The organism is Streptomyces sp. WMMC500, from assembly GCF_027497195.1.
Lineage (GTDB): Bacteria > Actinomycetota > Actinomycetes > Streptomycetales > Streptomycetaceae > Streptomyces.
On the sequence record NZ_CP114905.1, the window covers coordinates 8573345 to 8614341 of the forward strand.

The 40997-nt window shown below is 71.5% G+C and carries 38 protein-coding genes; 25 read left to right on the plus strand and 13 right to left on the minus strand.

Features of this window, described 5'->3' with window-relative positions; translation table 11 throughout:
- Positions 1-24: 24 nt before the first annotated feature.
- Positions 25-411: an SH3 domain-containing protein gene (locus tag O7599_RS36645; protein WP_281619922.1), complete on the plus strand. Its 387-nt coding sequence runs from the start codon at positions 25-27 to the stop codon at positions 409-411.
- A gap of 75 nt (positions 412-486) precedes the next feature.
- On the opposite strand, the gene O7599_RS36650 is transcribed toward O7599_RS36645, so the two are convergent.
- Positions 487-1515 (minus strand): squalene/phytoene synthase family protein, encoded by a 1029-nt coding sequence (locus tag O7599_RS36650; RefSeq protein WP_281619923.1) that lies wholly within the window; start codon positions 1513-1515, stop codon positions 487-489.
- 864 nt (positions 1516-2379) lie between these two features.
- Here O7599_RS36650 and O7599_RS36655 point away from each other — a divergent pair.
- The 7 genes from O7599_RS36655 to O7599_RS36685 all read left to right on the plus strand — a co-directional run bounded on the left by O7599_RS36655 (position 2380) and on the right by O7599_RS36685 (position 10090).
- Complete coding sequence (locus O7599_RS36655) at positions 2380-2985, plus strand: hypothetical protein (RefSeq protein WP_281619924.1); 606 nt, start codon at positions 2380-2382, stop codon at positions 2983-2985.
- 135 nt (positions 2986-3120) lie between these two features.
- The gene (locus tag O7599_RS36660) at positions 3121-3759 is read left to right on the plus strand and encodes a superoxide dismutase family protein (RefSeq protein ID WP_281619925.1); all 639 of its coding nucleotides are present in this window, start codon (positions 3121-3123) and stop codon (positions 3757-3759) included.
- Positions 3760-3776: 17 nt separating this feature from the next.
- Positions 3777-4679: a DUF3152 domain-containing protein gene (locus tag O7599_RS36665; RefSeq protein ID WP_348652582.1), complete on the plus strand. Its 903-nt coding sequence runs from the start codon at positions 3777-3779 to the stop codon at positions 4677-4679.
- Between the two features lie 211 nt (positions 4680-4890).
- On the plus strand, positions 4891-6363 hold the full coding sequence (locus O7599_RS36670; protein WP_281619926.1) for an AMP-binding protein: 1473 nt from the start codon (positions 4891-4893) through the stop codon (positions 6361-6363).
- 72 nt (positions 6364-6435) lie between these two features.
- On the plus strand, positions 6436-7134 hold the full coding sequence (locus O7599_RS36675) for a transglutaminase-like domain-containing protein (RefSeq protein WP_281619927.1): 699 nt from the start codon (positions 6436-6438) through the stop codon (positions 7132-7134).
- Positions 7135-7304: 170 nt separating this feature from the next.
- Positions 7305-9605 (plus strand): molybdopterin cofactor-binding domain-containing protein, encoded by a 2301-nt coding sequence (locus O7599_RS36680; protein ID WP_281619928.1) that lies wholly within the window; start codon positions 7305-7307, stop codon positions 9603-9605.
- A gap of 8 nt (positions 9606-9613) precedes the next feature.
- Complete coding sequence (locus tag O7599_RS36685; RefSeq protein ID WP_281619929.1) at positions 9614-10090, plus strand: (2Fe-2S)-binding protein; 477 nt, start codon at positions 9614-9616, stop codon at positions 10088-10090.
- Between the two features lie 10 nt (positions 10091-10100).
- Here the strand turns inward: O7599_RS36685 and O7599_RS36690 are convergent, their stop codons facing one another.
- Complete coding sequence (locus O7599_RS36690; RefSeq protein ID WP_281619930.1) at positions 10101-10502, minus strand: Rid family hydrolase; 402 nt, start codon at positions 10500-10502, stop codon at positions 10101-10103.
- 100 nt (positions 10503-10602) lie between these two features.
- Between O7599_RS36690 and O7599_RS36695 the strand changes: the two genes are divergently transcribed.
- Complete coding sequence (locus O7599_RS36695) at positions 10603-10986, plus strand: helix-turn-helix domain-containing protein (RefSeq protein WP_281619931.1); 384 nt, start codon at positions 10603-10605, stop codon at positions 10984-10986.
- A 36-nt stretch (positions 10987-11022) separates the two neighbouring features.
- On the opposite strand, the gene O7599_RS36700 is transcribed toward O7599_RS36695, so the two are convergent.
- Positions 11023-11406, minus strand: coding sequence for a VOC family protein (locus O7599_RS36700; protein ID WP_281619932.1), 384 nt, complete (start codon positions 11404-11406; stop codon positions 11023-11025).
- Positions 11407-11506: 100 nt separating this feature from the next.
- On the opposite strand from O7599_RS36700, the gene O7599_RS36705 reads away from it, so the two are divergent.
- Both O7599_RS36705 and O7599_RS36710 read left to right on the plus strand, forming a co-directional pair.
- On the plus strand, positions 11507-11782 hold the full coding sequence (locus O7599_RS36705) for a hypothetical protein (RefSeq protein ID WP_281619933.1): 276 nt from the start codon (positions 11507-11509) through the stop codon (positions 11780-11782).
- A gap of 77 nt (positions 11783-11859) precedes the next feature.
- The gene (locus O7599_RS36710; RefSeq protein WP_281619934.1) at positions 11860-12171 is read left to right on the plus strand and encodes a hypothetical protein; all 312 of its coding nucleotides are present in this window, start codon (positions 11860-11862) and stop codon (positions 12169-12171) included.
- An 814-nt stretch (positions 12172-12985) separates the two neighbouring features.
- On the opposite strand, the gene O7599_RS36715 is transcribed toward O7599_RS36710, so the two are convergent.
- Positions 12986-14101, minus strand: coding sequence for a methyltransferase (locus tag O7599_RS36715; RefSeq protein ID WP_281619935.1), 1116 nt, complete (start codon positions 14099-14101; stop codon positions 12986-12988).
- Between the two features lie 185 nt (positions 14102-14286).
- Here O7599_RS36715 and O7599_RS36720 point away from each other — a divergent pair, with 185 nt between their 5' ends.
- The 8 genes from O7599_RS36720 to O7599_RS36755 all read left to right on the plus strand — a co-directional run bounded on the left by O7599_RS36720 (position 14287) and on the right by O7599_RS36755 (position 22290).
- Positions 14287-15528 (plus strand): transposase, encoded by a 1242-nt coding sequence (locus O7599_RS36720; RefSeq protein ID WP_281619936.1) that lies wholly within the window; start codon positions 14287-14289, stop codon positions 15526-15528.
- A gap of 103 nt (positions 15529-15631) precedes the next feature.
- Positions 15632-16405: a 2,3-dihydro-2,3-dihydroxybenzoate dehydrogenase gene (locus tag O7599_RS36725; protein ID WP_281619937.1), complete on the plus strand. Its 774-nt coding sequence runs from the start codon at positions 15632-15634 to the stop codon at positions 16403-16405.
- Between the two features lie 51 nt (positions 16406-16456).
- Positions 16457-17281 carry an enoyl-CoA hydratase gene (locus O7599_RS36730; RefSeq protein WP_281619938.1) on the plus strand — a complete coding sequence of 275 codons (825 nt, stop codon included), beginning with the start codon at positions 16457-16459 and terminating at the stop codon, positions 17279-17281.
- A gap of 79 nt (positions 17282-17360) precedes the next feature.
- Complete coding sequence (locus tag O7599_RS36735; RefSeq protein WP_281619939.1) at positions 17361-17795, plus strand: pyridoxamine 5'-phosphate oxidase family protein; 435 nt, start codon at positions 17361-17363, stop codon at positions 17793-17795.
- Positions 17796-17885: 90 nt separating this feature from the next.
- Positions 17886-18446, plus strand: a complete 561-nt coding sequence (locus O7599_RS36740; RefSeq protein WP_281619940.1) for an SRPBCC family protein — start codon at positions 17886-17888, stop codon at positions 18444-18446.
- Positions 18447-18460: 14 nt separating this feature from the next.
- Positions 18461-20038, plus strand: coding sequence for a class I adenylate-forming enzyme family protein (locus O7599_RS36745; RefSeq protein WP_281619941.1), 1578 nt, complete (start codon positions 18461-18463; stop codon positions 20036-20038).
- A 10-nt stretch (positions 20039-20048) separates the two neighbouring features.
- Positions 20049-21278: an FAD-dependent monooxygenase gene (locus O7599_RS36750; RefSeq protein WP_281619942.1), complete on the plus strand. Its 1230-nt coding sequence runs from the start codon at positions 20049-20051 to the stop codon at positions 21276-21278.
- 28 nt (positions 21279-21306) lie between these two features.
- The gene (locus tag O7599_RS36755) at positions 21307-22290 is read left to right on the plus strand and encodes an NADPH:quinone reductase (protein ID WP_281623662.1); all 984 of its coding nucleotides are present in this window, start codon (positions 21307-21309) and stop codon (positions 22288-22290) included.
- A gap of 41 nt (positions 22291-22331) precedes the next feature.
- On the opposite strand, the gene O7599_RS36760 is transcribed toward O7599_RS36755, so the two are convergent.
- Entirely contained in the window at positions 22332-23090 is a 759-nt protein-coding gene (locus O7599_RS36760; RefSeq protein WP_281619943.1) for an SDR family NAD(P)-dependent oxidoreductase, read from the minus strand.
- 36 nt (positions 23091-23126) lie between these two features.
- Positions 23127-24083, minus strand: a complete 957-nt coding sequence (locus tag O7599_RS36765; RefSeq protein ID WP_281619944.1) for a ketoacyl-ACP synthase III — start codon at positions 24081-24083, stop codon at positions 23127-23129.
- A 246-nt stretch (positions 24084-24329) separates the two neighbouring features.
- On the opposite strand from O7599_RS36765, the gene O7599_RS36770 reads away from it, so the two are divergent.
- Positions 24330-25151 carry an arylamine N-acetyltransferase gene (locus O7599_RS36770; RefSeq protein WP_281619945.1) on the plus strand — a complete coding sequence of 274 codons (822 nt, stop codon included), beginning with the start codon at positions 24330-24332 and terminating at the stop codon, positions 25149-25151.
- Positions 25152-25237: 86 nt separating this feature from the next.
- Here the strand turns inward: O7599_RS36770 and O7599_RS36775 are convergent, their stop codons facing one another.
- On the minus strand, positions 25238-27055 hold the full coding sequence (locus O7599_RS36775; RefSeq protein WP_281619946.1) for an alkyl sulfatase dimerization domain-containing protein: 1818 nt from the start codon (positions 27053-27055) through the stop codon (positions 25238-25240).
- 237 nt (positions 27056-27292) lie between these two features.
- Here O7599_RS36775 and O7599_RS36780 point away from each other — a divergent pair, with 237 nt between their 5' ends.
- The gene (locus O7599_RS36780) at positions 27293-27571 is read left to right on the plus strand and encodes a hypothetical protein (RefSeq protein WP_281619947.1); all 279 of its coding nucleotides are present in this window, start codon (positions 27293-27295) and stop codon (positions 27569-27571) included.
- 150 nt (positions 27572-27721) lie between these two features.
- Positions 27722-28258, plus strand: a complete 537-nt coding sequence (locus tag O7599_RS36785) for a phospholipase A2 (protein WP_281619948.1) — start codon at positions 27722-27724, stop codon at positions 28256-28258.
- A 383-nt stretch (positions 28259-28641) separates the two neighbouring features.
- Here O7599_RS36785 and O7599_RS36790 read toward each other — a convergent pair whose 3' ends face one another.
- Positions 28642-29103, minus strand: coding sequence for a flavin reductase family protein (locus O7599_RS36790; protein WP_281619949.1), 462 nt, complete (start codon positions 29101-29103; stop codon positions 28642-28644).
- A gap of 381 nt (positions 29104-29484) precedes the next feature.
- On the opposite strand from O7599_RS36790, the gene O7599_RS36795 reads away from it, so the two are divergent.
- Together O7599_RS36795 and O7599_RS36800 are read left to right on the plus strand one after the other, a co-directional pair.
- A complete protein-coding gene (locus O7599_RS36795) occupies positions 29485-30306 on the plus strand; it encodes an AfsR/SARP family transcriptional regulator (RefSeq protein ID WP_281619950.1) in 822 nt (273 codons plus the stop codon).
- 1938 nt (positions 30307-32244) lie between these two features.
- Positions 32245-32751: a hypothetical protein gene (locus O7599_RS36800; protein WP_281623316.1), complete on the plus strand. Its 507-nt coding sequence runs from the start codon at positions 32245-32247 to the stop codon at positions 32749-32751.
- Here the strand turns inward: O7599_RS36800 and O7599_RS36805 are convergent.
- A complete protein-coding gene (locus O7599_RS36805) occupies positions 32693-33499 on the minus strand; it encodes an IS5 family transposase (RefSeq protein WP_281619951.1) in 807 nt (268 codons plus the stop codon). The two genes, O7599_RS36800 and O7599_RS36805, sit on opposite strands and share 59 nt — an antisense overlap.
- A gap of 422 nt (positions 33500-33921) precedes the next feature.
- Here O7599_RS36805 and O7599_RS36810 point away from each other — a divergent pair, with 422 nt between their 5' ends.
- Positions 33922-34833, plus strand: a complete 912-nt coding sequence (locus O7599_RS36810) for an aminoglycoside phosphotransferase family protein (RefSeq protein WP_281619952.1) — start codon at positions 33922-33924, stop codon at positions 34831-34833.
- 446 nt (positions 34834-35279) lie between these two features.
- Here the strand turns inward: O7599_RS36810 and O7599_RS36815 are convergent, their stop codons facing one another.
- From O7599_RS36815 to O7599_RS36830, 4 genes are all read right to left on the minus strand, one after another.
- A complete protein-coding gene (locus O7599_RS36815; protein ID WP_281619953.1) occupies positions 35280-35600 on the minus strand; it encodes a MafI family immunity protein in 321 nt (106 codons plus the stop codon).
- A gap of 1385 nt (positions 35601-36985) precedes the next feature.
- Positions 36986-38023 carry a ketoacyl-ACP synthase III gene (locus tag O7599_RS36820; RefSeq protein WP_281619954.1) on the minus strand — a complete coding sequence of 346 codons (1038 nt, stop codon included), beginning with the start codon at positions 38021-38023 and terminating at the stop codon, positions 36986-36988.
- Positions 38024-39063: 1040 nt separating this feature from the next.
- Entirely contained in the window at positions 39064-40233 is a 1170-nt protein-coding gene (locus tag O7599_RS36825; protein ID WP_281619955.1) for a hydroxymethylglutaryl-CoA synthase, read from the minus strand.
- A gap of 2 nt (positions 40234-40235) precedes the next feature.
- Positions 40236-40997: hydroxymethylglutaryl-CoA reductase (locus O7599_RS36830; protein ID WP_281619956.1), on the minus strand; the 762-nt coding region annotated here is incomplete at its 5' end.

A 40997-nucleotide genomic window follows, 5' to 3' on the forward strand; every position in this document is an offset into this window, starting at 1 on the left:
CAGCACCGCGAAAGGAGATCCCCGATGTCGATCCGAAAGGCCGCCGCCGCCCTGGTGGCCACCGCCGCCCTGACCCTCGGTGCGCTCGCCACGACGCCCTCGCTCGCCGCGGCCGACCCCGAGGGCGGGCAGGCGCAGGCGGCGCCGGTCGCCGCCGAGGCGAACCACTACCCCTACCGGGGCAGGGTGCTCGGCAACAGCGTCGTCTACAAGCGGGCCGCGCCGACGACGCGCAGCGACATCCTCGGATGGGCCAAGTCCGGGACGATCGTCCGTATCCAGTGCAAGGTGATCGGCCAGAACGTCCTGGGCAACAACAGGTGGTACCGCGTGCCCGTGCGCGGCGGCTACGGCTACATGTCGGCCCGCTACGTGCTGAACCTGGACCAGATTCCCTTCTGCCGGCGGTGACCCCGCCGCGGCTCACCCCCGCCGCACGCCACGCCCGGCCGGCCCACCGGCCGGGCGTTCGCGCGCGCCACGGCCCTACGCGCGCCGGCCGTTCCCGCCCGTGCGCTGCGCGGGGGTGCGCGGAATCCGGTGGGGGTGCACGCGGCGGTGCCGGAGGGTGCGCAGGTACGAGCACGCCGTGGTGCCGCCGGCGCGCGCCGCGGACAGCAGGCGGGTGCTGCGGCGGCGCCGGAAGATGTCGTAGTCGTCGCGGATCAGCTCGGACAGCACCGTACGGCCCAGCTCAAGGCACTGCCGCGGCAGTTCCTGCCCGGACGGGTGGACGTGGCGGTGCCAGCCGTCCGCGAGCCGGAAGAAGCGCCGGACGCGGTCGGCCTCGAAGCGGACGGCCTCTTTCAGGGGCGGGGTCATCTGCTGACGAGCGGCCGCGGTGGCGAGGTCGTCGCGGCTCAGCCCGTGGCGTTCGAGGTCGGCGAGGGGGAGGTAGACCCGGCCCAGGGCCGCGTCTTCTGCGATGTCGTCGAGGAACTCCAGCATGGAGACGCCGTAGCCGAGGGCGACGGCCTTCACGGTGGCCTCGTCGTCCACCGGTTCGAGCAGGGTGTTGACCTCGATGCTCATGTCCCCGCTGACGGAGCGCAGGTGCAGCTCCAGATCCTCGAACGTCGCGTACGCGCAGGTGTCCTGGTCCGAGCGCAGGGTCCGCAGGAAGCGCCGGATGCCCTCCGGATCCATGTCCCAGGTGCGTACCGTGTGGGCCAGCGCCCGGCAGATCAGCACCGCCTCCGCGGTCACGGGACCGGCGCCCGTGCCGGCGGTCGCCGCGGCACCCCGGTCGAGACGGCGCAGCGCCTCGTGCCGCAGCGCGTCGAACCGCTCGGCGCGCTCGTGCAGGCTGTGCGCGCGGGTGTCGAGGACGGCGTCCGCGTACCCGCGGAAGGCGAGCACCGCGTCGTAGTACGGGCGCTTGCCGGGCGGCAGCAGGAAGCGAACCACGGGGAACGCCGCGGAGTTGCGGCGCCTCAAGTACCGTCCGCAGGCGGCGTACGCGGCCTCGGTCTCCCTGCCGCGCAGCCCGGCGGCGGCCAGTTCATGGGCGAACACTCTGCACCTCCCGGCCCGGCCGCCAAGTGCCCCAGGTCCGCCTCGACCTGGGCCCGCGAGGGCTCCGCGCCCCGAAACCGCACTACTGGACCGCCCCGTTGACTACCCATAGTGCTCATCAACATACGAAGAGTGATTGTGCGTGCGCCAAGGCGCCCCCCGCGGTACGCCTGCGCCCCCGACTGCGCCGATCCGCCGCCCCAAGCGGGCCAACCGCCGTGCGTCACGGCGTCGTTCGCGGCGGCAGGTGCCGTCGGAGTCCCCGGGCCGCTTGATCGGGCGTAGCGGATCTCCGACTCCGTGGTCTGGAAGTCGGACACGTGGGGGATCCAGTTGGGAGGGCCCGGCGTCGAGGTGAACCTCGACTCGCGGCTGCTGCTTCTTCCCTGCGAGCCAGGCGCCGAGAAACGGTCGTGATCACGGCACGGACAGCCGCCCCCGTTCACCCGGACGGGGTACGTGCGCCGAAAGCCGTACCGGAGCGCCCGCATCGCCTCTGAGCTGCGCCGACATGCAAATCCGTGCGCGGCGCGGCTGGTGTCACGGTCCGTACCGGAGGGGCATGGATATGCACCGGACGGAACTCACCGCTTTCCTCGAATCAGCGCAAGTCCCTTCCGCCGCGCCAGGATGCCGCACCCGCCGAGCCGGGGTGAAGCCTCCGTGCGGTACTCGCCGGGCTTGACCCCCTCCGTGGGCAGAGAGCGCCGACACCGGCGGGTGCCGCACGGAGTTCACTGCGCCGATGCGGTGACGTACGCCGTGGCGCGGCCGGACAAGGGCTCGGATGACGCATGCGAAAAGTAGGTTATGTAGCTAATCATCCACTATGCGCATGTGAGCGATGGGGCCATGAAGAAACTCATGAAATTCCTTGACCTGCCGCTGGTTCAGCGGTTTCTGGGCAACCGCTGGGCGATCGGAGCCGCGTGCGCCCTCATGGTGGTGACGGGCGTGGTGGCCGCCATGCTGACGACGGGCGGGCCGGAGCCGGTCAGCGACGCCAAGTCGGCGGTACGGGACACCGCGGCCGAGGCCGCACAACCCGGAAAGCCGGCTGAGACGCCGGCCGGGAAGCCGGCCGAGACGCAGCCCCGCGGGAAGGAGGCCGCGGAACCGCAGAGCCGGCCGCAGGAGTCGGCGAAGCGCGGCGAGCAGCCGCCCGCGGTCTCCGGCCGCGACCACCGCTCGCCGCACCGCTCCTCCGGCCACGGACACCGGCTCCGCACCTCGTTCGACAACGGCACGGTCTTCGTCGGCGGGGCCGTCGCCCCGGGCACGTACGCGACGCGGGGCTCCAACGGCGAGCCCGGCGGCTGCCGGTGGGCGCGGCTGGCCGACAACGGCGGCGAGCTGGTCCCGATCATCAGCGGCTCCACCTCGGGGCCGACGCACCTCACGGTCCACCACGGCGAGTACGTCCGGAGCAACGGCTGCCAGACCTGGAGCCGCACGCACCACCGCAAGTAGCGCTCCCCCCGGGGCCTCGTCCACCTTCCGCGTCACCCGAATGCCACGCGCGTACGACACGACTGCCGGCCGCGTCACCGGGCATGGTGAGGGCGTACGTGCAGCGCGTGAAGAGGCGGGCGAGGAGTGGTGGCGATGCAGACGGTGGCCGGAGCGGTGAGGACGGCGAAGGCGGGGGCGCGGCGCCGGGCCAGGGCGGCGCTCGCCGCGGTGCCCGCGGCTGTGGCGCTGCTGGCGACGGGGGCGGCCGGCCCCGCCCCGGCGGTCGCCGCGGCGGGCGAAGGACCCGATGTCGTCGCGCGCGAGGCGCACTTCGTGCCGCCGGAGAACGCCGAGCCCGACGACGGGCTCACCTACGACCCGACGCTGGTGCCCGCGGGTGCGGGCATCACCGTGGTCGAGGTGGCCCGGGACGGCAGGACGAGCGTCCGGATGGGCCTGAGCGGCCTGCTGCCGAACCGCACGTACGGCGCACACGTCCACACCAAGCCGTGCGGCCCCGACCCGGCCGCAGCCGGGCCGCACTACCAGAACGAGGCGGACCCCGTGCAACCGTCCGTCGACCCCGCGTACGCCAACCCCGAGAACGAGGTGTGGCTCGACTTCACCACCGACCGCCTGGGCAACGCCTACACCTCCGCGCGGCAGGACTGGCGGTTCCGGCCGGGCGAGGCGCGGTCCGTCGTGGTGCACGAGCACGCGACGATGACGCACCCCGGCGGGGCCGGCATGGCGGGCGCGCGGCTGGCGTGCCTGTCGGTGCCGTTCGAGTAGCGGGGGAGTGGGCAGGGGTGGCCGGTCGTACGCGCGCGTCGATGCGCCTCGCGGCGGGCGCCGTGGCGTTCGCGCTCCTCGGCGCCGCCGGGGTCGTGGCCTGGCTCTTCGCGCTCCCCCCGAGCCTCGTCCCCGACGCCCTGCGCGCCCACGCTCCGCAGGGCGCCGCCGCGGACGACGCTAAGCCGCCGCCACCCGTCCTGGTGCGCCAGCGCGCGTCGGGCTTCCAGGTGCCGTACCGCGCGCCGGCCGCCGGGCTGCCGCACAGCTCCGGCTTCGCCGTCGGCGGCTCGGTGGACGTGCCCGCACTCGGGGACCTGATGTACCGGCGGCGAATGGCGGAGACGTACCCGGTCCCCGCCGGGCTGGACGGCCCCGGGACGTTCGCGACCGTGCCGGGCCACGACCCGGCCCCGGGCGCGGGCCGGGTGGTGCGCTACCGCGTCGACGTCGAGGACGACGTGCCACTGGACGGCCGGCTGTTCGCCCGGGCCGTACAGGAAACCCTCAACGACGAGCGGGGCTGGGGCGAGGCCGGCCTGCGGACCTTCGAGCGCGTCTCGACCGGGCCGGCCGACTTCGCCGTCACCCTCGCCAGCCCCGGCACGACGGGGGAGTGGTGCGCCATGTCGGGCTTCGACACCACCGTCGACAACGTCTCGTGCGACTCCGGCAGGACCGAGCGTGTCCTCATCAACGCCTTCCGGTGGGCCCAGGGCTCGACGACCTACGGCGACGACATCCTGCGCTACCGTCAGATGCTCATCAACCACGAGGTGGGCCACCGGCTGGGGCGCCTGCACGCGCACTGCGCGCGGGAGGGGGCACTCGCGCCCGTCATGATGCAGCAGACGCTCTCCCTCACCACCGACGGCGCCAGGTGCGAGACGAACCCCTGGCCGCATCCGCACCGCGGCTGACCCGACACGAGTTCGTCGCGCTCACCCGATCAGCGCACCGCCGCGTGCGCCCCCCGGGAGTCCCCCGCGGCGGATCGACGTGGCGCGTACGGCAGCCGAAGGCTCCTGCCGGCGGAACGGACAGCGTCGTTCGAGATGCGGCAAGCCGCGATCCGTTCCCATCCTGGGTGCGGCGGACAACCCGTCGAACAGGAATGTGGAGGACTCCCGCATGGCTCTCCCGCTGGCCGAACGGATAGCCACGGCCGCGCGCCGGCACCCGGAGAGCACCGCCCTGTTCTGGCAGGGCCGCGCGGTGTCGTACCGGGACCTGCTGGCGATGGCCCGCGCCGCGGAGAAGAACATGGCCGCGCTCCGTATCCCGGACGGGACTCCCGTCGCCGTCGTCGCCGCGAAGTCGCCCGAGACCATCGCCGTCATGCTCGCCTGCATGCGCGCCGCGAGGCCGGTGCTGGTGCCCTCCGCGGACGTGGCGGACAAGCCGCTGCGCAAACTCCTCGCCGACACCGGCGCCCTCGTACTCCCCGACCCGTGCGCCCTCACCGCCGGCACGGCGGGGCCGGCGGTCGCCGGAAGGCCCGCCGAAGGCAGGGTGCCGGACGGCACCGCCCTGATCCTCACGACCTCCGGATCCACCGGGTTCCCCAAGGCGGTGCCCCTGCCCGCCGCGGCGATCGGCGCCTTCGCGGAGTGGGCCGCGGCGACGTTCGGCATCCGCGCGGACACGTCCGTACTGAGCTACGCGCCGCTCAACTTCGACCTCAGCCTGCTCGACGTCTGGACCACCCTCGCCCACGGCGGCCGGGTCGCCCTGGTGGAGCAGGACCGCGCCGCCCACCCCGGACACCTGCTCGCGCTGCTGCGGCAGTGCCCCGTGCACGTGGTCCACGGCGTGCCGATGCTTTACCAGCTCCTGGCAGCGGCAGAAAAGCACGCCAGCGGCGACGAGTTCGCACCGGTCGGGGAGGTCCTCGTCACCGGCGACGCGCTGTCGCCCGGCGGCCTCGCCGCGCTGTCCGGCCTCTTCCCCCGGGCACGCATGCACAACGTCTACGGCTGTACGGAGACAAACCACACCTTCGTCCACGAGATGGACCCCGCCGGCGACGTCGGCCGCTACGGCGCCGTGCCGATCGGCCGCCCCGCCGAGGGCGTCGGCGCGGACATCCTCGCCGAGGACGGCAGCGTCCTCGCGGGCCCCGGGCGCGGTGAGCTGATCGTCACCTCCCCCTTCCAGACCAGCGGCTACCTCGACCCGGTGCACCACGCCAAGGCGTTCGTCGGCCACCCCGACGGCACCACCCCCGGCCCGTACTACCGCACCGGGGACCTGGTGACCCGCCACCCCGACGGCGTGCTCACGCTCGACGGCCGCAGCGACTTCATGGTCACCGTCCGCGGCACGCGCATCAACACCGCCGCCGTCGAAGGCGCGCTGCGCTCGCACCCCGAGGTGGCGGACGCCGTGGTCGTCGCGCTGCCCGACGAGCGGACCGGCAGACGGCTGCACGCCGTCGTGCACCGTGCCGCCGGGTCCCTGCTCAACAGCCTGCGGCTGCGCGAGCACGTCGCGGCGGAGCTGCCGCGCGCCGGCATCCCCAGCGGCATCCAGTTCGTCGACGCGCCGCTGCCGCGCACCGCCACCGGCAAGATCGACCGTCGCACCGTGGCGAACAGCCTCTGAGCGCGGACCCCGCCTCACCCGCCCTCCGCGCCCCCGGCCCCGGGGCGCGCCGCTGAGCACCGGAGAACACCGATGACGACGACAGACCTGGAAGGCAGCCTCGCCCCCACCGAGTTCCTGAACTCCGACGACCCCGACGTCCGCGACTTCGTGCGCCGCACGCTGCCGCGGGGCGGGCTCGACAGCAGGGACGCCGCCGTACGCCTCTACTACGCGGTGCGCGACGGCGTCGACTACGAGGTCTACGGCGTGGACCTGTCCCGTACCGGCGTCACCGCCGCGCAGGTGGCCCGTACCGGCAAAGGCATGTGCGTCCACAAGTCCGTGCTCTACGCCGCCGCCCTGCGCGCCGCCGGCATCCCCGCGCGGCTCGTGCTCACCGACGTGCGCAACCACCTGTCGTCGCCCGCGCTGCGCGCGCGGGTCGGCGGGGACGTCATCCGCTACCACACCTCGACCACCGTCCACCTCGACGGCACGTGGGTGCGCGCGGCCCCCGTCTTCAACCGGCTGCTGTGCCGCCTGTACGGCGTGCGTCCCCTCGGCTTCGACGGCAGAACCGACAGCGTCCACCGCCCGCACGACGACGGAGCCCGCCACCTGGAAGTCGTCCGCGAGCACGGCGAGTTCGACGACCTGCCCTACGAGCGGCTCATCGACGGCATGCGCCGCGCCCACCCCGGCATCTTCGCCGAGCCCGGCAGCACCCGGCTGGTCACCGGCTCGCTGCTCGCCCCCGCGATCTGCCGCACCGCCACATGCCGACGCTGATCGACGCCTGCCCGTCCCACGGCATCGCACCGTTCGTCGCGATCACGCGCGCCCGGATCTCTCCTCTCACGGGCAGCGCCCCGGCCGTACCTTCTGGTAACTTCCCCACCGCGGGCGACCAAGGGCCCGCGGCGAAGGCACGTGGCCCACCCGGCGGAAGGAGCCGGACGATGACCGGACCGAACGGCGCACGGCCACACGACGGACCGGCCCGGCGCCGGTTTCTCGGCTACGTACTGGCCGCCCCCACCCTCGTGGCCGCCGCCCAGCTCGTGCCCGCCCCCGTGGCCGGCGCCAAGCCCGCCTCGCCGGACCTCACCGAACTCGTCGACCTCAGCGACGTTCTGACGGCCGCCGCCCTGCCCACCTCGGGGCTCATCACCGTCGAGGTCGAATCCGACGGCACCGTCTCCTTCGCCCTGCCCCGTGCCGAGGTGGGACAGGGCATCACCACCTCCACCGCCATGCTCATCGCCGAGGAACTGGCGGTGCCGCCCGAGCGGGTACGGGTGACGCTGGCGGAAGCCCGCCCCGAGCTGCTGTTCAACCAGCTCACCGGCGCCTCCAACACCACCGTCGCCACCTACACCCCGATCCGGGTCGCCGCCGCCGTCGCCCGCCACCGGCTGCTCACCGCCGCCGCGGCCGAACTGGGCTCGCCCGCGGCGCACCTGACGTTGCGCGACGGTGTCGTCCGCGACCGCACCGGCGCCACCGTCGACATCGGCACCCTCGCCCCCAAGGCCGCCGCCACCCGCTCCCAGCCGGTCGAGGTCCGGCTCACCGCCCGCGAGAACTTCACCGTCATCGGCCGGCCCCACAACCGCGTCGACGCCCGCGACGCCGTCACCGGCCGCAAGAAGTTCGCCATGGACCTCGACATCCCCGACGCGAAGCCCACGATGGTCTGCCGCCCGCCGACCATCAACGGCAAACCCGGCGCCGTCGCCAACCTCGCCGACGTCGCCGCCATGCCCGGCGTCACCGACGTCGTGCCGATCGACACCGGCGTGGCCGTGCGCGCCGAGACCTTCGGCCAGTGCATCGACGCCGTACGCGCGCTGCGCGTCGACTGGCACCCCGGCACCGCCGAGGGCAAGTCCGACGAGACCGTACTGCGCGAACTCGCCGCGGCCGAGCCGCCGATGGGACTGCCCCCGCTCACGCCCCACGTGGAGGCCACGTTCACCTTCCACTTCCGCAGCAACAGCGCCCTGGAGCCCAACTGCGCCGTCGCCGACGTACGGGCCGACCGCGCCGAGGTCTGGTCGGCGCTCAAGTCCCCGATCGTCGCCAAGGAGGCCATCGCCGCCAAACTCGGCCTGCCCCTCGGCCGCGTCACGGTGCACGTCACCGAGGGCGGCGGATCCTTCGGGCGCAAGCTGTTCTTCGACGCCGCGCTGGAAGCCGTCGAGGTTTCCCGCAGGATCGGCAAGCCCGTCAAGCTCATGTGGCACCGGGCCGACGACTCCCGCCAGGGCCGTACGCACCCGATGGCCACCACCCGGGTGCGCGCCGACTACGCCGGCGGGGCGGTCCTCGGCTTCAAGCAGCGGCACACCAGCGTCGCCACCGACTTCGGCCACGGGCTCGGCGAGCTCCTGACCGCGATGGCCGCGCGGCTGCCCGTCGGCGACATGGGCTTCTCCCAGACGTTCTTCCACCTCAGCCAGTCGATGCCGTACGAGTTCGGTCTCGCCACCCGGCTCCTCAACGAGACCGACAAGGGCTTCAACACCGGCAGTATGCGCAACGTCTACTCGCCGGACGTCACCTGCGCCCGCGAGCTGATCGTCGACCGCCTCGCGGAGAAGACGGGCAAGGACCCGTACGAGTTCCGCCGCGACTTCCTGCGCGACGAACGCTCCCGCGCGGTCCTGGAGAAAGCCGCGGAAGCCGGCGACTGGGGCCGGCAGATGCCCGAAGGCACCGCGCAGGGCATCGCCTTCCACTCCGAGTACAAGTCGGTCAGCGCCGCTCTGGTGGAGATCGACTGCCGCCCCGAGACCGTCGGCCGGCCCATCCGCGACGGCGTCACGGGACCGCGCGTCACCAAGGCCGTCTTCGCCGTCGACGTCGGCCTCACGGTCAACCCGCGCGGGCTCGAAGCGCAGATGATGGGCTGCCTGATGGACGGCATCGCGCTGGCGCTGACCTCAAGCCTCCACCTGCGCGACGGCCACTTCCTCGAAGCCAGTTGGGACAACTACTTCTACACCCGTCAGTGGAACACCCCACCCGAGCTGAAGATCATCGTCATGCCCGACACCTCCGACGAGCCCGGCGGCGCGGGGGAGCTGGGGGTCGCCGCGTCGATGGCCGCGGTCGCCTGCGCGTACGGGCGCGCGACCGGGACGATGCCCACCGTCTTCCCGATCAACCACGGCACGCTCTCCTTCACCCCCAAGCCGACCGTCCCGCCCATCCCCGCTTCCCCGACCGACGGCCTGGACCAGGCCCGCCGAGGCTAGGAGACCCCGTGCCCGAGCACACCTTCCGCGTCAACGGCGAGCAGGTCACCGTCGACGTGGCCGACGACGTGCGCCTGCTCTGGGTGCTGCGCGACATCCTCGGGATCAACGGACCGAAGTACGGCTGCGGCATCAACGTCTGCAAGGCGTGCACGAGCCACCTGAACGGCAAGGCGGTCAACCCCTGCGCGATCCCCGTCGGCGACCTGGCCCCGACCGACGAGGTCACCACCATCGAGGGCCTCGCGGACACGGTCGCCGAGGATCTGCACCCCATGCAGCAGGCGTGGCTCGACCACGACGTCGTCCAGTGCGGCTACTGCCAGCCCGGCCAGATCATGGCCGCCGTGGACCTGGTGCGCCGCGTCGCCGCGGAGGGCCGCGAGATCACCGACGACGACCTCGACGGCCTGCGCAACATCTGCCGCTGCGGCACCTACGTCCGTATCCGCCAGGCCATCAGGGCGGGCGCCGAACGCATGTGACGCCAGGCACTCAGGCGGGCAGCCGGGTGTCCACGACGACGGCGATCTCGACGAGCTGGCCGGGGAAGGCCAGCTCGCTGACGCCGACGACGGTGCTGACGGGGCGGTGGGCGCCGAAGTACGCGAGATTCCCCGCGGAGATCGCCGCGGCGTTCTGCCCCAGGTGCACCCCGTACACGGTCTGCGAGACGATCTGGTTGCGGGTGGCACCGTAGTGCCCGAGAACCCTGTCGAGATTGACGTACGTCAGGTCGAGCTGCGCGGCGCAGTCGTCCGCGTACGCGAACTCGCCCGTCTCGTCGAACGCGACCTGCCCGGCGACGTGGATCAGCTCGCCGGACCTGATCGCCTGCGCGTAGCCGAACTCGTTCTCCGGTGCCACGCCGTGCGTGAAGGCGTCGATGGCGGCCATGGTGAAGGTCCTTCCCCGTGCTCTCTTGCGGTTACTCGGAAACTGTAAGAGAGTGAACGCTGACCTGGAAGAACGCACTCTTCGGTAACTGAGGAACCAGATGGTGACCAAGCAGGAACTCAAGGGTCTCCCCGAGGACGCGGACCTCAGGCGCGCGGATTCGCTGGCGCGGGAGGTCTTCTCCGACGTCGCCAACAAGTGGGCGCTGCTGATCATCGAAGCGCTCGGCGAACGGACCCTGCGCTTCGGCGAGCTGCGCAAGGAGGTCGAGGGCGTCAGCCACAAGATGCTCACGCAGAACCTGCGCACGCTGGAACGCGACGGCCTGGTCGACCGGAAGGTCTACCCCACGGTGCCGCCGCGGGTCGAGTACACCCTGACCGCGCCGGGCCGGGCCCTGCGCGCCACGGTCGACGCCATGTGCGACTGGACGCAGCGGTACCTGACCCACATCGAAGACGCACGCGGACGCTTCGACGCCTGACCGGCGCGGCCGGGGCCCGCGAGGGCCCAGGGGGCCTCACCCGAGGGGCTGTACCCGGGTGCGCAGCAGGCAGAACTCGTTCCCTTCCGGGTCCGCCAGCGGGTACCAGCTCTCCTCGCCCGTCTGGCCGACGTCGGCGTGGGTGGCACCGAGGGCGAGCAGCCGCTCCAGCTCCGCCTCCTGGTCGCGGTCGGTGGCGTTGACGTCGATGTGCAGGGGGAGCTTTCCCTTCCGCGGATCGCTGCTCGCGCTCAGCACGAGCGTGGGCTGAGGCCCGCCGAAGCCCGCGTCGGGCGGTCCGATCTCGATGACGCCCTCCTCCCGGTCGAGCTCGACGTAGCCCAGGACCTCGCTCCAGAACGCGGCGAGCCGTTCGGGATCGGCGCAGTCGATGACCAGTTCTGTGATGCGGCATGCCATGCCCGCAGCATACGGGCACCCCCGGCGGGCTCGGCGCGGGCGGACGAGCCGGTCGGCCGCGCAGGGCCGGACTGTCAGTGGCGGCTGAGAGGCTGGGGGCATGGACAGGGACGAGGAGTTGCTGCGCGGCCGGGTCTACGGCACGGAACACGACGACCCGCACCCGGGCCCGCGACCGGGCCGGGACTACGCCGAGCTCGTCGGCGGCCCGCTGGACGGGCTGCTGCTCGACATCACCGGCTGGAGCGCGCGGGAGACCGCCGCCGGCGCGGCTCTGCCCACCGAGCTGGGACGCTTCGGCGCCGGCGGCCGCGCCACGTACGCCCCCGTGCCGGGCGCTCCGGGACGCTGGGCGTGGGCGGGCGACATAGCCTGAACCCCGGTGTGGCCGGGCTGACTTCGGGAACCGGAATCCAGCCTGGTGCCGCGTGTGCCCGACGTAGGGTGCCGCGTATGAAAATCTTCGGATGGGTGCTGTTCGTCTGCGGCCTGTACTTCCTCGTGCAGGGATTCGTGATGCCGATGATCGCCGAGCGGTCGGACGTGGAGAACATCGAGTTCCAGCAGATTCGCGAGTCCAGTTCGTACCTGGGCATCGGCCTCATGATCGGCGCGGTCGCCTGCGGCGTACTGGACAGGAGCCCCGGCGGCTCGGCGCAGCGTGCCGCGCAGCAGCCCCCGTCGTACCCGGCCCAGCAGCCCTACGGAGCCCCGCCGCCCCCGCAGCAGCCGCACGGCGGCTGGGGCCCGCCGCCCGCGGGTTGACAGCGGAGGCACGGGGGTGGATCACCCGGCCCTGCCGCACCCTCGCTCGGGGCCGTAGACGGCGCCGTACGAGGAACCGGGGGTCGTCCTGCATGGCCACATGGCTGCCCCCGCCCGGGATCAGCAGGACGCCGCAGCGGTCCGCGCCGCGCCGCGGGGAGCCGGCGTAGTAGACGGCGTCCGGCTCCCGGTCGAGCACGTCGCCGAGCACCGCGGCCGGCGACGCGGCGCTCCGCGGCACCACCCGCGGGTGCACCTCGATGTCCACCAGACCGACGGTCTTGTACGCCAGGTGGCCTTCCTCCCACGCGAACTCGCCCGCCGCCCGGTCGATCACCATGCCCATCCGGCGCACGCCCTCGGCCTGGAGCATCAGCGCGGCGGGCAGGCTGGTGGTGCCGTAGGTCGGCACGGTCTGCAGGAGGGAGCGGCGGGCGGCGGCACGGTCCTCCGGCGCCTTCGCGGGGTCGGCGTCGAGCGCGGACGTCGGCGCCGGGCTCGCACCGCCCTTCTCCGCCCCCGGGCCACCACCGGACGGGTCGCCGCGGATCCGTCGCCGCCGTCGCCGCCGGTGCAGCCCGCGAGGGCGAGCACGGCGGCGAGCAGCACGGACCCGGCGTACCCCACAGGCAGTCGTCGCACGAGTCTCCCCCACCCCTGACCTGACGCAGCTCTCCCCGTCCCCCGGTAGCGGATCGTAGGGCGCCGGTCCACACGGTGTCAGCACGCGTCTGTACGGATCGGGCAACACCGAGCGAACGAGACAACGTGCCCGGGGCCGCGTGCCCGGGACTGCGCGCTCCAGAAGGTGCGTTCAGCAGGGCACGGCCTCCAACGCGGCGAACGGCGGGGGGAGCGGGGTGAGCGCGGCGGGGGCGAAGCCGGCGCGCGTGCAGAGGTGTTCGAGCTCGGCGCGGGTACGGACGCGCCCGCCGGTGTTGACGAGCATGTTCAGGTCGGACAGGTACGCGCCGGGCGGGACGGTGCCGTTCACGGTCGGCGGGAGGACGGGCTCGACGATCAGCAGACGGCCGTCGCCGGGCATGACCCGGCGGCACTGCTCCAGGATCGTCACGCAGCGGTCGTCCTCCCAGTCGATGACGACGCTCTTGAGCAGGTAGAGGTCGCCGCCGGAGGGGACGCCGGCGAAGAAGTCGCCGGCGTGGACGGTGCAGCGGTCGGCCACGTGCTCGCGGGCGAGCGTGGCGGGGGCCTCGGCGACGCCCTCGGCCGTGTCGAAGAGCATGCCCTGCACCGCGGCGTGCCCGCGCAGGATCGCGGCGAGCAGCGTGCCGTCGCCGCCGCCCACGTCCACGACCGACTTGAAGCGGCCGAAGTCGTAGGCCGCGGCCAGCCCCGCCGCGGCGACGCTCGTGCCCTGGCTCATCGCCGCGTTGAATTCCGCGGACTTCTCCGGGTTCTGCCTCAAGTAGGTGAAAGAGTCCACCCCGAAGGCGGCCTCGAACGACGGGGCGCCGCTCCGCACGCTGTCCGACAGGTGTTCCCAGCCGCTGAGCACCACGGGGTCGGTGAACATCCGCACGAAGGCGGCCATGGAGGCGGTGCCGGACGGCGACCCGGCCCCGCCGTCGCACAGCAGGGCGCCGGCCGGGGCGAGCGCGAAGTGGTCGGGGGCGGTCTCGGTGAGAAGCTGCAACGAGGCCATGGCGCGCAGCAGTCGGAGCGTGGCCCGGGGGTCGGTGCCGAGGTCCGCGGCGACGTCGGCCGCCGCCCGGGCCCCGTCGCCTGCGCCGGCCGCCGCGCGGCCGCCGTCGCCGCGGCCGAAGCGGTCCAACACGCCCAGCCGCAGGGCCGTCCCCACCACCCGCGCGGCCAACTGACCGAAGACCAGCCTGGTCAGGTGGCCCCGGGCAGCGTCGATCTCCTCCTGGCTCGCGGTCACCGTGGTCTCCTCCGTCTTCGGCGTCACCGGACGTTTCTCATTGTCACCCGGGCACCGGTAATCCGCTTAGTACATACACGTTGACAATAATCTGCTCATTGACGATCAAACCGCAAGGAAACTATAAATTGTTCGGCCTCGGGGTCACCTCCTGGGCACTGCCTGCTGAGCCGGTTTTCATCGTGCCGAGAGTGACGAGGAGTGTGCCCGAAATGAGTGAACTGGGAAATCCGCAACCCGCTAGACGATTAACCGCCGATACGGCTCTTCCGGGTGATCTTCCGCTCGACCTGCTGCACTCTCTATTCGAGTCCTTACCCCGCGCCGATCAGCGGCGCACCGGCGTCGATTACGTCCTCGGCCTCCTGCACACACCCGGGCGGAAGTCGGCGCGTAACATCGCGACCCTCCTCGGCGGCCGGGGAGGGGATCAGAGCCTGCACCACTTCATCAACCAGTCGACCTGGGACTGGCGGCCGGTGCGCCGGGCGCTCGCGGCGCACCTGCTGTCGCGCGTCTCCGTGGCGGCGTGGGTGGTGCGCAGGACGCTGATCCAGAAGGTCGGTGAGCACTCGGTCGGGGTCCACCGCACCTTCGTCCCGGCTGTGGGGCGCGTGCTCAACGCCCAGCAGGCCGTCGGCGTGTGGGCCGCCTGCCGGGAGGGGAGCGGCCCCGTCGACTGGGAGCTGCGGCTCCCCCGCGGCTGGCTCGACGACGACCTGCGCCGCAGACGGGCGTCGATACCCGACAGCGCGGTGCCCGAGACGTACGCGGAGCAGGTCGCCCGGCAGTGCCACGCGGTCGTAGAGGCGTCGGGCCTGCACGACCGCCCGGTCGTGCTGGACGCACGGGAGATGAACCTGGGCACGGTCTTCCGCCGGCTCGTCCGTGCGGGCATCCCCGTGCTGGCACGCGTCGACGGGTCCGTGCCGCTGGTGATCGCGGACCCGGCGCTGACCGGGCACCGCAGCGCGCCCCGCATGACCGCGCGCGAGGCCGTCCGGGCGGCCAAGGGGACGGGAAGCCCTGCCCGTTGGCGCGACCCCGGCGCGCCCGGGGGAGTACGCGCTGGGCAGTTGGCGAGCGTCGTCGTCAGGCCCGCGGACGGCGTCGGCGAATGGTCCGGGGAGCTGAGCACCCTGACCCTCATGGGCCTGATCGAGCGCGGCCGGCAGGAGGCGGAGCAGCTGTGGCTGACCGACATCCGCACCGCGCACCCCGCGTCCCTGCTCGGGCTCTGCGCGCTGCTGGAACGCGTCGAGTACGACTACGCCGCCACCGCGAAGAGCGTCGGCATCGAGGACTACGCCGGCCGGTCGTTCTGCGGCTGGCACCGCCACATGACCCTCGCGTCGGTGGCCCACGCCGTGTCCCTGCCGTCGACTGCGGTGACAGTTCCTCCTGGCCGGGTGAGCCCTGAGGATCAGCGCGCCGTAACCGCTTGCCACACCTGACGAAGTACGTCGGACGCGCGTTGACGCCCCGCATGCCGAGGTCAAGGGTTGGGAGCGTTTGGACCCGCGCGAGCCGCACTCTCGCAGAAGGGGGACGGGCACTATGGAGGGCAGAGTCGCCCTGGTCACCGGAGCAGCCGGCGGCATCGGCGCGGCCGTCGCCGGCGAGCTCTGCCGGCGCGGCGTGACCGTGGCCGCGGTGGACTGCGACGCCGGCCGGCTGGCGCGGACGGTGGAGAAGCTGAACGCGGACGGTCTGAGCGCCGAGGCGTTCTCGGTCGACATCGCCAGCCGGACCCAGGTGGAAGCCGGGGTCGCCGCGGTGGAGGACCGCCTGGGGGAACTGGACTTCCTCGTGAACACCGCCGGCGTGTTGCGGATGGGCGAGGTCCGGGATCTGACCGACCAGGACTGGGAGACGACGTTCGCTGTGAACGCCACCGGCGTCTTCCTGATGTCGCGCGCCGTCGCGGCGCGCATGGTGCCGCGACGGCGCGGCTCGATCGTCACCGTGGCCTCGAACGCCGCCAGCACGGCGCGTACGCGCATGGCCGCCTACGCCGCATCGAAGGCCGCGGCGACGATGTTCACCAAGTGCCTGGGTCTTGAGGTCGCCCGCTACGGGATCCGCTGCAACCTGGTGGCCCCCGGGTCGACGGACACCCCCATGCTCGTGGGCATGGGGAACGGCGGCGAGGCCGAGAAGACGAGCATCATCGACGGCATCCCGGCGGACTACAAGGTGGGCATCCCGCTGCGGAAGCTGGCCCGGCCCTCGGACGTCGCCGACGCCGTCGTCTTCCTGCTCTCCGACCGCGCGGGACACATCACCATGCAGAGCCTCACCGTCGACGGCGGCGCCACCCTGGGCGGTTAGCACATCGCGGAAGGAGCCGGTGGGGCGGGCAAGGACAGAGAGGAGCGAACGTTGACCGACGGACAGCCACTGCTGCAGAGCCGGGACGGCGGCGTGCTGACGCTGACGCTGAACCGGCCGCACCGCAAGAACGCGATCAACCGAGACATGTGGGCCTCGTTGGGCGAGGCCCTGACCACGGCCGCGAACGACCCGGAGGTGCGCGCGCTGGTGCTCACCGGCGCGGGCGGCGCGTTCTGCGCCGGCCTCGACCTCACCGGCGGCGAGCCGGGCGGCCATCCGCTCGACGTCTCCGGCCGCGGGCCGGGTGCGCATCCGCTGGACGAGATACGCCGGGCCAACGAGATAGCCCTCCGGCTGCACCACCTGCCGTTCCCCGTGGTGGCGAAGGTGACGGGCGTCGCCGTCGGCGCGGGCTGGAACCTCGCGCTCGGCTGCGACCTCGTGGTCGCCACGCCCGAGTCGCGCTTCTCGCAGATCTTCGTCCGCCGCGGCATATCCGTCGACTTCGGCGGCTCCTGGCTGCTGCCGAAGCTGGTGGGCCTGCAGCAGGCGAAGCGGCTCGTGCTGCTCGGCGAGATGATCGACGCCGCGGAGGCGCACCGTCTCGGCCTGGTCACCTGGGTGGTGGCCGAGGAGGAGATCGACACCTTCGTCGGCGATCTGGGCCGCCGGCTGGCTGCCGGCCCGCCGGTCGCCATGACGCAGAGCAAGGCGCTGCTGAACGAGGGCGCGGACCGTACGCTGAGCGACGCGCTTGCGGGCGAGGCGCGCGCCCAGACGGTCAACTTCGCCACCGCAGACGCCCACGAGGGCATCGCGGCTTTCCTCGACGGGACGGATCCGGTATTCACCGGCGAGTGGGCCGTGAAATGACCGGATATCGCGGCTGCCCCGTGCGCCTGTGGGTATCTTGCTGCCGCCCCACCCCACCTATTCCACCAGAGGAGTTGAGTTGTCGACGAAGATGACGGTCGACGAGCGCGAGGCGTTTCTCGCCGATCTGCATATCGGTGTGCTGTGCGTCGCCGACGCCGACGGACGGGGTCCGCTTCAGGTACCGATCGGATACGATTACGAGCCCGGCGGCGACATCCGGATATCCACCAAGGTCACCAGCCGGAAGCTCCAACTTGCGCGCGCCGTGGGCCGGGTCGGATTCCTCGTGCAGAGCGAGGTGTTCCCGTATCGGTACGTATCCGTCGAGGGCCCGATCGTGGTCGACGAGCCGACGGATCCCGAGGAGCACCGGATGCGCTCGATCCGGTACCTCGGTGAGGAGATGGGCCAGAGGTACTGCGAGGCCGTCAAGCCCACCATGTCCCAGATGGTGACGCTCGGCATCCGCCCCGAGCGCTGGCGCACCTACGACGCCGGCAAGGGCATGTGACGCACCGGCGCCGGGCGGGTCGTCGGCCGACTTGACGGATCCGTCCGGAATTCGTTGACCTGCTCACCGCCGCTGGCGACGCTGCCAGTCATGACCGACACCCCGATGAAGGTTGGCTCCCTCTTCGACGTCCGCGCCGAGGTCCGGATCGCGGCGCCGCCCGACGAGGTGTACGCCACGGTGAGCGACCTCCCCCGCTGCGGCGCGTGGAGCGAGGAGTGCAACGGCGGTGAGTGGATCTCCGGCGCGCCCGCCACGGTGGGCGCCGTCTTCCGGGGAGAGAACCACCGCAGCCCCGACGTGGTCGCCTGGGCCCCGGTGGTGCGCGGCGACTGGACCACCGAGGCCGAGGTCGTCGCCGCCGTGCCCGGGCGCCGCTTCGGCTGGGCCATGCGCGACCGCGCCGGGCGGCGCCAGCAAAGCCTGTGGACGTACGAGATCGAGGCCGCTCCGCCCGACGGGGAGCAGCCGGCGGGCTCCCTTCTCGTCCACCACTTCTGGATGGGCCGGGCGACCGAGGGAATCCGCGGCATCACCGCGGCCATGTCCGAGGCGGAGAAGAAGGAGTTCTTCTCCGCCTGGGCCGCCAAGCTCGAAACCGAGATGGCGGCGACCGTCCGGCGCCTCAAGGGCGTCATCGAGAAGGTCTGAGGGGTGGCGGCGAGATGTTCCTGCAGCGCATAGGAAACCGCGGGCTGCGGCTGGGCACGCTCTTTGAGCGCGCGGCGGCGCGGCACCCGGCGAACCTGATGATCCTCGACCATGACCTCGACATCGCGCCGGAGCTCGGCCGCCGGGCGACCGTGGCCGAGACGGCGGACCTGGTCGCGGACTGCGCCTCCCGGCTCCGCCGGGCCGGCATCCGCGCCGGCGAACACGTGGTGGTCCACAAGTCCGACGGCTTCGACATCATGCTGCTGGCCTGTGCCGTGAACCGGATCGGGGCGGTGCCGGTGCTGTTGTCCCCCGCGCTCGACGGCGCGACGGCCACCAAGCTGGTACGCCGGGCCGGCCGGCCCCATCTGATCACCGACCGGGCGAAGCTGGACGCGGAGCTGCCCGCCGCCGTCTTCGAGCTGACCCGCACCGTCGTGCTGACCTCGGGCCACCACCCCGGCGCCGTACGGCTGGCGGACCTCGCCGGCGGCCCGCCCGCCCGCGCCGTCGCCGTGCCGGCGGACCGGCCGATGCTCATCACGCACACGTCCGGCACCACCGGCACGCCCAAGCTGGCCGTGCACACGGCGCGCAGCATGCAGGCCCGCTACCGCCCGCAGCGCGCGGCCATCGCCCCGTTCGTCCGCGGGCGCGAGACGGTGGCGATCCACGTCTCGTTCGTGCACTCGCGGCTGGTCACGGCGCTGGCCATCTCCCTGTTCGGCGGCCACCCGGTGGTCGTGCTGCGGGACGGGGAGCCGGCGCACACGGCCGATCTGTTCGCGCGGCTGCGCCCCGGCATCCTGGAGGCGCACCCCAACTCGTTCATGAGCTGGGAGCACCTGGCGGACGACCCGCGCGGGCCGCTGGCCAACGTCAAGCTCTTCAGCAGTACGTTCGACGCGATCCACCCGCGTACCGTGCACCGCCTGCTGAGGGCCTCGCGCCGTACGCGGCCGCTGTTCGGGCAGATCTACGGGCAGAGCGAGGTCGGCCCCGCCCTGATGCGCGCCTTCACCCGCAACCGCGCGGCGGACGCGGACGGCCGCTGCGTCGGCATGGGGGTTCCCGGGATGACCGGGGCCCGCGTCGTCGGCCGGGGCGGCCGGCCGCCGTCGGCGGAGAACCCCGGGTTCATCGAGGTGCGCAGCGACGGCCGGATCGTGACGTACCTGGGCGAGCAGGAGCGCTACGCGGAGCAGCTCACCGACGGCTGGTGGCGGATGGGCGACGTGGGCTACCGGACCAGGTGGGGCTGCATCCACCTGCTCGACCGGGAGGTCGACGTCATCCCCGGCTTCGGCAGTAGCCTGGCCGCCGAGGACGTGCTGTTCTCCAGGCTCGACGACCTGGCCGAGGTCGTCATCGTGCCCGGCGCGGACGGCTCGCCGCCCATCCCCGTGGTGTGCACCAAGAAGGACAAGCCGCTCGACCCGGATGCGTGGCGGGCCGCGGCGGAAGGGTTGCCGGCGATGGCCGACCCCGTGCGGTGGCGCCTGGAGGACCTGCCGCAGACCGCGACCCGGAAGATCAAGCGACTCGACCTCGCCAAGCTGCTGTCGGCCGCGACCGACCACCGCGAGTAGGAGGCCCGGCATGGCGAGGATGGTCATCGTCGGCGGCGGCATCGGCGGCCTCGCCGCCGCGCTCGCCGTCGCCGCCCGCGGGCACCGTGCGGTCGTGCTGGAGCGCGGGGAGTTCGCCGAGCTCGGCGCCGGCATCCAGCTCGCGCCGAACGGGATCCACGCGCTCGACCGCCTGGGGCTCGGCGGGGAGGTGCGCGAGCGCGGCGTGCACATCGACGAGCTGCGGTTCATGGACGGCGTGACGGGCGAGCACGTGACGAGTCTGCCGCTGAAGGGCGCGTACCGGCGCCGGTTCGGCAACCCGTACGTCGTCGTGCACCGGGGGGAGCTGTACGGACTGCTGCTCGCGGCGTGCCGGCGCGCGGAGGGGGTCGAGCTGCGCGCCGGCAGCGCCGTCGTCTCGTACCGCCAGGACGGTGCGACCGCCGCGGTGCGGCTGAGCACCGGCGAGGAGGTCGCGGGCGACGCGGTGATCGGGGCCGACGGCATCCACTCGGCGGTCCGGCGGCAGCTCGTCGGCGACGGCGAGCCGCGCGTCTCGGGCATCACGGTGTACCGGACGGTCATCCCGATGGAGCGGGTGCCGGTCGAGCTGCGGTGGAACGCCGTGACCTGGTGGGCCGGGCCGGGCTGCCACTTCGTGCACTACGCGATAGCGGGGGGCCGCTTTCTGAACCTCGCGCCGAGCGTCGAGAACGGCGCCACCGAGGCGTTCGCCGGTGTGCCCGCGCGCAAGGAGGAGGTGCGGTCCGCCTTCGCCTCGCTGAGCGAGGTCGCGCAGCGGCTGCTGGCGCTGGGCGAGGAGTGGAAGTCCTGGGTGCTGATCGACCGGGACCCCGTGGATGTCTGGAGCGACGGCCGGGTGGCGCTCCTCGGCGACGCGGCCCATCCGATGCTCCACTACGCCGCCCAGGGCGCCTGCCAGGCGCTGGAGGACGCGGTGCTCCTCGGCGACCTCCTCGACGCCGGCACGGAGGCCATCCCCGGGCAACTGGCGGCGTACAACGCGCGGCGCCGCGACCGCACCGCCCGCATGACGCGCCTCGCCCGGGACAGCACCCGGCTGTGGCACCCGGCCGGCGAGGCGGCCAGGGCGCGGAACGCGATGCTGTCCGCGCTCACCGCGACGGAGCTGCACGACCGGGTGGCATGGATGCACGGCGCACGGGAGTTCGGCGGCACCGCGCCCCCGCATGGGGCGGACGCGGCCCGCGACCTGACAGACGCAGGATCGGCGTAAGGGCGGGACGGGCGTGCAGAATCGGACCATACTCGCCGCCTACGTGGAGGAGTGCGGCCCGCCCGCGGGCATCCGGGTCGGCGAGGTCCCGGAGCCGCGCCCGGGGGCCACGGACGTGCTGGTCGACGTCGAGGTCACCGCGGTCAACGCCGTGGACACCATGGTGCGCTCCGGCGCGTTCCGCACGCCCATGGACTTCCCGTTCGTCATCGGCCGGGACCTGGTCGGCACGGTCCGGGCGGCGTCCCCCGGCGTGCCGGGCTTCCGGGCCGGCGACCGCGTGTGGTGCAACAGCCTCGGCCACGGCGGACGCCAGGGTGCCGCCGCCCAGCGGGCCGTCGTGCCGGGCGACCGGCTTTACCGGCTGCCCGCGGGCGTGGACCCCGTGGCGGCGGTGGCGGTGCTGCACCCGGCGGCCACGGCGTATCTCGCCCTGTTCACCCACGGCAGGCTCCGCGTCGGGGAGACCGTCATCGTCGCGGGCGGCGGGGGGAACGTCGGCGGTGCCCTGATCGCGCTGGCGGCGCACGCCGGTGCCCGCGTCGTCGCGACGGCGAGCGAGCGGGACGCGGAGCGCTGCCGCGCGCTGGGGGCGGCTGAGGTGGTCGACTACCGGAGCCCGGATCTCGCGAAGGAGCTGCGCGAGGCGTGCCCGGAGGGCGCCGGCATCTACGTCGACACCTCCGGCCGCAACGACCTCGACCTCGCCGTCGGGTTGCTGGCCTGGCGCGGGCGGGTGGTCGTCCTCGCCGGGATGGGCTCGCGGCCGGTGCTGCCCGCCGGGCCGCTGTACGTCATGGACCGCTCGGTCGTCGGCTTCGCCGTCTCGCACGCGACGGCGGCGGAACTCGCCGAGGCCGCCGTCGTCATCAACCGGCTGCTGGCGACCGGCGCGCTGCGCCCGCCCGCCACGGAGACGCTGCCGCTGAGCGACACCGCCGGGGCGCACCGCCGGCTGGAGTCCGGCGGGGTGCGCGGCAAGCTGGTGCTCCGCGTGCCCGCCGCGGGCTGACGGACCCGGCCCCGCCGCCCCCGTCCACGCGGTCCGGCGGGTCAGAGCGGGGCCATCCGCAGGCCGGCGTCCAGGCGCACGGTCTCGCCGTTCAGCATCGAGTTGCCGATGACGTGCTCCGCCAGCGCGGCGAACTCGTCGCCGCTGCCGAACCGCTTGGGGTGCGGCACCTGCCCCCGCAGGTGTTCGAGCACCCCGTCGGGCACCGCCGACGTCAGCCGGGTGTCGAACAGGCCGGGCGCGATGTCGACCACGCGGATGGCGTGCGGCGCCAGCTCCCGCGCCAGCGGCAGCGTCATCCCCGCGATGGCGGCCTTGGAGGCGGCGTACGCGCACTGCCCGTTCTGCCCGTCCCAGGCGGCGATGGAGGACGTGGTGATGACCACGCCGCGGTCCTCCTCGACGAGCGGCTGCGCCGCCATGCGCGGAACCGCCTGCCGGATGACGTTGAAGGTGCCGAAGAGGTTGGTGCGGATGACCGCCTCGAACTCGTCCGCGCGCATCACGCGCCTGCCGAGGATCTGCTTGCTGTACGTGGTTCCCGCGCAGCAGACGACGGTGCGCAGCTCGCCCATCTCCCCGGCCGCGTCCAGGACCCGCCCGACCGCCTCGTCCTCCGTCACGTCGCCGGCGACGAAGGCGGCCAGCGGGCCGAGTCCGTCGGCGGCGGCCCGCCCGGTGGCCTCCGAGCGCCCCATGACCAGCACCCGCGCGCCCGCCGCCACCAGCCGGCGCGCGGTCGCCAGCCCCAGGCCCGCCGTACCGCCGGTGACCAGTGCCACCGTGTCCTTGAGCTGCACCGCAGTCGTCCTCTCCTCGGTCGGGGCGCCGGCGCGTCAGGCCGCGGCGGCCGGGTCGTGCCAGCGCACGATCGCCGCGCCCCCGGTCATGCCGGCGCCCACGGCCAGCAGCGCGAACAGGTCGCCGTCGCGGAACGGCCGCTCGGCGTGGGCCATCGAGAACGCCACCGGCACCGAGGCGCCCGCCGTGTTGCCCGTCAGCCGGCCGTAGTCGGGCACCACCTCCGGCGGGAGGCCGACGAAGTCGCCGAGCCAGCGGACCAGCTTGGGGTTGGCCTGGTGGACGAGGACCCGGTTGAGCTGGTCCAGCCGCACGCCGGCCTTGGCGAGCGCGGCTTCGAGGATCTTCGGGCCCATCTCCATGACGACCCTTTTCACCCCGCGCCCGTCCATCTGGAAGTAGCCGCCGTGGAGGGGCAAGCCCGCGATCTCCGACAGGGTGCCGTCTGCCCACAGCTCCAGCGCGAGGATCCCGTACCCGTCCGGTACAGGCCCCAGTTGGACGGCTCCGGCGGCGTCGCCGAAGAGCGGCGCGACGCGGCGGTCCGTCGGGTCGACGAAGCGGGTGAGGACGTCGACGGCGACCACGAGTGGGCGCCTGGCCAGTCCGGCGGCGACCATGGCGGTGGCGACGGAGAGCGCGTACAGGAACCCGGAGCAGCCGGCGCTGACGTCGAGTGCCGGCCCGCCGGACAGGCCGAGATTCCGCTGCACGTAGCAGGCGGTGGAGGGGGACAGCCGGTCGGGGGTGCTGGTGCCGACCGCGATCATATCCGCGCCGATGGGGGCGACTTCGATTGCGCGGCGGGCGGCCTGCGTGGCGAGGTCGGAGGTCAGCGCCTCGGGTGCGGCGTAGTGCCGGCTTTCGATTCCGGTCCGTTCGCGGATCCACTCGATGTCGACGCTGGCGGTCTCCGCCACCGCCTCGTTGGACACGGGGGCGCCAGGCAGATGGTGCCCTACTCCGACGATGCCTAACGAGGTTTTTTTCATCGTCCGCTCCGTTGTCGTCCGGACATGGCGGCGTGCGGTGGAGAAACCCACATGACAAAGAACAGTGGCTGCACGACGGGGAGTCCAGCCGGGCCCCGCGGGTTTGTCAGGTGAGGCGGACGGTGTCCCGCGACCTGACAGACTCCGCCGGCTCCGTGTTGAGCGGGCCGTCCCGGGCGGCGTTTACTGGCGGCGCGCCGGATTCCAGCGGCATCCGGCCGGTCGCGCAAGGAGGGTGGGAGCAGCGTGCTGGACGCCGAGATGACGGCCGCCTATCTGGAACGGATCGGGGCCGACCGGCCGGAGCGCCCCGACGCGGCGGCGCTGCGCCGGCTGCACGAGCGGCATGTGCTGTCAGTGCCGTTCGACACCCTGGACTTCCACATTCCGCGGGAGGTCTTCTACAAGGACGCGCGGGTCGTGGACAAGATCGTGCGGGAGCGCCGCGGCGGCGTGTGCGGAGAGACCAGTACCGCCTTCCACTTCCTGCTGCGGTCCCTGGGATTCGCGACCACGATGCACCACGGCAGGGTCTGGTTCGGCGACCGGCTGTCCGCGCCGTACAACCACCTCCTGCTGTCGGTGGACATCGACCGGGAAAAGTGGATCGTCGATGTCGGATTCGGCAAGACATCCCGGTATCCGCTGCTGCGTGACTCCGAGGAGCCGCAGCGCAATGCGCACGGCGAGTTCGTCGTCCGCAAGGTCGACGGCCGGACGTACGACGTGTTCCGCAACGGCAAGCCGCAATTCCGCTTCTACGACGAAGAGGTGGACCTGTCCGTCGACCTCGACCAGGTCGTCTGGTGGATGGGCACCTGCCCCGAGTCGCCGACGCTGCAGAACATGATCTGCTCCCGGCCGACGGAGGAAGGCCGGGTGACCCTCAAGGACGACGTGCTGACCGTCGTCAGCGGCGACGAGCGGGAGACCGAGAAGCTCACCGGCGACGCCGAGGTGCTCGCGGCGTACGAGAAGTGGTTCGGGTTCACGCTGCCCGAACGCCCCGTGCCCGGCCCGCACGCGCGCCACGACCCCTCGCGCGTGATGGCCGTCGAGCGGGACTGAAGCCGCCTTCGCCGCCCCTGCCTTCGCCGAACACGTCCTGCACCGGGCCGGCCCGGCCGTCACGAAGCGCACGACACCCGGGGCCGTCAGGGGGTGACGACCGCGAAGTCCGGGTCGGGCCGGTCGAGCACCGACAGCAGGGTGCGCAGCGCGCCGGGGTCACCCGTGTGCTCGATGTCCTCCGGGCTCCCGCCCGCCAGCAGAGCGAGCAACTGGGCCTTGGTCAGCGCCAGCGACACGTCGGCCGGCTCGGCGGACCCGCCGTCGAGGCGGTGGTGGGTGAAGGCGCCGTGCGCGAGCGTGGCGCGGTGGTGCTCACCGAGGTCGGTGACGTGCCAGTCCAGGGTGAGGCGGAGATCCCAAGCCCGGGGGCCGTCGACGACGATGGCGATGGAGTCGAGAAGCTGCTCCACGCTGAGCGCGGCCATCATGCCGCCCGCGGTGATACCGGTGTGCTTGACGCCCTCGCGCAGCTCACGGGCGCCGACGAGATAGCAGTTGCGCCAGGTCGCGCACTCGGCGCCGTGGCCGAGTCGTTCGAAGACGTCCGCGAGCGTGTTCTTGGCGCCGGTGTGGTCGGGGTCGGCGAACACGGCGTGCTTGAGGAGCTGAGCCGCGAAGCGCAGATCGCCGTCGTCGGCGTACGCGCCGGCCTTGACCACCAGAGCGTCGACGCCGCCCATGCACTCGGCGTACCGCTTGGCGGTCTCGGCCGGCGGGTGTTCCCAGAGCGAGGCGGGGTGGCCGTCGTACCAGCCGAGGTAGCGCTGATAGATGGCCTTGACGTTGTGGCTGACGCTGCCGTAGAAGCCGTGCGTGTGCCAGGCCGCGGCGAGCGACGGGGGCATCTCGATGATCTCGGCGATCTCGGTACCGGTGTGCCCCTGGTTGGCCAGCCGCAGCGTCTGATCGTGCAGATACGCGTACAGGTCACGCTGCTCGGCCAGGAAGTCGCGCATCGCCTCCTGCCCCCAGGTCGGCCAGTGGTGGGAGGCGAACAGCACGTCGGCGTCGGCGGCGAAGAGCCGCAGCGCCTCGTCGAGACAGCGGGCCCACATCCGGGCATCGCGTACGAGGGCGCCGCGCAGGGTGAGGATGTTGTGCAGATTGTGGGTGGCGTTCTCGGCCATGCACAGCGCGCGGTAGTCGGGCAGCAGGAAGTTCATCTCCGCCGGGGCCTCGGTGCCGGGCGTCATCTGGAAGATGAATCCCACGCCGTCGACGGTCTCGGTCTGCCCGGTGCGGGTGACCTCCGTCGTGGCGGGCACCAGGGCGGGCGTACCGGTGGAGGCCGTGAACCCCAGCCCCATGCCGACGAGCCCGGCGGGGCCGCGTTCCAGGTTCATCCCGCCGTAGTAGAAGCCGCGGCGCAGCATCGCGGTGCCGGCGTAGACGTTCTCCGCCACGGCGTGCTCCAGAAAGCCGGCCGGGGCGAGGACCGGGAGGTCCGCGTCCGGGGTGAGCACGCCGAGGATGCCGCCGAAGTGGTCGAGGTGCGAGTGCGTGATGACCACGCCGGTGACGGGCCTGTCGCCCCGGTGCGCGCGATACAGGGCCAGCGCCGCGGCGGCGGTCTCCCGCGAGATCAGCGGATCCACGACGACGACCCCGTGGTCGCCCTCGATCAGAGTCATGTTCGACAGGTCGTACCCGCGGACCTGCAGCACGCCCTCGGCCACCTCGTACAACCCGGCACGGGCGCACAGCTTCGCCTGCCGCCACAGGCCGGCGTCGACGGTACCGGGGTGTTCGCCGTCGGGAAGAGCACTGAGGAAGCCGGTGTCGTCGAAGTCCCACACCACCCGCCCGTCCGCGGCCGTGACCTGCCGCTCGGCGGGTCCGGCGAGGAACCCGCGGTCGGCGGCCTCGAAGTCCGCGCGGTCGCTGGGGTCGGGCGTGGCCATGCGTGTCCTCCCACGGGGTGAGTGCCCTGCCCACCAGCCTCCGCCTGCGGAACACGGCCGACCCCCGGAGGCGAGCCGTTCGGGTGACACGCGTAGACGCGCGCGTGCGCCGGCCCTGACGGCCCGAATCCTCGTGATCGTGTCCCGGTCATGTCACCAAACAGTCACACCGGCAGACACGGGCGGCCGGGGTCCGACACGATTCACCGGTCCGAACACGTATTTGCTAGGGGAATCATGCACAAGCGCACTGCCCGTGCTTCCGTTCTTGCTGTGGCCGCGGTGGCTCTGACCTTCGCTGTGGCCGGCTGCGGTAGTGACAGCGAGGGGGATGAGGCAGCCTGCAAGGAGGCCATCACCGAGCAGTTCAAGGAGTACCAGGCGGGCGATGAGAACGCCGGGGATGAGCGTCCGGAGGCCTGCGAGGGCATCGATGACAAGACCGCTGAGCGACTGGGTCAGGAGATCGCCGAAGAGGAGCTGAAGGGTGTCGAGGAGTCCCTCGACGCTCCCTGATCGTCACCGGAGCCCGCTCGGCGCGCAGGGCGCACATGCCCTCCGCACCGGGCGGGCCCCGCTCCGTCAACCGAGCGGGCCACCAGACCCGTAAGGGCGGATCCGCACCCCCGGCCGCATGTTCACGGCGCCGGTGCGCAGCCTCCCTCCATGAACAAGGCCACCCGCAGCCCCGCGGCCGTCGCGGCCCTGCGCACGAAGCTGTCGACCACAGCCGCCACGCTGGCCCTCCTGACAGCAGCCACCCTCGCCGGCGCCGCCACCGCCGCGGCCGCCGACACGAACCCCGTGACCAACGCTCCCACGGCAGCGCCGACGCTGCGCGAGCAGGCCGACGCCCTCATGGACCTCACCTACGCGGAGTTCGCCGGAACCCCGCACGTCCAGCCGTTCAACTGGACTAACGACGGCTGCTCGGTCCCCACCGGCTACGCGCCGTACAGCGAGGTCTTCCGCCCCGCGTGCGTCCTCCACGACTTCGGCTACCGGAACTACGGCGGTAAGCACGAACTGAAGCTCAGCCCGACGCGTGAGACGAAGGACTGGATCGACAGCCGCTTCCGCACCGAGATGCGCCGCATCTGCGACGACCGCAACGGCTCCCGCCTCTCCCACCTCGCGTGCGTCAACGCCGCCGAGGCGTACCACGGCGCGGTCCAACTGGGCGGCGACAGCTCGTTCTTCTGAAACCTGCCGGGCGCGAAGCGGAGATCGGCGGAATCATCACCCGCTGGTCTCCGCTGGGGGCAGTTCTGCCTCCTTCCCGAGCCGAGGTCGGCACATTGCTCGGGACTCGCTGGACGGTCGGCGCCCGCGACGCTTTTCGGGGAGGAAGTATTGCGACGGCCTTGGCCCGATGCTCTTCACGCCGCCTGCGGTGTGACTGTGCATGACCGTGCTCTTCCCAGTGGTGCCCGTCTCCGCCCTCACCCTGATCTGTCACACGGGAATGGCTTATCCCGAGGTACTGAACGATGGCGCCCGCTTCCAAGGGTGGCCATCCGTCCCATTCGACGACAAGCCCGGCCTGACGGCGACCGCCGGAAAGCGGTTCGGACGGTCGTGGACATTCACTGCCCGCCGGAGCACTTTCGTGTCGCCGGCCCGTTGCTGTCGTGCCCGTCGCCTGGACGCGCGGTTGACCCCGGCCACTTGCACCCGGGGTTTGTCTGGTTCGGGTGTGGGTGTGGGATATGAGTGCCGCAGGGGTGCGCGTGATAGGTGAGTGGAGTTTGTCCGCGCGACTCGGCCCGTGTGACGGTGCCGAGCACGATGGTGTGGTCGCCTCCGCGGACGAGTTCATCGACCGTGCAGGTGACCCAGGCGGTGGCTTCGGTGATGTGGGGGAGTCCGTCCTGCCGTTGTCGGGCGGCGGTGATGAAATTCGCGGGTCTCTTGAAGGCGAAGGTTGGAGCGAACGTGGATTGCGCTCGGTGTCTCCTTGTCGCGCCACGTCGAGAGCCGGGTTTCGGCTGCTCGTCGTAGGCGAGGGGTGCGGTGCCGCGGATTTCGCCCCCGAGTTGCACCCTCATCGCCGCGTGGCAGTAGGTGAAGCTGATGCCCGCGCCCGCTCCTCCGGGGCGTGCGGCCGGTGGACCGTGCGCCGTCGTACGCGGCTCGCGCGCCCGCGCTGCGGTGACTCGGTGTCCGGTGTGGCGCGCCCCTTGGCCCTGATCCACGGCTTGTCGGCTGTCGTCTGTGGTGGGCAGCTTGTGGCACGTGAGGTTCGTGGTTCTGCCTGTGTGGTGGTTTGCCCGCTGGGGTTGCGGGTGTGTGGTGGTCGCCAAGTGGGCGCCAAGTCGTTGGTGTGTGGTGGCCAAGTGGGGTTGTGGATGCTGTGTGGTTGTTGGCTGTGGGTGTGTGTGGTTTGTTCGGGTTGTTGGGTTTGTGTGGGTGTGTGGTTGGAGGGTGTTGTGGAGATTCGGGTTTTGGGTCCGTTGTGTGGTGTGGTGAATGGGGGGTCGGTTGTTCCGTCGGCGGGTAAGCCGCGGCAGGTGTTTGCGTTGTTGGCTTTGTATCCGGGGCGGGTTTTGCCGGTGTCGATGTTGATGGAGGAGGTGTGGCGGGCTGAGTTGCCGCCGAGTGCGATGACGACGTTGCAGACTTATATTATGCAGTTGCGGCGTTGTTTGGGTGGTGCGTTGGGGGCTGGGGGGTCGGAGCGGGCGAAGGGTGTGTTGGCTACGCGGCATGGTGGTTATGTGTTGCAGGTGCCGCGGGAGTCGGTGGATGTGTTTGCGTATGAGCGGTTGGTGGGGGAGGGTCAGGAGGCTTTTGAGCGGGGGGAGGATGAGCGGGCGGCGCGGTGTTTTCGGCAGGCTTTGGGTTTGTGGCAGGGGCCGGCGTTGGTGGATGTTCGGTTGGGGCCGGTGATGGAGATTGAGGTGATGCGGTTGGAGGAGTCGCGTTTGGTGACGGTGGAGCGGCGGATTGATGCGGATTTGCGGCTTGGTCGTCATGGGGAGTTGATTGCGGAGTTGGCTGATTTGATTGCGCGGCATCCGCAGCATGAGGGTTTGCATGCGCAGGCGATGTTGTCGTTGTATCGGTCGGGTCGGCAGGCGTCGGCGTTGGATGTGTATCGGCGGTTGCGGGCGCGGTTGATTGAGGAGTTGGGTGTGGAGCCGTCGCCGCCGTTGCAGCGTTTGCATCAGGCGATGTTGGCGGTGGATCCGGAGTTGGATGTGGTGGCGGGTCCGCGGCGTGGTTCGACGTTCGACCGGTACGCGGCGTAGCCGGTGGCCCGGTGGCCCGGTGGCCCGGTGGCCCGGTGGCCCGGTGGCCCGGTGGCCCGGTGGCCCGGTGGCCCGGTGGCCCGGTGGCCCGGTGGCCCGGTGGCCCGGTGGCCCGGTGGCCCGGTGGCCCGGTGGCCCGGTGGCCCGGTGGGGCCCGGGTGGGCCGGGCGGCCCGGTGGTCCGGTGGAACTGGGGCTGGTGGCTCGTTGAGGGCTTGGTGGGACAGGGGCTGGCAGGCCGGGGTGGGTGGCGCGGTGCCTCGTTGGCCGGTGGCCCGGTGGGATCGGGGCCGGCCGGTCGGGGAATCGGGGCTGGTGGCCTTGTGGCCCCTGCGGGTGTGGCCCCCCTGGGGTTCGGTGGGCTGGTGGGATCGGGGTCCGGTGGGACTTGGCCGGTCCGGGGGCCGGGCTGGCTGTTCGGCGGCTGGGGGTCCGGGGGCTGGTGGGGGTGGAGTTGGTGGCCGTTGGAACCGGGGCCGGGAGCCGGTGGGTTCGGGTCGGGTGGGATCGGTGGCCGGTGGGATCGGTGGCCGGTGGAGGCGGGGCCGGTGGGCTGGTGGGATCGGGGTCTGGTCCGGGGCTTGGTTGGTCGATGGCCGGTGGGGCTGGCTGGTTGGCGGTTGGCGGCCTGGTGGGAGCTGGTGGGCTGGTGGGTTGGTGGACCGGTCGGTGGGCGGGTGGCGGGTTGATTCGGGGTTGTCGGCCGTGGTGGCTGGTTGTGCTGGGGCGGGCTGGTCGGCGGTTGGTTGGCGGTTGGTTGGCCGGCGGTGCTTGGTTGGTGGTTGGTGGGGTGTGAGTGGGGTGGTGGGGTCGGTGTGGCGGGCGTTGGTGGGTTTCGGGTCGTTGTTTGTGGGGCCGTTGGTGTATGAGTTTGCTTTGGCGCCGGGGTGTGAGAGGGTGCCGGACCGCGGCCGCGGTGGCGTTGGCGGTGGTGGTCGGGGTGTGGCGGGTGTGGGGGGTGGGTTGCCGGTGGGTCATCCGGAGCGGTTGTGTGTGGGTGTTCCGTTGTCGGAGGGGGAGCGTCGGCTTGCGCGTGAGGTGTGGCCGGGGTCGGTGGCCGGTGGGCGGGTTTCCGGCGGTGATGGCTGATCCCGCCGTGTCTGGTGCGCGTGTGTCTGGATGAGGTTGGCGCCGTGGGTCGGCTGGTCGGGGATGGCCGTGCGGGGTTGGGTGTCGGTGGGTGTGTGGGTGCGGCCTCGTGAACGGTTTGTTCGAGGTGATGGCCACGGGCGGCTTTCCTCATGCTCTGTCAGAACCTGGATGAGGAGTGGGGCGCCGCGCTGGTCGAGTTGCGTGTAGCCCGGGTCGTTGATGTAGAAGGATCGACGCGGTCGTGGTGGGCGGTTGTTTTGGTGGGCTGGGGTTCGTCGGCGGTCTCGGCGAGCTGGTTGACGAGCGTGGTCGGGGGGGCCTGGGGTCCGGGTTTTGTGGTCTCGGTGTCCAGGGTGGTCGGCGGGTGGGGGCTTTTTGGTGCCGGAGTCGCTGATGGTGTCTGGGTGTGGGTCGTGCATGGTGGGTGGCTGCGGTGTTCGGCAGGCGTTGCCGTTCGTGGTGCCGGCGTCTCCTCGTCACGGGAGGTTTCCCCGGTCGCCCCGCGGCCCCCGGGGGCAGGTCGGGACAGGGTGGGGCCGGTTTCGCGGGCATGACCCTCCCGCGCCTGCGCGGCGGAGCCGACACCCGTGGACGAGTGGGGTTGGGTGGGGGGTTTCCAGTGGTGACGGTTGACTGGCTGTGTGTGGGGGCGGGCGGGTGGGTGGGGGTTTGGGAGGCGCCTGGTTTGCTGGGTGGCGGTGTTCACGAGTTTTTGACAGCACCTGAGAGGTCGTTCTCTTTCCGAACCTCGTGTGAGGTCTTTGCTGGTCAGGCATGAAGTAGCTGCTGCTGCGGGAGTCTCGGCTCGTTGCCGGGTGAGATGTCGTGGAGGTGGCGGATGCCGTCGATGCGGGCGGTTTTGGAAACGCGGCGGAAGGCCGCGGCCGCGGAGGTGAAGCAGCTCGAAGCCGAGTTGGAACGGGTGCGGGCGGCTCTGGCGGAGGCGGAAGAGGTGCACTGGTGCCGGGTGATCGGCCTGGAGCAGTATCTGGAGGCGCTGGCTGAGGAGGACGTGCCTGCCGACGTGGTCGGTGAGGGGTCGCGGAGGAAGCCGGTCGGTCCACGCCGGGCGGTGCCTCACCGGCGACAGGCGAGTGAAGTGGAGGAGTTGTCGCCGGACTATCAGGCGTTGATGGCTGCTGCGGCCGATGCGGGAGACGACGGGCTCGGTGCCCGGCGGGCGGCGGTGGTGCTGGGCTGGGACAGCGCGTCGGCCTCCCGTGTCGAGGGAGCCAGAGCACGGCTGAAGCGGCTGGTGGAACGAGGCTGGCTGGTCGAGAAGAAGGCGGGCAGATTCACGCTGCCCGCATCGGAGCAGGACCCTGGTGCCGGGCGGCCAGGCGGCGGCTCGTGAGCATGGACATCGACCACAGAATGACGGCTTCGCTGGTGTCGGTGCGCCGCTCGTAGTCACGGACCAGACGCCGGCTGCGCAGGCACCAGGCGAACGACCGTTCCACGACCCAGCGGCGGGGCAGGGCCTTAAAGCCGCGGGCGGTGTCGCTGCGGCGGACGATGTCGAGTGCGATGCCGAGCTGTGTTGCACTCCAGTCGACGAGGTGGCCGGTGTAGCCGCCGTCGGCCCAGACCCGTGCCAGCCGCCCGAAGCGGTCCTGGGCCGCCGGCAGCAGAACGCGGGCGGCGTCCCGGTCGGTGGTCGACGCAGGCGTGACCAGCACCGCCAGCAGTAGCCCGAGCGTGTCGGTGAGCAGGTGCCGCTTGCGCCCGTTGACCTTCTTCCCGGCGTCGAAGCCGCGAGAGGTGAGAGCGACGGTGGCGTCCGCCTTCACCGACTGCGAGTCGATGACCCCCGCACTGGGCTCACGTTCACGTCCCTCGGCCTCGCGGGCAGCCTCACGCAGCCGGTCGTGCAACTCGGCCACGAGTCCCCCATCCCGCCAGCGGGCGAAGAAGGCGTAGACCCGAGGCCAGGGCGGGAAGTCCGACGGCATCGCCCGCCACTTGATGCCGTTGTCGACGAGGTAGCGGATCGCGTCGAGCATCTGTCGGTGACAGTAGCCCTCCGGCCGCCCGCCCCGGCCCGCCAGCCACCCGGGAACCGGCAGCAGATCCCGCACCAGAGCCCACTCGGCATCGCTCATGTCCGAGCCGTACCGCGGCCGGCGACCCGGCCGGTCGGCCGCATTCCCGAACCTGTGGGCGAGACAGTCACACCCAGGAGTGGACCAACTGGACCCGACAACCGTGACCACGCGACACTTCGACAACAGGGCCTCTTGCTCCTCGCTGGACTCGACATCCGCGAGCTACCAAGAGGCCCTTCTTCCATGCACCCCCACCGGCAAACTCACCCGCACCAGGCCCCTGTTCGAACATCACCGACCACCCGAGCGGATAGAGAACAGCCAGTGAGTGCTTGACCATCTGATATCGAGTAGGTCGGGGAGGAAGGTGTGGGTCGTGCCGCTGAATGCAGGTGTGGGTGCCGCGGTCCAGATGATGGGGTGGCACGGTGGTCCATCACGAGGAGGCGGTGACTGTCCGGCCCCTGACGGTGGCTTGGGTGAGCCGTCACCTGGCGGCTGGTGAACGGATCGTCGGAATCGCGGCTCTGCACGGCGGCGCCACTGCCGTAATGCGGCGGCTGACCATCAGCACACGGGATGGCGGCTCCCGTGACCTGGTGCTGCGGGCCTTCGTCGACCCGTTCTTCGTGGAGCACGCCGAGGACTGGCTGAACAGGGAGGCCGGCGCCCTGGCCCTGCTGACGGGGACGGGGGTGGCGGCTCCGGCGCTGGTCGCGGTTGATCCGGCCGCCGTGCATTGCGAGTATCCGTCGCTCCTGATGACACATCTGGCGGGTCGGATGGTCCTCACCGACGAGAAGGTGGACAGGCGTATTCCGCTGCTGGCCCGTCAACTCGTGGCGATCCACGCACTGCGACCCGCCGAGCGGCCCCGGGCTTACGAGGCGTGGACGACCGCCGACACCGTCGTCGTCCCGGAGGGCGCCGACGCGGCGGTATGGGCCGCGGCGATCGGCCTGATCCGCAAGCCCGCGCCGCCCTATGAGGGGCGGTTTTTGCACCGGGACTTCCACCCCGGCAACGTGCTGTTCGACGTACCGCGCGCAAGGCCGGCCAACGCCCGGATCACCGGCGTCATCGACTGGGCCCAGTCCTCCTGGGGCCCGGCGGATCTCGACGTAGCGCGCTGTTGCACCAACCTTGCGCTGCTGCACGGCCCGGCCTGGGGTCTGCGGTTCGCCCAGGCGTATGAGGAGGCGGGTGGGGTGCTGGCCGCGGACGCGAGCGAGCGGCTGTACTGGCGGGTGCGGGACGGGCTGGCGTTCTCACAAGACGTGCAGTTGGTGGCGCAGGCATGGCGCAAGGCAGGCAGGGAGGACCTGACGACGCGAGCCGTGGAGGAGCGGCTGGATGCCTATGTCACCACCCTGATGGACGCGCCGCGCTGAGCCACGCCATGCCGGTGCGCGGGGCGGGGTGCCGTCCTATCTCGTGAGCAACCGCAGCGGTGAAGATCACCGACTGCTGCTGAAACTGATCGACAAACGCCGTCCCTCAAAGTGAACGAAGCCGGTCTCGGTCTGCTGGGTGTGCGCGAGCCGGTGGGAGTCGGTGCCGGTCTCGTTGACGAGCGTGGTCGGGGGTGTGTGGCGGGGCTGGGGTCCGGGTTTTGTGGTCTCGGTGTCCGGGGTGGTTGGCGGGTGGGGGCTTTGTGGTGCCGGAGTCGCTGATGGTGTTTGGGTGTGGGTCGTGCGTGGCGCTCCGGCTGGTGACGGAACACCGCCACCAGTCCAGCCCTACCCAGCCCTACCCAGCTCATCGGGGTGTGTGGCCGCCGAGGCGGCCGTGAACCCCGGACGGCCGGTGCGCTGACCGGAAGGCCCGGGCTGGCGGATCATTCCTGCTCGGAGGCCGCGGCGAGGCGACGTCGGCAGAGGTCGGCAGCTGTCAGGTGGGGCCTGTGCAGCGCATCGCTGTAGAGCTGCATCTCACGAGCCGCCCGGTCCAAGTGCCGCCAAAAACCCAGAGGCAGATCATGACCATCACCCAGACCGACCAGACAATCAAAAGCAAGCCCCAGCTCATTGTGCTCCAGGAACTCCAACGCCGCCGAGAGATCAATGCCCGGCACAGACGTGAGACAGACCCGGGCAGCATCCAGGTGGCCGCGGGTCCGATCCCAGCCGGACCGTAGAGCATCACCATTATCAGTCATGACGCCAAGTGTTACCCGCGCCCCCACCAAGGACACACGACTTCCAACCCTCCGGGATCCAACGCAAACCCCTCCTGCTGCGGATGCCGGCACGCTCCGGCTACCGGCTACCGGCCGTCACGCCTTCAAGCCCCACTCGTCCACGGGTGTCGGCTCCGCCGCGCAGGCGCGGGAGGGTCATGCCCGCGAAACCGGCCCTACCCTGTCCCGACCTGCCCCCGGGGGCCGCGGGGCGACCGGGGAAACCTCCCGTGACGAGGAGACGCCGGCACCACGAACGGCAACGCGTGCCGAGCACCGCGGTCACCCACCCTGGCCTTTACCCGCCTGTGGGGGTGGATGCGCTGACCGGCATGGTTCGCGGGGCTGGATGTGTCGTCGCCTGTCCGTGCCTGGTCGTGGTCGGTGTCGCCGGGTCAGGGGAAGGCGGTGGGCAGGTGGGGCATTGGTGTGGTGGTGGATGAGGTCGTGGTTCGGCGGGCCGGCTTCATCGGTGAGGCGGTGCGGGGGGTGGGGCGTGGGCTTGTTGTGTGCGTTGGCTGTCGGTGGTGTGTCGGGTGTGTCGTCTGCGGCTTCCACCCTCCCCCCGGGGGGTGTGGCTGTTGTGCTGCCCCGGGGTGCTCCTGGGTGGTGTTGCTGCGCCTGCTGTGCCCGCACTGTCCCCTCCGGGCCCCTGACACCCGGCGCCCGGCTCTCGGGCTCCGGGCCCGGGCCCTGACGCCTGGCCCTCGGCCTGGCCCCTTGACGTCTGGCCCTCGGCCCTCCTTGACGTCTGGTTCCTGACGCCTGGTTCCTGGTTCCTGGTTCTTGGGTTCTGGTTCCTGGCGGTGCTGCTGTAGTCCGGTGCGCTCCGTGTTCTGCTGTTTGAGGTCCCTGTTCGGTCGGGCTGTGGGTGGCAGCCGTGCTGGTGGACTGTTGTTGTGTGGTCCGGTGTCGGCGTGGTTCGGCGCCTGGGTCTGTGATGTCCTCGGCGCCGTGGAGGTCGTGTTCCCCCGGGGGGCCGGTGGTGGGGGTGGCGGGTGGGTCCTGCTGGTTTTCGCCGCCTGTGCCCGGCGGTGGGTTCTGGGTCTGGGTGTGGGTGTGGGTGTGGGTGTGGGTGTGGTTCGGTAGCCCTTAAGAACGCCTGCACGAAGGGAGTTCTGCTGCCGTGCCGGTGTTTCCCGGTGGTTCCGGTGTTTTCCCGGTCGTGTCGTGGCGCCGGTTTTGCTGCTGCTGTGGGTCTGTTCGGCGTTTTCTTGGGTGTGTGGGTTGGTGTTGTGGGTTGGTGTCGGTGTTGTTTGGGGAGGGGTTTTTGCCGGTGGTTTTCTGAATCCGGTCGGTGGTGTGTTCGGGGTGTTTTCCGGGTTCGTTGTGGGGGGTGTGGTGGTGGGGGGTGTGGGGTGGGGTTAGTTCCATTCGATGAGGGCGAAGCTGGTGGCCATGCCGCCGCCGAAGCCGGCGAGGAGGATGAGTTGGCCGGGGTGGAGGGTGTTTTGGCGGGCGGCGGTGTCGAGGGTGATGGGGATGGAGGCGGCTCCGGTGTTGCCGTAGTGGGTGAGGGTGCGGTGCATGGTGGCGCGGGGCATGGCGAGGTCTTCGATCATGGAGTCGAGCATGACGCCGTTGGCTTGGTGGGGGATGATGTGGCTGATGTCGGCGGGTTCGACGCCGGCTTCGTGGAGGAATTCTTTGATGAGTTGGGGGAGTTGTTCGACGACGAAGCGGCGTACTTCTCGGCCGTCCATGGTGAAGTATTGGAGGTTGTTGTCGAGGGTGTCGTGGTTGTGGGGGTGTCGGCTGCCGCCTGCGGGGACTTCGATGAGGTGGGAGAGGTCGCCGAAGGTGTGGAGTGCGACGTGGCGGAGGAGGGGGCCGTGGCGGGTGGTGCCCAGGACCATGGCGCCGGCGCCGTCGCCGAAGAGGACGACTGTTTTGCGGTCGGTGGGGTTGAGGATGCGTGAGTATATGTCGGCGCCGACGACGAGGGCGTAGCCGCCGCGTCGGAGGATGGCGCTGCCGACGGCGGAGAGGGCGAAGACGGTGCCGGAGCAGACGGCGTTGACGTCGAATGCGGCGGTGCCGGATGCGCCGAGGTTGCGTTGGACGTAGGCGGCGGTGGGGGGTTGGGGGCGGTCGGGGGTGGAGGTGGCGACGGCGATGACGGAGAGTTGTTCGGCGGTGATGCCTGCTGCTTGCATGGCGGCGCGTGCTGCGGTGGTGGCCAGGTCGGAGGTGGCTTGGTCGGGGGCGGCCCAGCGGCGTTCACGGATGGCGGTTTTGCGGGTGATCCAGTCGTCGTCGACGCCGGCGGGTGCGCCGACTTCGTCGTTGGTGACGATCCGGTCGGGCACGTAGGCGCCGGTGCCGAGGATTCTGACGTCGATGCTGGGGCTGATCCGGTCCGGCACGTCGGCGTCGATATCGATGGGCCCGATGTCGGTCATGCGTGCCCTCCCCTCGAGTGGTCTCGGATGACTGTCTGTTCCCTGCCCCGCCCAGTCCCGCCCCGCGCCCGTCCGGCCGGCTCGGCCTGGCCGGTGAGCGGCCGGGCCCGTGCACGGCCTGGGTGGTGCGCGGCCTGTCCCTGAGCGGCCCGGCCCGCGCGCGGTCCGGTGCGTGTGCGGCTTGGCCTTGTGCGCGGTCTTGCTGGTGCGTGGTCCGGCTGGTGTGCCGGTCCGGTTGGTGCGTGGCCTGGCCCGTCGGCCGGCCCGGCCTCGTATGCCGGCCTGGCCCCGTGCGTGGTTCGGCTCGCGCGCCGGCCTGGTCCTTGCGCGGCCGGGCTGGTGCCCGGTGCCCGGTGCGTGGCCTGCGTGGCCTGCGTGGTGCGTGGGGTGGCTCGCGCGCCTGCCCGGTCTGGGCGGTGCGCGGCCGACTGGTGCGCTCTGGCGTGTGCGTGCTCCGGCTGGTGCGCCGGTTGGGTGGTGCGTTTTGCGTCCCGTCCCGTCGCGCCCCGCCCTGCCCCGCGGCCCCGGTCTGGGTCCGGTCTGTGCGTGGCCTGACTGGTGCGTGGTGCGTGGTGCGTGGTGCGTGGTGCGTGGTGCGTGGTGCGGTTCGTGCGCCGGCCCGGCTTTGTGTGCCGGTCTGGCTGGCTGGTGCGTTTTCCGTCCCGTCGCGCGCTGCGGCCCGGTCTGGGTCCGGTCGGTGCGTGGCCTGGCCTGGCGCTGGTCCGGCCTTGTGTGTGGCCTGGTGTGTGCGCCGGTCCGGCTGGTGCGGTCTGGCTGGTGTTGCCCGCCCGTCGGCCTGGCGGCCCGTGCGGTCTGGCTGGTGTCGCCCGTCTGCCTGCCGGCCCCGTCTGCCCGTCTGCCCGTCGGCCTGGTGGTCGTCGGCCTGTTGGTGTGGCTGGTGTGTTGCCTGGCCGTCGGTTCGTGTGGGCTGGTGCGCACGCCGGTCCGGCTGGTGCGTGCCGGTCTGGTTTGTGTGTTGTCTGTTCTGCTTGCCGGCCGGGTTTGTGGGCGGGTTTGTGGGCGGGTTTTGTGGGTGGGGTTTAGCGGGTTTCGTAGATGCGTTTGTGGTTGTTGATTCCGGCTAGTCGGTAGGGGCCGGTGGTTTGGGTGGGGGTGGTGTGGTGGGTGCCGTCGGTGGGGAGGGTGTTTTCGTGGAGTTGGAGGTAGGTGGGGTAGTCGATGGTGGTGCGGCGGGTGATGGTGTGTTGGTTGGTGGTGGTGTGGAGGTGGTTGTGGTAGTCGGGGGTGGGGGTGGCGGCGAAGAATTCGGCGACGCTGCCGGAGCCGTAGCTGAAGAGGCCGATGGGTTGGTTGGTGAGGTCGGGTGTGTGGTCGAGGAGTGCGGCGAGGCCGAGGTAGACGGAGGCGGTGTAGCTGTTGCCGATGACGTTGTTGTAGGTGGTGGTGGGGCCGATGGCTTGGGTGATGGTGTGGTGGTCGGTGTCGCGGTCGTTGTAGTTGAGTAGGTGGCGGTGTGCTTTGTAGGCCATTTTTGTGAATGGCTGGTGGTAGCAGAAGGCAGTGAAGTCGTCGAGGGTGTGGCCGCCTTGTTCGGTGTAGTCCTTCCAGGTGCCTTCGACGGCTTGGAGGTAGGCGTTGATGGATTCTTGTCCGTCGACGAGGGCGGTGTCGCGGTAGTTGGGTCGCCAGAAGTCCATGACGTCGGCGGTGTAGAGGCCGGAGGGGTCGTGGATGGTGAGCAGGGCGGGGTTGGCGGTGACGAGCATGGCGACGGCTGCGGCGCCTTGGGTTGCTTCGCCGGGGCTGTCGGCGTCGTATTTGGAGACGTCGCTGGCGATGACGAGGACGTGTTGGGTGGGGTCGCGGCGGATGAGGCCGAGGGCGAACTGGAGGGCGGCGGTGGCGCCGTAGCAGGCTTGTTTGAGTTCGACGACGCGGGTGGCGGAGGGGAGTTGGAGGAGGGAGTGGACGTAGACGCCGGCTGCTTTGGCCTGGTCGATGGATGATTCGGTGGCGAAGACGACGGTGCGGATGCGGTCGCTGCCGTGGCGGGCGATCAGGGGGGCGGCGGCGGTGGCGGCCATGGTGACGATGTCTTCGTCGGCGGCGGGGATGCTCATGGATTCCTGGCCGATACCGGTGTGGTATTTGCCGATGTCGGTGCCGTTGTGGTCGGCGAGTGCGGTGTGGGGCAGGACGAACTCGGTGGTCGCGAACGACAGGTCGTGGATTCCGAGGTGGTGGGACATGCCTAGGCACCAACCTTTGCGGTCGTGTGGTCGCGTTCGAGCTGGAGGTGTGCGCGCATGAGTTCGCCGGGGTTGGTCTGGGCTGCGAGCAGGGACAGTTCCCCGCACAGCACGGTGGCCGCGGCGATGACGGCGAGCCTGCGTGCGTTGGTGCCGGGTTCGCCGTCGGCGCGGCAGCCCAGGCGGGTCAGGTTCGTCTCCACGAAGCCCAGGCCCTTGCCGTTGCCGACGGTGCCGACGATCAGGTTGGGCAGGGTGCAGGAGAAGTACAGGTCGCCGTCGCGGTCTTCGGCCATCGTGACGCCTTGGGAGCCTTCGACGATGTTGGCCGCGTCCTGGCCGGTGGCCAGGTAGAAGCCGAGGAGCATGTTCGCGTAGTGGGCGTTGGCCGAGCGGATACCGCCGGCCAGGAGGGTGCCCAGGAGGTTCTTGCGGATGTTGAGCTCGACGACTTTCGCGGCGGTGGTGTGCAGGACGTCGGTGACGACCTGCTGGGGGATGAGCAGTTCGGTGACGACGTTCTTCCCGCGGCCGAGGATCCCGTTGATCGCGGTGGCCTTCTTGTCGGTGCAGTAGTTCCCGGAGATCGATCCGTAGGAGATGCCGGGGATGGTCTTGAGGAGGTGGCCCAGCAGGGCGTCGGAGGCGAGGGTGGCCATGTTGTGGCCGGAGGCGTCGCCGGTGCTGAACTCGAAGCGGATGAACAGCAGATTCGCCGTGATCTCGTGGCGGATGCCGATGAGCTGGGCGTACCGGCTGCAGCC

What these genes read in the sequence shown, in the direction of transcription:
- O7599_RS36645 (WP_281619922.1), top strand. Translation starts at nt 25, where the DNA reads ATGTCGATCCGAAAGGCCGCCGCCGCCCTGGTGGCCACCGCCGCCCTG.
- O7599_RS36655 (WP_281619924.1), top strand. Translation starts at nt 2,380, where the DNA reads ATGAAATTCCTTGACCTGCCGCTGGTTCAGCGGTTTCTGGGCAACCGC.
- O7599_RS36660 (WP_281619925.1), top strand. Translation starts at nt 3,121, where the DNA reads ATGCAGACGGTGGCCGGAGCGGTGAGGACGGCGAAGGCGGGGGCGCGG.
- O7599_RS36670 (WP_281619926.1), top strand. Translation starts at nt 4,891, where the DNA reads ATGGCTCTCCCGCTGGCCGAACGGATAGCCACGGCCGCGCGCCGGCAC.
- O7599_RS36675 (WP_281619927.1), top strand. Translation starts at nt 6,436, where the DNA reads ATGACGACGACAGACCTGGAAGGCAGCCTCGCCCCCACCGAGTTCCTG.
- O7599_RS36680 (WP_281619928.1), top strand. Translation starts at nt 7,305, where the DNA reads ATGACCGGACCGAACGGCGCACGGCCACACGACGGACCGGCCCGGCGC.
- O7599_RS36690 (WP_281619930.1), bottom strand. Translation starts at nt 10,502, where the DNA reads ATGGCCGCCATCGACGCCTTCACGCACGGCGTGGCACCGGAGAACGAG.
- O7599_RS36695 (WP_281619931.1), top strand. Translation starts at nt 10,603, where the DNA reads ATGGTGACCAAGCAGGAACTCAAGGGTCTCCCCGAGGACGCGGACCTC.
- O7599_RS36700 (WP_281619932.1), bottom strand. Translation starts at nt 11,406, where the DNA reads ATGGCATGCCGCATCACAGAACTGGTCATCGACTGCGCCGATCCCGAA.
- O7599_RS36705 (WP_281619933.1), top strand. Translation starts at nt 11,507, where the DNA reads ATGGACAGGGACGAGGAGTTGCTGCGCGGCCGGGTCTACGGCACGGAA.
- O7599_RS36710 (WP_281619934.1), top strand. Translation starts at nt 11,860, where the DNA reads ATGAAAATCTTCGGATGGGTGCTGTTCGTCTGCGGCCTGTACTTCCTC.
- O7599_RS36720 (WP_281619936.1), top strand. Translation starts at nt 14,287, where the DNA reads ATGAGTGAACTGGGAAATCCGCAACCCGCTAGACGATTAACCGCCGAT.
- O7599_RS36725 (WP_281619937.1), top strand. Translation starts at nt 15,632, where the DNA reads ATGGAGGGCAGAGTCGCCCTGGTCACCGGAGCAGCCGGCGGCATCGGC.
- O7599_RS36740 (WP_281619940.1), top strand. Translation starts at nt 17,886, where the DNA reads ATGACCGACACCCCGATGAAGGTTGGCTCCCTCTTCGACGTCCGCGCC.
- O7599_RS36745 (WP_281619941.1), top strand. Translation starts at nt 18,461, where the DNA reads ATGTTCCTGCAGCGCATAGGAAACCGCGGGCTGCGGCTGGGCACGCTC.
- O7599_RS36750 (WP_281619942.1), top strand. Translation starts at nt 20,049, where the DNA reads ATGGCGAGGATGGTCATCGTCGGCGGCGGCATCGGCGGCCTCGCCGCC.
- O7599_RS36765 (WP_281619944.1), bottom strand. Translation starts at nt 24,083, where the DNA reads ATGAAAAAAACCTCGTTAGGCATCGTCGGAGTAGGGCACCATCTGCCT.
- O7599_RS36775 (WP_281619946.1), bottom strand. Translation starts at nt 27,055, where the DNA reads ATGGCCACGCCCGACCCCAGCGACCGCGCGGACTTCGAGGCCGCCGAC.
- O7599_RS36780 (WP_281619947.1), top strand. Translation starts at nt 27,293, where the DNA reads ATGCACAAGCGCACTGCCCGTGCTTCCGTTCTTGCTGTGGCCGCGGTG.
- O7599_RS36785 (WP_281619948.1), top strand. Translation starts at nt 27,722, where the DNA reads ATGAACAAGGCCACCCGCAGCCCCGCGGCCGTCGCGGCCCTGCGCACG.
- O7599_RS36790 (WP_281619949.1), bottom strand. Translation starts at nt 29,103, where the DNA reads ATGAGGGTGCAACTCGGGGGCGAAATCCGCGGCACCGCACCCCTCGCC.
- O7599_RS36800 (WP_281623316.1), top strand. Translation starts at nt 32,245, where the DNA reads ATGCGGGCGGTTTTGGAAACGCGGCGGAAGGCCGCGGCCGCGGAGGTG.
- O7599_RS36805 (WP_281619951.1), bottom strand. Translation starts at nt 33,499, where the DNA reads ATGAGCGATGCCGAGTGGGCTCTGGTGCGGGATCTGCTGCCGGTTCCC.
- O7599_RS36815 (WP_281619953.1), bottom strand. Translation starts at nt 35,600, where the DNA reads ATGACTGATAATGGTGATGCTCTACGGTCCGGCTGGGATCGGACCCGC.
- O7599_RS36820 (WP_281619954.1), bottom strand. Translation starts at nt 38,023, where the DNA reads ATGACCGACATCGGGCCCATCGATATCGACGCCGACGTGCCGGACCGG.
- O7599_RS36825 (WP_281619955.1), bottom strand. Translation starts at nt 40,233, where the DNA reads ATGTCCCACCACCTCGGAATCCACGACCTGTCGTTCGCGACCACCGAG.